This is a genomic window from Candidatus Lernaella stagnicola, from assembly GCA_030765525.1.
Classification (GTDB): Bacteria; Lernaellota; Lernaellaia; order Lernaellales; family Lernaellaceae; genus Lernaella; species Lernaella stagnicola.
Genome location: JAVCCK010000008.1, coordinates 115,344 through 173,014 on the forward strand (window position 1 = coordinate 115,344; position 57,671 = coordinate 173,014).

At 60.5% G+C, this 57,671-nt stretch carries 49 protein-coding genes and 1 riboswitch (2 of these 50 cut by a window edge); of the genes, 14 read left to right on the forward strand and 35 right to left on the reverse strand.

Translation table 11 applies throughout. The features are described 5' to 3' along the window. Together P9L99_03810 and P9L99_03815 are read left to right on the forward strand one after the other, a co-directional pair. Positions 1–12, forward strand: the end of a protein-coding gene (locus P9L99_03810; GenBank protein MDP8222461.1) for a PhoH family protein. 1,374 nt of this gene lie to the left of the window's left edge; the window shows 12 of its 1,386 coding nt (coding positions 1,375–1,386); its start codon lies beyond the left edge, outside the window; its stop codon occupies positions 10–12. Positions 13–18: 6 nt separating this feature from the next. Next, complete coding sequence (locus tag P9L99_03815; protein ID MDP8222462.1) at positions 19–873, forward strand: hypothetical protein; 855 nt, start codon at positions 19–21, stop codon at positions 871–873. Here the strand turns inward: P9L99_03815 and P9L99_03820 are convergent. After that, on the reverse strand, positions 870–1,751 hold the full coding sequence (locus P9L99_03820) for an EamA family transporter (GenBank protein MDP8222463.1): 882 nt from the start codon (positions 1,749–1,751) through the stop codon (positions 870–872). The two genes, P9L99_03815 and P9L99_03820, sit on opposite strands and share 4 nt — an antisense overlap. 117 nt (positions 1,752–1,868) lie before the next feature. On the opposite strand from P9L99_03820, the gene P9L99_03825 reads away from it, so the two are divergent. Further along, entirely contained in the window at positions 1,869–2,408 is a 540-nt protein-coding gene (locus P9L99_03825; protein MDP8222464.1) for a cob(I)yrinic acid a,c-diamide adenosyltransferase, read from the forward strand. A gap of 3 nt (positions 2,409–2,411) precedes the next feature. Continuing rightward, the gene (locus tag P9L99_03830; protein MDP8222465.1) at positions 2,412–3,476 is read left to right on the forward strand and encodes a lipocalin-like domain-containing protein; all 1,065 of its coding nucleotides are present in this window, start codon (positions 2,412–2,414) and stop codon (positions 3,474–3,476) included. A gap of 1 nt (position 3,477) precedes the next feature. Here P9L99_03830 and P9L99_03835 read toward each other — a convergent pair whose 3' ends face one another. From P9L99_03835 to P9L99_03845, 3 genes are read right to left on the reverse strand one after another with little or no spacing between them, the layout of a single operon-like run. After that, a complete protein-coding gene (locus P9L99_03835; protein MDP8222466.1) occupies positions 3,478–4,446 on the reverse strand; it encodes a KpsF/GutQ family sugar-phosphate isomerase in 969 nt (322 codons plus the stop codon). Continuing rightward, entirely contained in the window at positions 4,443–5,219 is a 777-nt protein-coding gene (gene kdsB / locus P9L99_03840; GenBank protein MDP8222467.1) for a 3-deoxy-manno-octulosonate cytidylyltransferase, read from the reverse strand. Before kdsB ends, P9L99_03835 begins: the two co-directional genes overlap by 4 nt. Positions 5,220–5,275: 56 nt before the next feature. Next, complete coding sequence (locus tag P9L99_03845) at positions 5,276–6,568, reverse strand: dicarboxylate/amino acid:cation symporter (GenBank protein MDP8222468.1); 1,293 nt, start codon at positions 6,566–6,568, stop codon at positions 5,276–5,278. 137 nt (positions 6,569–6,705) lie between these two features. Here P9L99_03845 and P9L99_03850 point away from each other — a divergent pair, with 137 nt between their 5' ends. From P9L99_03850 to P9L99_03865, 4 genes are read left to right on the forward strand one after another with little or no spacing between them, the layout of a single operon-like run. Then, complete coding sequence (locus P9L99_03850) at positions 6,706–7,509, forward strand: phosphoglycerol geranylgeranyltransferase (protein ID MDP8222469.1); 804 nt, start codon at positions 6,706–6,708, stop codon at positions 7,507–7,509. Continuing rightward, positions 7,506–8,822 (forward strand): cobalamin-dependent protein, encoded by a 1,317-nt coding sequence (locus P9L99_03855; protein MDP8222470.1) that lies wholly within the window; start codon positions 7,506–7,508, stop codon positions 8,820–8,822. Before P9L99_03850 ends, P9L99_03855 begins: the two co-directional genes overlap by 4 nt. Beyond that, positions 8,819–9,574, forward strand: coding sequence for an isoprenylcysteine carboxylmethyltransferase family protein (locus P9L99_03860; protein MDP8222471.1), 756 nt, complete (start codon positions 8,819–8,821; stop codon positions 9,572–9,574). Before P9L99_03855 ends, P9L99_03860 begins: the two co-directional genes overlap by 4 nt. Next, the gene (locus tag P9L99_03865) at positions 9,552–10,607 is read left to right on the forward strand and encodes an NAD(P)/FAD-dependent oxidoreductase (protein ID MDP8222472.1); all 1,056 of its coding nucleotides are present in this window, start codon (positions 9,552–9,554) and stop codon (positions 10,605–10,607) included. The genes P9L99_03860 and P9L99_03865 overlap by 23 nt, the downstream gene beginning before the upstream one ends. Positions 10,608–10,610: 3 nt before the next feature. Here P9L99_03865 and P9L99_03870 read toward each other — a convergent pair whose 3' ends face one another. After that, a complete protein-coding gene (locus P9L99_03870; protein MDP8222473.1) occupies positions 10,611–11,957 on the reverse strand; it encodes a radical SAM protein in 1,347 nt (448 codons plus the stop codon). 122 nt (positions 11,958–12,079) lie between these two features. Here P9L99_03870 and P9L99_03875 point away from each other — a divergent pair, with 122 nt between their 5' ends. Together P9L99_03875 and P9L99_03880 are read left to right on the forward strand one after the other, a co-directional pair. After that, the gene (locus P9L99_03875) at positions 12,080–13,561 is read left to right on the forward strand and encodes a hypothetical protein (protein ID MDP8222474.1); all 1,482 of its coding nucleotides are present in this window, start codon (positions 12,080–12,082) and stop codon (positions 13,559–13,561) included. A gap of 2 nt (positions 13,562–13,563) precedes the next feature. Continuing rightward, the gene (locus P9L99_03880; protein ID MDP8222475.1) at positions 13,564–14,895 is read left to right on the forward strand and encodes a radical SAM protein; all 1,332 of its coding nucleotides are present in this window, start codon (positions 13,564–13,566) and stop codon (positions 14,893–14,895) included. Between the two features lie 9 nt (positions 14,896–14,904). Here the strand turns inward: P9L99_03880 and P9L99_03885 are convergent, their stop codons facing one another. The 10 genes from P9L99_03885 to P9L99_03930 form a co-directional block, all read right to left on the reverse strand. After that, a complete protein-coding gene (locus P9L99_03885) occupies positions 14,905–16,224 on the reverse strand; it encodes a radical SAM protein (protein MDP8222476.1) in 1,320 nt (439 codons plus the stop codon). 124 nt (positions 16,225–16,348) lie between these two features. Next, on the reverse strand, positions 16,349–19,402 hold the full coding sequence (locus P9L99_03890) for an efflux RND transporter permease subunit (GenBank protein ID MDP8222477.1): 3,054 nt from the start codon (positions 19,400–19,402) through the stop codon (positions 16,349–16,351). A gap of 12 nt (positions 19,403–19,414) precedes the next feature. Further along, complete coding sequence (locus P9L99_03895; GenBank protein MDP8222478.1) at positions 19,415–20,488, reverse strand: efflux RND transporter periplasmic adaptor subunit; 1,074 nt, start codon at positions 20,486–20,488, stop codon at positions 19,415–19,417. A gap of 18 nt (positions 20,489–20,506) precedes the next feature. Beyond that, complete coding sequence (locus tag P9L99_03900; GenBank protein MDP8222479.1) at positions 20,507–21,913, reverse strand: TolC family protein; 1,407 nt, start codon at positions 21,911–21,913, stop codon at positions 20,507–20,509. Between the two features lie 329 nt (positions 21,914–22,242). Continuing rightward, positions 22,243–24,687: a DNA internalization-related competence protein ComEC/Rec2 gene (locus P9L99_03905; protein ID MDP8222480.1), complete on the reverse strand. Its 2,445-nt coding sequence runs from the start codon at positions 24,685–24,687 to the stop codon at positions 22,243–22,245. Continuing rightward, positions 24,684–26,516 (reverse strand): excinuclease ABC subunit UvrC, encoded by a 1,833-nt coding sequence (gene uvrC, locus P9L99_03910; protein ID MDP8222481.1) that lies wholly within the window; start codon positions 26,514–26,516, stop codon positions 24,684–24,686. Before uvrC ends, P9L99_03905 begins: the two co-directional genes overlap by 4 nt. Continuing rightward, on the reverse strand, positions 26,513–26,860 hold the full coding sequence (locus P9L99_03915) for a cupin domain-containing protein (protein MDP8222482.1): 348 nt from the start codon (positions 26,858–26,860) through the stop codon (positions 26,513–26,515). The genes uvrC and P9L99_03915 overlap by 4 nt, the downstream gene beginning before the upstream one ends. A gap of 60 nt (positions 26,861–26,920) precedes the next feature. Then, entirely contained in the window at positions 26,921–28,978 is a 2,058-nt protein-coding gene (gene uvrB / locus P9L99_03920; GenBank protein ID MDP8222483.1) for an excinuclease ABC subunit UvrB, read from the reverse strand. Positions 28,979–29,026: 48 nt separating this feature from the next. Next, a complete protein-coding gene (locus P9L99_03925; GenBank protein ID MDP8222484.1) occupies positions 29,027–29,902 on the reverse strand; it encodes a class I SAM-dependent methyltransferase in 876 nt (291 codons plus the stop codon). Positions 29,903–29,917: 15 nt separating this feature from the next. Continuing rightward, positions 29,918–32,647, reverse strand: a complete 2,730-nt coding sequence (locus P9L99_03930) for a PKD domain-containing protein (GenBank protein ID MDP8222485.1) — start codon at positions 32,645–32,647, stop codon at positions 29,918–29,920. 208 nt (positions 32,648–32,855) lie between these two features. Here P9L99_03930 and P9L99_03935 point away from each other — a divergent pair, with 208 nt between their 5' ends. The 4 genes from P9L99_03935 (at position 32,856) to P9L99_03950 (ending at position 37,231) form a co-directional block, all read left to right on the forward strand. After that, on the forward strand, positions 32,856–34,001 hold the full coding sequence (locus tag P9L99_03935; protein ID MDP8222486.1) for a hypothetical protein: 1,146 nt from the start codon (positions 32,856–32,858) through the stop codon (positions 33,999–34,001). A gap of 82 nt (positions 34,002–34,083) precedes the next feature. Then, a complete protein-coding gene (locus P9L99_03940) occupies positions 34,084–35,181 on the forward strand; it encodes a Gfo/Idh/MocA family oxidoreductase (protein ID MDP8222487.1) in 1,098 nt (365 codons plus the stop codon). 47 nt (positions 35,182–35,228) lie between these two features. After that, on the forward strand, positions 35,229–36,194 hold the full coding sequence (locus tag P9L99_03945) for a BadF/BadG/BcrA/BcrD ATPase family protein (protein MDP8222488.1): 966 nt from the start codon (positions 35,229–35,231) through the stop codon (positions 36,192–36,194). A 5-nt stretch (positions 36,195–36,199) separates the two neighbouring features. Further along, positions 36,200–37,231 (forward strand): Gfo/Idh/MocA family oxidoreductase, encoded by a 1,032-nt coding sequence (locus tag P9L99_03950; GenBank protein MDP8222489.1) that lies wholly within the window; start codon positions 36,200–36,202, stop codon positions 37,229–37,231. 6 nt (positions 37,232–37,237) lie between these two features. Here P9L99_03950 and P9L99_03955 read toward each other — a convergent pair whose 3' ends face one another. The 20 genes from P9L99_03955 to P9L99_04050 all read right to left on the reverse strand — a co-directional run. Next, positions 37,238–38,188, reverse strand: coding sequence for a hypothetical protein (locus P9L99_03955; GenBank protein MDP8222490.1), 951 nt, complete (start codon positions 38,186–38,188; stop codon positions 37,238–37,240). A 24-nt stretch (positions 38,189–38,212) separates the two neighbouring features. Next, positions 38,213–39,388, reverse strand: a complete 1,176-nt coding sequence (locus tag P9L99_03960; protein MDP8222491.1) for a DUF4388 domain-containing protein — start codon at positions 39,386–39,388, stop codon at positions 38,213–38,215. Positions 39,389–39,456: 68 nt separating this feature from the next. Then, on the reverse strand, positions 39,457–40,560 hold the full coding sequence (locus P9L99_03965) for a type IV pilus twitching motility protein PilT (GenBank protein ID MDP8222492.1): 1,104 nt from the start codon (positions 40,558–40,560) through the stop codon (positions 39,457–39,459). Then, complete coding sequence (locus tag P9L99_03970; GenBank protein ID MDP8222493.1) at positions 40,547–42,211, reverse strand: hypothetical protein; 1,665 nt, start codon at positions 42,209–42,211, stop codon at positions 40,547–40,549. The genes P9L99_03965 and P9L99_03970 overlap by 14 nt, the downstream gene beginning before the upstream one ends. A gap of 67 nt (positions 42,212–42,278) precedes the next feature. Then, complete coding sequence (locus P9L99_03975; GenBank protein MDP8222494.1) at positions 42,279–43,127, reverse strand: YIP1 family protein; 849 nt, start codon at positions 43,125–43,127, stop codon at positions 42,279–42,281. A 105-nt stretch (positions 43,128–43,232) separates the two neighbouring features. After that, a complete protein-coding gene (locus P9L99_03980; protein ID MDP8222495.1) occupies positions 43,233–44,474 on the reverse strand; it encodes a hypothetical protein in 1,242 nt (413 codons plus the stop codon). A 29-nt stretch (positions 44,475–44,503) separates the two neighbouring features. Further along, positions 44,504–45,427 carry an OmpA family protein gene (locus P9L99_03985; GenBank protein MDP8222496.1) on the reverse strand — a complete coding sequence of 308 codons (924 nt, stop codon included), beginning with the start codon at positions 45,425–45,427 and terminating at the stop codon, positions 44,504–44,506. Further along, positions 45,427–46,023: a DUF4398 domain-containing protein gene (locus P9L99_03990; GenBank protein ID MDP8222497.1), complete on the reverse strand. Its 597-nt coding sequence runs from the start codon at positions 46,021–46,023 to the stop codon at positions 45,427–45,429. The genes P9L99_03985 and P9L99_03990 overlap by 1 nt, the downstream gene beginning before the upstream one ends. An 85-nt stretch (positions 46,024–46,108) precedes the next feature. Then, complete coding sequence (gene tyrS, locus P9L99_03995) at positions 46,109–47,305, reverse strand: tyrosine--tRNA ligase (protein MDP8222498.1); 1,197 nt, start codon at positions 47,303–47,305, stop codon at positions 46,109–46,111. 77 nt (positions 47,306–47,382) lie between these two features. Further along, a complete protein-coding gene (locus P9L99_04000; protein ID MDP8222499.1) occupies positions 47,383–48,042 on the reverse strand; it encodes a hypothetical protein in 660 nt (219 codons plus the stop codon). 134 nt (positions 48,043–48,176) lie between these two features. Beyond that, positions 48,177–48,830 carry a thiamine phosphate synthase gene (gene thiE / locus P9L99_04005; protein MDP8222500.1) on the reverse strand — a complete coding sequence of 218 codons (654 nt, stop codon included), beginning with the start codon at positions 48,828–48,830 and terminating at the stop codon, positions 48,177–48,179. Positions 48,831–48,858: 28 nt separating this feature from the next. Then, the gene (gene thiH, locus P9L99_04010) at positions 48,859–49,971 is read right to left on the reverse strand and encodes a 2-iminoacetate synthase ThiH (protein MDP8222501.1); all 1,113 of its coding nucleotides are present in this window, start codon (positions 49,969–49,971) and stop codon (positions 48,859–48,861) included. After that, positions 49,968–50,759, reverse strand: a complete 792-nt coding sequence (locus P9L99_04015) for a thiazole synthase (GenBank protein MDP8222502.1) — start codon at positions 50,757–50,759, stop codon at positions 49,968–49,970. Before P9L99_04015 ends, thiH begins: the two co-directional genes overlap by 4 nt. A 3-nt stretch (positions 50,760–50,762) precedes the next feature. Then, positions 50,763–50,966: a sulfur carrier protein ThiS gene (gene thiS, locus P9L99_04020; GenBank protein MDP8222503.1), complete on the reverse strand. Its 204-nt coding sequence runs from the start codon at positions 50,964–50,966 to the stop codon at positions 50,763–50,765. Next, positions 50,954–51,760 carry a sulfur carrier protein ThiS adenylyltransferase ThiF gene (gene thiF, locus P9L99_04025; protein MDP8222504.1) on the reverse strand — a complete coding sequence of 269 codons (807 nt, stop codon included), beginning with the start codon at positions 51,758–51,760 and terminating at the stop codon, positions 50,954–50,956. Before thiF ends, thiS begins: the two co-directional genes overlap by 13 nt. Then, positions 51,757–53,043 carry a phosphomethylpyrimidine synthase ThiC gene (gene thiC / locus P9L99_04030; GenBank protein ID MDP8222505.1) on the reverse strand — a complete coding sequence of 429 codons (1,287 nt, stop codon included), beginning with the start codon at positions 53,041–53,043 and terminating at the stop codon, positions 51,757–51,759. The genes thiF and thiC overlap by 4 nt, the downstream gene beginning before the upstream one ends. A gap of 63 nt (positions 53,044–53,106) precedes the next feature. Continuing rightward, a riboswitch (TPP riboswitch) is annotated at positions 53,107–53,207 on the reverse strand. 49 nt (positions 53,208–53,256) lie between these two features. Further along, on the reverse strand, positions 53,257–54,678 hold the full coding sequence (gene xseA, locus P9L99_04035; protein ID MDP8222506.1) for an exodeoxyribonuclease VII large subunit: 1,422 nt from the start codon (positions 54,676–54,678) through the stop codon (positions 53,257–53,259). Next, complete coding sequence (locus P9L99_04040; protein ID MDP8222507.1) at positions 54,675–55,205, reverse strand: TlpA disulfide reductase family protein; 531 nt, start codon at positions 55,203–55,205, stop codon at positions 54,675–54,677. Before P9L99_04040 ends, xseA begins: the two co-directional genes overlap by 4 nt. Before the next feature lie 35 nt (positions 55,206–55,240). Beyond that, the gene (locus P9L99_04045; GenBank protein MDP8222508.1) at positions 55,241–57,487 is read right to left on the reverse strand and encodes a thioredoxin family protein; all 2,247 of its coding nucleotides are present in this window, start codon (positions 57,485–57,487) and stop codon (positions 55,241–55,243) included. Between the two features lie 145 nt (positions 57,488–57,632). Then, positions 57,633–57,671 carry the 3' end of a hypothetical protein gene (locus tag P9L99_04050; GenBank protein MDP8222509.1) on the reverse strand. 711 nt of this gene lie beyond the right edge of the window, so the window shows 39 of its 750 coding nt (coding positions 712–750); its start codon lies beyond the right edge, outside the window; the stop codon is at positions 57,633–57,635.

Genomic DNA, 57,671 nt, shown 5'->3' on the forward strand with positions numbered 1-57,671 from the left:
CAGGTGCTTTAGAAATCAATGGCCAAGAAAGCCGCGATTCTAATTGCGATCTTGTTTGGGTTGTACTGCCTGTTTTCGCTGGCCTACTTCTATCTTTTCGCGCATTTTCAAACCGGCGAACAGGAATTGCAGTTCCGCGAAGCGGACGCGAAGACCCTCGTGGTTACCAACGAACGGGGCCTGATTCAAATCGAGGGGGAAGAGCGAGACACGGGCGAGACGAGCTTGACGAAGATCGTGGACCCGCGGCTTCCCTGGCTCGGCGATTTGCTATTGTCGCAGGTGACCGCCACGTCGCGGCGCGATGGTGACACGTGGTATGTCGCCGCCGATGCCCCGCGGAATTGGCGAGGCTCGGCAAAGGTCGATATGCAATTCTTCGTGCCTGCTTCCATGGCCGTTCAGGCCGAGAGTGTCGAAGCGAACGTCACGGTGCGCGGCGTCAGCGGACCGGTGCAGGTGAATCAAACCGGCCCCAGCGCCGTCGTTCTCGAGGATGTAACGGGCCCGACCGTCGCTTCGGTGGGAAGCGGTACGCTACGGGCGTCGCTCGGTTCGTTCGACGAGCACATCTCTCTGTCGGCGCGTGAGGGCAAGTTGCTGGTCAACCTCAACAGCCCTCATCCCGGGCCGATGAAGATCGAGAGCAAGTCCGCAAATATCTTGATGATGGCGCAAAGCAACGTCAACGCGACGCTGTCGTACCGTAGTCGCGGCGTGATTTTCAATCAGTTCGATCAGGAACGAGTCGATCCCGCGCGTGGTGACGGCGAGTGGATCGTGATGAAATTGGGCACCGGCGGCGTAGCGATCGTCATCGACGGCGGCGACGGCGACCTGACGATCCAGTATTTCGACGACGTGGAAGACTAGGCCGTCGCGGGGGCCGGTTCTTCACCACGCAAGGCGAGAAGGGTGGTACCGAAGATCACGACGCCGATGCCCACCGCGTGCGCGACGCGAACGTTTTCGCCAAAGATCGTCAACGCGGCGAGGATCGGCAAAATCGTGCTGATGATCGTGACCACCGGAGAGACGACACTGGCCCGGCCGTTGGCAAACGCGGTTTGTAACGCTGCGCCGCCGACGATGTTCGTGGCGATGATCACGAATACCGGGTAATCGGTAATCAGGCTCCACCACACTTCCGGCCGGGCAAACGAAAACGGGCCATCCACGTCGAGGATCACCCGTTGCGTGAGCAGCTTGCCCATCAGATTCGCCAGGCCGAAATTTAAGCCGGCGGCCAGCGACAGCGTCATTTCCACCGAGACGTTCAGCCGCTTGAGCATAAACGATGCGGCGATCAACACGACGCTGACAGCGGTGAACGCCAGCAAGGGGCCGTTGCCCGGTATCCGCGCCGTTTCACCCGTCGCGCCAACGCTGACGATCACTACGCCGCCGAGGATCAGGGCGATGCCCAGCCATTCGACCGGTCGCACTTTCTCTTTCAAGAAGGTGACGCCGATGACCGCCGCGACTACGCCGGTCAGGCATATGATGGGTTGTACAATGGAGAGGTCGGCGGCGCCCAAGGCCGTGGCGTAGCTGACCATCCCGCCGATCATGAACAGCAGCCCCAGAACCCAAAGCCAGTTTCGAACGAGCGTGAGCAGGATACTGCCCACTTGGCGGATAAAGCCGGCGAGCGAAATTTGCGGGAAGCTGGTGGCCATGCCGTGTTTTTGCATAACCGTGCCCACACCCCAGAAAAAACTGGCAAGTACGGCAAGCAGTATGGGGTTCATGCGACCTCCGTCGTGATGGAAGACTCCAAAATAAAGTGATTCGCGCGGGTGTCAACTTGGCCGATAGTGTCCTAAAATACTTGCCTAACGACGAACAGGAAAAAGAGGCCCGGAACGATGCCGAACAAGATGCTGGCCAAGGGGTATGTTCAGGTCTACACCGGCAACAACAAAGGTAAAACGACCGCCGCGCTGGGGTTGGCTTTTCGTGCGTGGGGCCGCGGGCTCAAGACGTATATCGGTCAATTCATGAAGGGGCAGGATTACGCCGAATTGACCGCGGCGGCTAAAACCGACGGCCATATTATCATTGAGCGATACGGCAAAAACACTTTCATCCACGTGAAGAATCCGCCGGACCCGGATGACATCGAGTTGGCCAGTGCCGGTTTCGAAAAACTCAAAGCCGCTCTGATCGGCGGCGAATACGACATCATTGTGGCCGACGAAATCAACACGGCCCATTATTTCCATCTGCTCACGGTGGAGGATATGCGCGAGTTGATTCGCCTCAAACCCGACGGGGTGGAGTTGGTTTTCACCGGCCGCTATTGCCCGCCGGAAATCATCGACGCAGCCGACCTGGTCACCGAGATGGTCGAAATCAAACACTACTGGCAATCGGGCGTGGACGCCCGCGATGGGATCGAACGATAGCGCATGGGTAAACTGAAGTACTTTCTACCGTTTATCTTGGTGCCGCTGGCGGCTGTGATCGCACTATTTGCGTGGAAATATTTCTCCGACCGGGTAGAAGGGTCGGTGGAGGCGCGATCTTATTTCGCGTCACCGGGCGCAGGATTCGTCGGCGCGCCGGTTCCCTCGGGAGCCGAGCCGTTAAGCCGGCACGCGTTTGATTTTTCCGAGACGAATTTCGAGTTTCCGCAAGAGTGGTGGTATTTCAACGCGCACCTGCTGGACGAGCGTAATCGCCGTTATGGGTTGATGATCGCCATGCTCAAAACCGGGCAGTTGCTCGGGTCGTTCACGCTGGTGCATCACGAACTGCATTTTCCTTTTCAGACGACGGGCTTGGTGGAATTGAATCCGCGTTTACGAGCGGTGACCGCACCGATGAGCATGCTCCTGCAACCTTACGCCGACCGTTTCGAATATGAGTTTCGCTTCAAGCACAAGGTCGCTCAAGTCACGCTGCGATTGCACGCGAACAAGTATCCGTTGCCGGTTGGCGGTACGGGGAACATTGCGATGGGCAAGGCGGGCCGCAGCTACTACTTCTCGCTCACGAACATGGATGTCAGCGGACGCGGACGCATTCGCGGCACGGAAGTGTCGTTGACCGGCAAGGGGTGGATGGATCACCAGTGGGGCGAGTGGGAGGACCGCGAGTTCGACAAGTGGTACTGGTACTCGATTCAACTGGCCGACAACACCGAAATCATGATCTTCGAGTTCCTCAAGTTAAGCCAGGTGGTGGCGCCGATTTGCGACATCGTCTACCCCGACGGAACGGTTAAGCACGGCTTGAAATACGAAATCGAGCCGATGAAAACCTGGGTCAGCCCGAAAACCGGACGGAGTTGGCGCCTGGGTTGGAATGTTCGCATTCCGGAAGTCGGTGCCGATCTGGAAATGGTGCCCGACCTGATTAACCAGGAAGTGACCAAGTCGCTGTGGGAGGGCGTGTGCCACGTCGACGGGACTTTCGCGGGCAAACCGACGCGCGGTTTGGCCTTCTACGAAGCGCGCCAACGCACCTGGTAGACTAAATAATTCCCGCTTTCAATAAATCGTGCAGGTGAACGATGCCGATGATTCGCTCCGGCTCGCCGCTTTCATAAACGAGCAGCACGCTGATCGAATTCTGCTCCATCACATGCGCCGCTCGCGTGGCCAAAGCTCCGGCCCGAATTGCCTTAGGGTGCGGCGTGACGACGTCGCCGGCCGTCAACGTGTGTAACGCGCCGTGCTTTTGCAGGGCGCGCCGCAGATCGCCGTCGGTCACGATACCGACGAGCTTGCCGTCCTCGTCGTCGACGACGGTCGCGCCGAGACGCTTGCCGCTCATCTCAATGAGCACTTCGGTCATGGCGGTGTCGCGCCGAACGCGGGGCAGCGCCTCGCCGCTGTGCATGAGATCGGCGACGCGGGTCAGGAGGCGTTTGCCCAAGGCCCCGGCCGGATGGAAGCGGGCGAAATCCTCTTCGGTGAAACCGCGTTCTTCCAGCATCACGACAGCCAAGGCGTCGCCCATCGCGACCTGCGCGGTGGTGCTGGCGGTCGGCGCCAGGCCCAGCTTACAGGCTTCTTTTTGAACGCCGGTATCGAGCACAGCGTCGGCGGTTTGCGCGAGGCGGGACTCCAAGACGCCCGTCATCGCTACGATCGGCACGCCCAAGCGCCGTAGTACCGGCAACGTGACGATCACTTCGTCGGTTTCGCCGCTGTTGGACAGCACGAGGGCGACGTCGCTTTTGTGCACCATGCCCAGGTCGCCGTGCGCCGCCTCGGCGGCGTGCAGGAAGAAGGAGGGCGTACCGGTGCTGGCGAAGGTGGCGGCGATTTTCGCGCCGACCAGGCCTGATTTTCCCATGCCGATCACGACGACCTTGCCGTCGCAAGCGAGCAGGATGCCGATGGCGCGGACGAAATTCTCGTCAATGCGATCGGCCGTGGCGCGCAGGGCGTCGGTTTCGATCTGCAATACCCGGCGGGCGCGATCGATGATGGTCATGTGTTTGTCTCCTTGGTCCAGGCGCGTCGTACGGTCTCCAGATCAGCCGGCGTGTCGACGCTGACGGTCGCGTGTGCGGTGAGCGGGCAGGCGATGCGCACGCCTCTTTCGAGGGCGCGGAGTTGTTCGAGGCGTTCGATCATCTCCAGGCGCGACGGCGGCCATGTGGCGTACTCGAGCAAGAAATCGCGCCGGTAAATGTATAAGCCTAGGTGTTTGTCCATGTGCGGCGGCGGCGTATCGGCCACGCGGTCGAAACGGCCGTCGCGGTAGGCAAGTGAATCGCGCGGGAAAGGAATCGGCGCACGGGAAAAATAAAGCGCGAAGTCGTTTTCATCGACCACGACCTTGACGCAGTTGGGGTCGAAGACTTCGGCTTCGCTTTCGAGGTGCGCGCGCACGGTGCCGAAGCGCAGGCCCGGCGTGGCGTCAAAGGGGGCCAGAGCGTCGTCGAGAATGCGCGGGTCAAACATCGGCTCGTCGCCTTGCACGTTGACGATGAGCTCGAAATCGAGAGTGGCGGCAACCTCGGCGATGCGATCGGTGCCGCTGCGGTGATCGTCGCGGGTTATCACGGCGTTAAAACCGGCGTCGGTTACCGCTTGACGGACGCGCTCGTCGTCGGTGGCGACCACGACGTGGCCCAGGCGAGGATGCTTCGCCACGCGTTCGACTACGCGCACGATCATCGGCTTGCCGTGCAAGTCGGCCAAGGGCTTGCCGGGCAGGCGCGAACTGGCGTAGCGGGCTGGAATGATCGCGGCAATTGTCATGGTCCGTCACTTCCGTGTTTGCGCGAAATGTACCAGAAAAGGGGCCGAATGCAACTTCACGCCTCCGGAGGCGGAGCAAAGTGGCGGTCGATAATCGCCGTACCCACCGTATCGCCCCAAACATTGACCGTCGTACGGCAGCGGTCGAGGAACCAATCAATCGACAGGATGATGTATATCCCTTCCTCGGGGGCGCCGACGGCGCTGAGCACCATGACCATGGTGACGAGCCCGGCTTCGGGGATTGCCGCTGCGCCGATGGCGGCGAGGGTTGCGGTGAGCCAGATCACGATAATCTGGGGGATGCTGAGATCGATGCCGTAGGCTTGGCAGATGAAAATTACGGCGACGGCTTCATATAGCGCCGTGCCGTCCATGTTGATCGTGGCGCCGAGCGGCAGCACGAAGCCGGAGGTTCGCTCGGATAGGCCGGCGTTTTGTCGGGCGTCGCGCAGCGTGATCGGCAGTGATGCGGCACTGGAGGCGGTCGTGAAGGCGGTGAGCAAGGCTTCGGAGAATTGTCCCGCCTGACGAAGAGGATTGCGCCGCGCGAAGAACACGAGCAGCAGCGGCAGGATAATCACCGCGTGAATCATTAGGCCGGAGATGACCGTCAGTGCGTAGCGCAGTAATTTTGCCAATTCGTGACCGACAACCGCGCCGCCGCCCGCCTCACCGATTTTCGCGGCGACCAAACCGAAAATGCCGATCGGCGCGAGCCAGATGACGATGCGCACGAACTTGAAAATGGCTTCGTTAATGATCTCGACCAGTTCGATGATTTTCGCGCCGCGCGAACCCAGCGTGGTGAGCAGCCCACCAAAAATCAGCGAGGCGACGATCAAGCCGAGAACCCGACCCTCGGCGGCTGCGGCAAAGAGGTTGGCGGGCACCATGTCGCGAAAGACGTCAAAGAGCGCCTCGTACCAAGGCATCGAATGCGGCAGCGTGCGCACGGCGTCGGCGGCGGTGTCGGCACCGATTCCCGGCCGTATGATCAGCACCAGGACGATACCCAACGACACGGAAATCAGGGTCGTCGAGATGTAATAGGCGAGGGTCGCGCCGAAGGTGCGCCCGATCTTCCGCACGTCGCCGAAAGCGGCGATGCCCAGAATCATGCTCGTGACCACAATCGGCACCATGACCATTTTCAGCAGGCGAATAAACAGGTCACCGAGTAAATCTACAAAGGCGGCGGCCACGGCGACTCCGGGTTGGGTCCAGTAGGGGCCGCCGAACCCGCCGACGAGAAAACCGAGCGTCGCGCCGCTCAGCATCAGGACCGGCAAGAGCCAGGGGCGCTTTTTCGGCGTTGATTTCCATGGCGCGGCTTGTGACACCGGCATCGTTGTCTCCCCTGCTTGCGTGGATAGGTTGCTGTGGACAAAATAGTCCAGTTGGGATTTTCGTGCAAATTTGCAGCAAATACGGTAAATTTCGCCGAGAGATATTTATCGATAGTACCGTAACAAGGGCAAAGCGGATGTTTGCAGGCGACTTAAAACAGTTTTTTCGCGGTGCGCTTACCAGGCGCAGGCTGCATTTGACTTCCTTCGACCCGGCGAAACATTCGGTGGAGCAGGTACGGAGTATTGCATCCTTGGCCCTGGAGGCTGATACCGACGGCTTTTTGGTCGGTGGCTCCACGGGCGTCACGCACGCCATGGTCGAAGAAGTTTGTGCTGAGATACGAAACGTGGTCGACAGGCGGTATCCCGGCCCTTCAAGACCGCCGATTGTGCTTTTCCCTTCGAACGCGGACACCGGCGTGGCTGCCGCGGCCGACGGCGTGTTGTTCCATTCCCTGCTGAATTCACGCGACGTGCGCTTTTTAATTCGTGAGCAAGCCAAGGCCGCTCCCTACCTGCCGGCGTTGGGATTGCAGCCGGTCGGTTGCGGCATGATCGCCGTCGAACCGGGCGGCACCGCGGCGCGCATCGGGCTGGCGGACTTGATTGCCTGCGACGACTGGCAAAGCGCGGTCGGCTATGCAGCGGCGGCGGCCGCCTTCGGTTTCACTTTGGTTTATCTCAACGCCGGATCCGGCAGCGCTCAGCCCGTACCGGCTGAAATGATCGCGGCGGTCAGCCGCGTGGTCGATGCGCCGCTGGTCGTGGGCGGTGGTGTGGTGGACGGCGCCAAAGCCGCGGCGGCGGTGGGCGCGGGTGCGGACATCATCATTACCGGAACCGCCATCGAAGAGAATCCGCGCGTCGGCGAGACGCTGGCGGCGATCTGCGCGGCGGTGCATGCCGTGCCGTCCAAACAGGCCGGAGCCACGGAATGAAAATCACGCTTGTCGCCCCGGCTTCCGAGGTGTCGCGCCGGGTGGGCCGCAAGCCGAAAGGCACTTCGTATTTCCACTATTACAAGCTGGGTATCGCGACGATCGCCGGAGCGACGCCGCCGGATATCGAAGTGGAAGCGATCGACGAGATTGTCGACCTGTGGGACCCCCGCACGCACGAAACCGACGCGGTGGGCATCAGCGTGTTGACGGCGCTGGCGCCGCGGGCCTACTCGATCGCCGCGCAATTTCGGGAACGCGGTATTCCGGTTGTGCTCGGCGGTATGCACCCGACTTTTCTACCCGCCGAGGCCGCAACGCACGCCGACGCAATCGTCATGGGGCAGGGCGAATTCGTCTGGGAACAGGTGTGTCGGGATTTGCAGAACAACACGTTACAGCCGGTGTACGACTCTTGCACGAACCCGAACGAAATCAGCGTTCCGCGGGCGCGGCGCGAAATATTCACGAACCCGAAATACCCGCCGCTGGACATCGTTCAGTTTTCGCGCGGCTGCATTCACAAATGCCGCTTCTGTTCGGTCAACGCGTTTTTCGACGGCAAATACCACTGGCGGCCGATCGATGAGGTCAAGGCCGAGTTGGCGACGTGCACGCGCAAGCACCTGATGGTCGCCGACGACAACCTTTACGGCTATCGCGAGTATTGCCTGGAGGCACTCGCGGCCCTGGCGCCACTGGGCAAGTATTTAGGGATTCAGGCGACGGTCGACATGGCCTTTGACCAGGAAGTCATGGATGCGGCGGCGGCGGCAAAGGTTGGCGCGATATTCGTCGGCATCGAGAGCGTGGTGAGCGAGTCGCTCGCCGAGTCGGCCAAGTGGCACAACGAGGTCGACAAATACGCCGACGCGATGGCCGAATTTCATCGGCGCGGCATTTTCGTGGAGGGCGGCTTGATGTTCGGCTTCGACCACGATGAACCCGACGTGTTCGAGCGCACGATGAAGTTCGTCGACAACATCAGGCTCGACGTGGCGCAGGTGGCGTTCGTGACGCCGATGCCGGGCACCGTGCTGTTCGATCGGATGCAGGAAGAAGGGCGCATTACCGACACGAACTGGGCGCACTACGACTGCAACCACGTGGTGTTCAGGCCCACGCGCATGTCGGCGCTCGAACTGATGAACGGCGTGGAATGGTTCCGTGAAAAATACTATTCCTTAACGGAAATCGCCCGCCGCGCCCGCCGTGGTATGCGGTGGTTCGATCCGATCACGCTGGGCACGCAAATCGCACTGAACTGGGGCTTTCGCCGCAATCACGAGTTGGGATTGGATTATCCGCCATGAGCAAGCCGCGTTTGTTTTCACGCCGGTGGTGTTTTGCCCACCGCGTTGAGTTGGCCAGCCTGATCGGCGGGGTCGGCTTTCTCTTCTACCTGTGGAGCGGCGATTCGCTGCTGCGGGATGCGGCCCGGTGGCTGCAAGTCGAACACGACGCTTTCGTGCGCGGCGGCTACTGGCTGCTGGCGGCCATCAACGTAGTCGCGTCGATCATTCGCATCTGGGCGGGAGGAACGCTGGGCGGTGCGCGGATGATGGCCGTCGATGTGCAGACCGACGGGCTGATTACCGGCGGTCCCTATCGGCACGTGCGAAATCCGATCTATCTGGCCGATATTCTGACGCTCGCGGGCATGGCGCTGGTGGTTCCGTGGCCCGGGGCGGTGCTTGTCTGCCTGCTCTTGCCGGCGACTTATCTAGCCGTGATGTCCTACGAGGAGGAGCGCCTGACCGCCGAACTGGGCGAGCCTTACGTCGAGTTCAAACAAGCAGTGCCGCGGCTCGCGTGGAAGTTTGCCCCGTGGCGCGACGGGCGCGGCGGCGGCGCTTTTTCGTGGCGCGAGGGTCTGGAGAATAATTTCATCTACCTGCCGCTGGTGCCCGGATTCGTAGTGTGCGCCGTCACGGGCGTGTTGTGGCACGGCGTGCTTGTCGGCGCGATTGGTCCGGTCGGGTGGGTGGCGCTGCACTTCTGGCGAAACTTCAAACCCGGCGGTTTGGCGAGGCGCGAAGGTCATGACGAAAATCACGCAAGTTGACGTCGCCGTCGTCGGCGGCGGACCGGCGGGAAGCCTGCTGGCCGAACGGCTGGCGGCTGGCGGCGCGCGCGTCGTCGTTTTCGATCACTCGCACCCGCGTGAAAAAGTTTGCGCCGGCGGCATTTCGGCACGCGCCCGCGCCATGTTCCCCGAATTGGAAGAGTTGGTACCGCAAGGCAAGACCGGCACGGAACTGCGCCTGGTAAGCCCCGGCGGTCATCGGGCCAGGGTGCGCGGCAAAGGTCGCACCTTTGCGATCGACCGGACGATTCTCGATAAGGCGCTGCTTGACCGCGCGGTTCAGGCAGGGGCCGAGTGGCGGCAGCAAAAAGTGTTGAGTTTCGAGAAGAGCGCGGAAGGGTACGTCGTCCAAACGGCGCACCGGGTGATGGGAGCGCGTATCATCGTGGGCGCCGACGGAGTTCACTCGCTGGTGCGGCGGCATTTCGCGGGCGCTATCGCGCGGGAGCACCTGGCCCTGGGCGCGCACGTGTTGGTGGAAGATTTCGCCGCGCCGTCGGCATTGATCCGCTTTCTCGGCGACCGCCGCGGCTACGCGTGGGTGTTCAACCGGCGGGACAGGGCATCCATCGGCGTCGGGATGCCGCAAAGTCACAAGGACGATTGGCTCGAGCAACTCGCCAACTTTTTTGCCGCCCAGGTGTTGGACCGCACGATGCCCAGGATTCAGGGCTGGACGCTGCCGCAAGCCTCAACCGCTGAATTCTTCCGCGCCCCGGTGGCGGGCGACGATTGGCTTTTGATCGGGGACGCCGCGGGGCATGTCGATCCGCTTTCGGGCGAAGGGATATGGTACGCGCTGTGGGGCGCAGCGCTGGCGGCGGAAGCGATTCTGGCCGGTCGACCGGTGGATTTCGATCGACGTTGGCGCGAGGCCTACTTGGCGAGATTCGAGAAACACATCAAGCAAGCCGCGTATCTGACCAAACCACGTTTGCTCGACGCGGCGATTCTTGCCGCAAAATTGCCGGCCGTCGGCGGGCTGCTGTTCAACAAGCTGGCCGGTTCCTAATTCTCACACTTGCGGTGGTTGCTCACGCCTGGCGTCGCGCCGGAATAGGACCAGATTGTTCGTGAAGACCAGCCCCGTGGCGATGAGGTCCGGTAGGAAGGTTCGTCGGCGCGGCAGGGGCGGCGGCGAGAAACGGCGCAGGATCGTCCGCAGGGTTGTCACTTCGCGGTTGGCTTTCCAGTACAGTTGCGTGAGTCGTTCCGGCGAGAGGTTTCTTGGCCGGAAGACGCAGGTGTACGAGTCGTAGCGCGACCAGTCGCGGGTCAGCAGGCGGCCTTCCTGGGCGAAGCGGTCGAAAAGAGGCGTGCCGGGAAAGGGCGTCAGCAGATACAGCGAGATGATGGGTAGACGCTCGGTGGTCATGAACTCGATGTTTTCGGCGATGCTGGCCTCGGTGTCGGTGTCGAAACCCATGATCATTCCGGCCAGCACCAGCACACCGTGGCGGCGGTAGCGGGTGATGAGTTCGCGGTACTGTTTCGGGTCGTTGACGGCGGCCTTGTTGATGGACGCGAGATTTTCGGAGTTGACGTTTTCGATGCCGCACACGGCCATTTGGAAGCCGCTGCGGGCGGCGAGGGCGAGTAGGTTCTCGTCATCGGCGAAATTCAGGTTGAGTTGCGCCGACCAGGATATCTTCAGCGGGATCAGGGCTTCAAACAGTTCGCGGGCGTATTTCGGGTCGGCTGCGAGGTTGTCGTCGACGAAGAAGACGTAGCGGCTCGTGGCGCGTATGGCGCGGATATCCTCAATGACCTGCTCGACGGGTCGATGCCGGTACGTGTGGCCGTAGACGCTGCTGACCGTGCAAAATTCGCAGCGATGCGGGCAACCGCGGGTCGTCTGGATCGGGCGCAGCAGGGTGTAATAGCGGTTGTTGCGAATCAGATCGAAGCGCGGCGCGGCGAGATCGTCTAAGTCGTGGAGGCGGTCGGCACAATAGCGTGGCTGCAATCGGCCGGCCGAAAAGTCGTCGAGCAATTGCCGCCAAACATACTCGGCCTCACCGAGAACGAGCGTGTCGGCATGGCCTTCGGCTTCCTCGGGATTCAACGTGACATGCGCGCCGCCGAGTACCACTTTTACGCCGCGTCGCCGGAAGTGGTCGGCGATTTGATAGGCGCGCGGCGCACGCTGCGTCAAGACGCTGATACCGACCAAGTCCGCGGGCTCGCGGCCCGTCACTGCGTCGAGCGCGTCGACCTGGACCGACACGTCCCACTCCGGCGGCGTCATGCCGGCCAGGTAGGGCAAGGTCAACGTGCGCATTCCTTCGCGTGCAATGCGGGCGGGCATGCCGTTGGGCCGCAGCTTGGTCGGCTCGATAAGCAGTAGTCTAGGTTTTTCCATCGCCCCACTTTATCCAAAAGCGGCGACCTTCTCCACCGGTGACCCCTCAAATAATAGTTTTTGAATTGACGGCCGTTCATCCGCATGCGTATTATTGCGGCGGGGGTACAAAAGGAGGCACGGTGCAGATTTCAAAATGCCCGCGCAACTGGTTATGTTTGCCCACCTGCCGTTTCCGGACTGTCCTCGGCTCGTTTTTGCTCGTCCTACTTATTGCGACATCAGCGTTTGCCGCGGCCGGCGTTCACAAAGCGCCTACGGTCCACGGTGTGATGTGGGAACATGAAGGCCAACGGATTCTGCACGTCTGGGGCTCGCCTTACGAGATGGGTTTCGCACACGGGTATTTCCTGGGAGACGGCATTTTCGAACTGATGAGCGTGTACGCTTTTCCGCCCGAAGGCGCGTCGCCATGGCTGTATGAGTTGGCGCGGATGTTTATTATTTCGACTTTCGAATTCGAGGACGCCGACATGCTCGCCGAGGCGCGCGGCATTTTCGACGGGATGATCGCGGGCGGCGTCGACCCGTACGCGGACGTTTTGGGCCGCGACATGGATGCCTGGGATGTGATCACGTTCAACGGCCTCAACGACATCAAGGCAGCGTTTTGCGCCACGATTGTGGCTTGGGAGACCGCCACGGCCGAGGACCCCGAGCTGGGCGGCGAGTTGGTTGTGGCGCACAACACGGATTTCATCGACGAGACGTGGGAAGCGCCGATGTTGATCGCCGAGCATTCGATCGTGATTTCCTACGCGCCCGACGATCCGGCCCGGCAGCGCTTCATCACCATCGGCAACTCCGGCACGCTGGGCCCGCCGGTCGCGTTCAACGAATCCGGCGTGGTGGCGATCCTCAACAGCGGCCTGGCGCTCAATGAAGTGCCGGATCGCATTCTCGACCCCAAACCGCAACTGGCCGGTTGGGGCGCCCGGCACGCGATCAGCGCGGCGGATGTCAATGGCGACGAGATTTACGATATTTCGGATTTCTTCGCCTATCTGGAGACCGAGCATCTGTTCACGTCGTTGTTGGAGCAGGCCGTTGGCGTACGCGGCGCGCAAGACCCACCCGCGGCGGTGCTGGAAATTTCGAATATTCTACGCACGATGCGCTATCCGGCGGATGATCCGAACTTCTACCCGGACATTTTCGTTATTTTGAATTGGGAGGATAAGCTCGTACCGGAGCGCGAGGAGCGGCACCAGGAACGGTACGACGCGGCGGTGGAGTTGGTAAACAACACGTACCAGCGACGTTTGAGCGTGGAGAATGCCTGGGATTTTCTTAACAACATGCAGGCGGCGATCGAAAACACGGCGACGATGCAGTCGATGATTTTCCTTCCGGAGCGCATGCAATTCGGATTGGCGCTTTCGGACACGGACGCCTTTGCACCGGAGAAAGAACCGGTCTGGTACGATTTTGAGGACTTGTTTCCGGTCATGGATGATGACGACGACGACAACGACGATGACAACGATGTCTTTATCGACGACGACGATGATGATGACGACGATAGTTTTGACGATGTGGAAAACAGTGATGATGACGCGGCAGATGATGATAATGATGGCCGCGCGCATGGAGGTTGTTTCTAACTATGGCGAAAAAACGTTTGTTGTTGGTACTCCCGAGCCACTTCGGCCGGGACGGCGAATTGATCACCGTGAAGAAAGCTTCCCTCAACCTGAATTTGAGTTTGGTGACTGTAGCGGGATTGACGCCCAGTGAGTATTTCGACATCGAAATCATGAACGATTACGTGCACCCTGTGGACACCTCTACACCGGCCGACCTCGTGGCGATTTCCACGCTGACGACCACGGCGGAGCGAGCCTACGAACTGGCCGACGGTTTTCGGGCGCACGGCGTGACGGTCGTTCTGGGCGGTTATCACGTGTGGGCTTTTCCCGACGAGGCCGCGGCGCACGCCGACTCGATATGCATCGGCGAGGCGGAGATGGTTTGGCCCGAGGCCGTCGATGATTTTCTGCGCGGAGCCTTGAAGCCGAAATACGTGGCAGACGGGCCTGCGTCACTGGCCGGTCAGCCGGTGCCGCGTTACGACTTGATCAACAAGCAGGACTACAAAATCGAAGTGTATCCGGTCGAATCCTCGCGCGGTTGTCCGCTGAATTGCGACTACTGCGCGGTGACCGCCTATCACGGCGGGCGGCATCGCTTGAAACCGGTGGCGGACGTCGTGCGCAACATCAAGTCGACCGGCAGCCGTTTCATCGCCTTCACGGACGACAACATCATCGCGCAACGCGACTACGCGCGAGAGTTGTTCAAGGCGCTCATACCTCTGGATATTCGATGGATGTGTCAGAGCACGATGTACATGGCCGACGATGCGGAGTTGATCGACCTGGCGGTGCGAGCGGGGCTGCGGTTCTCGTGGATGGGCATTGAGTCGATCAATCCGGCGGCGTTGGCCGAGGTGCATCGGCGCATCAATCAGGTGGAGGAATTCGAGCGGCGCATCGAAGAGTTCAACCGTCGCGGCGTGCTGGTTGGGGCGAACATCATCTTCGGTTTCGACCAGGATGTTCCGGAGTCGTTCGACGCGACGTACGAATTTTTGGTGCGTAACAAGGTGTTCCCGTTTTTGTATATTTTGACGCCGGTTCCGGGTACCAAACTATTTCAGCGCATGGAGGCCGAGGGGCGCTTGTTGCACCGGAAGTGGTCGCGCTATACGGGATACGAGACGGTTTTCAAGCCGAAGAATCTAACGCCGGAACAGCTCGACGATTTGTACTTCGAGACGCTGGCGCGACTTTTCACCTTGCGCCACAATTTCAATCGCTCCCTGTCGAAGATACGCTTGCGAAACCTAAAGGAAGATTTCTTCGTTCAGTTGGGGGCGTTCGTCGTCGGCAGTCAGGTCGGCTACGCGGCGCGGCACCGCATTCCCGACTACTGGTAAGCGCCCGGCTTAGTAGTAGGGCAATATTCCCTTTTTGAGGTTGTGACGAACCGCCAGGCTGTTAGCGGCCACGGCGACCTGCGTCATGAACGAGCCCCACGGTTGGCGCCAATTAAGCATTTTGACAAAGCGCTTGGCGATGAAACTCGACGAGTAGCATCTCATGTAAAACTTCATGAAATGGCTGTCGAGTTCGGCGGGCGTGAAATTCTTCGGCTTGAAGACCGTTTGATAGGACGTGTATCGCCAGAAGTCTTTGTGCAACAGGCTACCGTCGGCATTCATTCGATCATACAGCCGTGTTCCCGGGTACGGCGTGATGATGTAGGGGTTGACCATGAACCGATGCTTTTCGACGAAGTGGTAGGTTTTCTCAAAGGTCGCGGGCGTGTCGTTGGCAAAACCGAACATGAGGTTGGCGCACACGGTGATGCCGTATTTCTGGAACAGTTTTGTCTTGGCGACGTAATCCTCCACCTTGTTCACGTTTTTCTTCCCGACGGCCGCGAGGTTCTCGGGGTCCAAGGTTTCAATGCCGATTACGGCGTATCGGAATCCGCTGCGCGCCGCCAGCGCGAGCACTCGTTCGTCATCGGCCAGCCGGATGGAAACCTGACTCATCCAGAAAATCTTCAGTGGAATCAGCGCCTGGAAAAGTTCGGCGGAGTAATCGAGACGTCCGGCAATGTTGTCGTCGACGAAGCCGATGAAACGGCTGCCGGTCGCCTTGATATCGCGCGCCACATCGGCGGGCGGCCGCAAGCGATATTTGTGACCGTAAAACGTCGTGACGCTACAATATTCGCAATTGTACGGGCAGCCGCGGGACGCCTCGGCGGGTAAGACGTCGTTGAGGTACTTCTTCTTGTCGATCAGGTCGAAGCGCGGCAGGGGTTGTTGGTCCATGTCGCACAAGCGGTCGGCCTGGTAGCGCGGCTTGAGGTTTCCCGCCGCCGCATCGGCCAGAACGTCTTTCCAAATAAGTTCGGCTTCGCCGCAGACAAGCGCGTCGGCTTTTTCCTGCGCTTCTTCGGGGAAGAGCGTCGGATGAAAACCGCCCAGCACGACTTTCTTGCCGCGAGCCCGGAATTGTTCGGCGATTTCGTAGCCGCGCCGTGAATGCAGAGTGGTCGTCGTGATGCCCACCAAATCGTAATCGCCGTCGTAGTTGATTTTGTCCGTATAGTCGTTGGCGACTTCGATTTCCCAATCCGACGGCGTGAGGCCGGCGAGCAGATAAACCGACAGGGGAATGAGAAACGCCTTTTTGCGGCGCAAAGGCGTGCCGTCATCCTGCAATTGCGAAGGGCTGACCAGCAGGAGTTTCATGAGGTTGTCTCCCGGTAAGATTTCAAAATCGTCCAAGCCTCATCACGATAGCAAAAAGCGGCACGCGTGAGAATGCGCAAAAGCGTTCAACGCAAACGAGCGGGCGCCGGCGATTTCCGGGCGACTACATGTCGCGGGCGCGCGGCGGTTTCGCAAAACGGTCGAAGGCCGTGTAGACGCAGGGAATCAGATACAGCGTAAAGAAGGTTGAGACCAAGACGCCGCCGATGGTGACCATGGCGATGGCGGCGCGGAACTCGGCGCCGCTGCCCATGATCTGCGGCGTCAGGCTGATGGCGATGGCGCTGTTCATCATGATGATCGGGCGCAGGCGTTCGCCGGCAGCTTCAACCAGCGCCTCTCGCACGGCAAGGCCTTCGAGTCGAAACTGCGTGACGCGGTCCAAGATTAGAATCGCGTTGTTGACCACGATGCCCACGAGCATGACCACGGCCATCAAGCTCATCATGTTGAGCGATATGCCCGAGAGGAACAGCGCCAGCGAGACGCCGATCAATCCGAGGGGCAGGGTCAGCATGATGGTGATGGGGTGGATGAAACTTTCGAGCACCGCGGCCAGCACCATGTAGGTCAGGATGATGGCTAGAATCAACGCTTCGAAAATGTACTGGAAGGTTTCGGCCATGAACTCGGACTGGCCGGCGAAGTGAAGCAGGTAGCCGGGTTCGATGTCGATGTTCTTGGCGATCAACGTCTCCAGAGCGGACTGTCTATCGCCGAGGGTGCCCGATCCGACGTTGGCGTTAACGGTGACCATCCGGCGTTTGTTCTTGCGGTTGATCTCCGTTTCAGCGGTGCTGAAACTGAAATCGCCCAATTGAGACAGCGGAATGTAGTCGTCGCCGATACGCAGGAACATTTCTTCAAAGTCGGAGGCGACCCGTCGCTGATCTTGCTGGAGCTGCACGCGAATATCGTACTCCTCGTCGCTTTCCTTGTAGCGTGTCTTTACCTCGCCTTCGAAGGCGAGGCGCAAAACCTGCCCGACCATGGCCGTGTTCACGCCGTAGGCCGCCATCTGTTCGCGGTCGGGGACAAAGGTCAGTTCGGGCTTGCCGGTGACGTAATCCGAACGGATATCCACCAAGCCGTCGACTTGACGCATCTGCGCCATGAGTTGCTCGGCGTAGTCGTTGATTTTTGCCAGGTCTTCGCCGATCACCTGGACCTGCAGTCCCTGGCCCGGGCCGTGGGTGCTGAGGCCAACCGAAATCTCCGCGGCGGGAATCCCGGCCAAGTACGGGCGGGCGCGGTCGACGATTTGCTTGGCCGATAGGTCGCGTTCGGAGCTGTCGATCAGCTTGAAGACAATGTTCCCTTCCTCCACGCCTCTGGTGGTGCCTCCGATCGACTGCAATCCCGCCTCGATATATTGGCCGAATTGCTCGGTCATGCGTTTGTCGATTTCCTGAAAGACTTCGTCGCTTTTGCGCAGGCTGGTGCCGGCGGGCAACTTGACCGACACGCTGACGACGTTCTGATCGGACTGCGGAAAGAGTTCGGACCCGACGAAGCCGAAAAGCATAACGCCGCCGAAGAACGCAACCACCGCCGTGAGTACAATCACCCAACGATGGCGCAGGCTCCAGGCAATGCTGCGTTTGTACTCGCCGGCCAGGCTCGCATAGCCCTTATCCCACGCGTCGCCGAACTTTTTGACGGCGCCAAGTTCGTGCTTTTTGCCGCCTTGGCGGAAAAACGCCGCCGCGAGCATCGGTACGAGGGTGAAGCACATGAACAGTGAGAAGAGGGTCGCGAAAACGACCGTCAAGCCGAACTGCTTGAAGAATTGACCGATGATGCCTTGCATGAACGCGATCGGCGTGAACACAACCAGGTTCGTGGCGGTCGAAGCGATGACCGCAATGGCGACGCGGGTGGTACCGTTGATCGCCGCTTCATCTGCCGGCTCGCCGCGGGCGATATGCAGGCTGATGCTTTCCAGCACGACGATCGCGTTGGCTACCAGCACGCCGACGCTGACGCCCAGGCCCATCAGAGAAATAACATTGAGGGTGAAGCCGGCGAACATCATCGGCATGAAGGTGCCGATAATCGCGGCCGGAATCGAAATCGAGGCGATGAAAGTGGCGCGGATGTCGTGCAAAAACAGCCAGAGCAGCCCGGCAGTCAGCAGAATGCCGAGCAGAATACTGGTCGTGGCGTCGCGAACCGAGTCGACGATGTACTCAGCCGAATCCTGTACCGTTTCGATTTTGATGTCGCTGGGCAAGATTTCTTGCAAGGCGGCAACTTCTTTTTGAATATTGGCCGAAATCGCCACCGTGTTGCCTTCTGATTTTTTCTGGATTTCGAGGCTGACGGCTTCACGCCCGGCATATCGGGCTTGGGTGCGGGGTTCGGCGTAGGTGTCGATGACTTCCGCGACGTCGCGTACGTAAACCTGCGTGCCGTGGGGCGTGGGGACCAGTACGTCGCGGATCTGGTCGAGGTTGGCGTATTTCGCCTGCAAGCGCAGGGAAAGTTCGTTCTGAGTGGAAATGATGCGGCCGACGGGGAAGTCGACGTTCTCGGCCGTCACCGCCATCAGCACATCGGCAACCGAAAGGCCGTAGGCGCGCAGGGCGTAGCGGTCGAGCGCCACGCGGATTTCCCGTTCGCGTCCACCGACGATGTCCACCGACGAGACGCCCTCGATCTTGGCGAGTTGGTCTTTGATCTTCTCGTCGGCGATACGGTAGGTTTCTTCCAACGAGCGCGGGCTGCTGACCGCGAGCTGCATGATCGGCTCGTCGGTCGGGTTGAATTTGAACACCGCGGGCGGCTCGGCGTCATCGGGCAATTCGGCGCGAATGCGCTCGATCTTATCTTTCACCTCGATGGCCTTGAGGTCTTCGTCGGCGCCCAACTCAAACTCGAGAAAGATAAACGAAAGGTTTTCCGAACTTCGCGATTGCATGCGCTCGAGGTTGGAAACCGAGAACACTTCGTCCTCGATTCTCTGGGTGATCTGACTTTCGACCTCTTTGGGACCGGCGCCGGGGTAGATCGTCTGAATCATCACGAAGGGGAATTCGATTTCCGGCATCAGCTCTTGCGCCAGGTCTCGATAGCCACGGAAACCGACGACGACGAAGAGCATGATCATCATCGTGGTAAGTACAGGACGGCGGACAGCCAGCTTGGCGAGGAACATGGATGCGTCTCCTTAGAGCTGCTCGACGACCTTGTGGATTTGCACTTTCTCGCCGCCGGACAAGAGGTTGGCGCCCCAAACGACAACCTGTTCTCCGGCCTGCAAGCCGTCTTCCACCACAACCATCTTATTATTGTGCGGACCGATGACGATCGGCCGCTTCTCCGCTTTGTTCTCACCGCCGACGACGAATACGAAATATCCCTTGGCATCGGTGTGCAGGGCGTCAGACGGGACTTGCAGCGCGTTTTCTTGGAAGTCGGTGCGAATCTTCACGCGTTGCAGGGTTCCCGGGGGCAGGAGGCCGTTGGAATCGAGAATGGCCTCCACCAAAAACAGCCGCGTCTTGGGATCGGCCGACAGGCTCACGCAGCAGACCTGGCCCGACGCAAGTTCGTTATCCCCGTTTTCAACGACCATGGCTACTTGCCCGGCCGCGATTTTTTTGATGTCTGAACTGGATACGTCCATCTTCACGCGGGCCTGATCCGTCTTGGCGACGACGGCCAGCGTCTCGCCCGGTTCGACCTTTTGCCCGGCCCGCACGCGCACGTCAGTCACCACGCCCGCAATCGGCGTTTTAAGCGTTAGCGAAGCGGCCGCGTCGCGCGACACCGCCCGGGCGGTGTCCATGGCCAGGCGCGCTCGATCGAGTTGGCTGTCGCTGAGCGCGCCCGCTTCGTGCAAGGGCTGAAGGCGGTCGAATTCCCGCTTGGCCGTCTCGTACTGCAAACGCGCCCCTTCGCGCGCGGCATACGATTGCGTCGACGACAAGGCATCCAACGAAACGATCGCGCGCCCTGCGCCGACTTTTTGCCCCTGTTGCACGTGCACCGTGCGGATCCGAGCGGGCATGTTGGCGTAAATCGACGCCTGGTTGATGCCTTCGAGGGCGCCTGTCTTCTCCAACCACTTCTCGAACGTGGCGTTTTGGATGGCATAAACGTCTACGGGAACGCCATCGGCGCGGCGCACGTCATCGATACTCGGCGTTTTCTCACCCTTACCGGCGGTGAAGAAGCGAAAAGCAATCAAACCGGCGAGGCCGAGAACAATAATCGCAATGATGATGTTGCGAAGTTTCATCGCGTGGGATCCTCTTGTTTATTCTCCCATCGCTCGCTGCAAGCGGGCGCGGGCGTCATTCAGATCAAATAGCGTCGCGGCCAAACCGAGTTTGGCCCGATTCAAATTATTGCGTGCGTCGGTCACTTCCAATCGCGTACCGAGTCCGTTTTCGAAACGAAGCTGCGCCAAGTGGTTGGCTTCGGCGGCCACTTCCACGGCTTTCATGTTCGCGGCGACCATTGCTTCAGTGGTGCGAATTTGTTTTGCCAAACTCGTCACTTCCAATTTAATTCCGCGCGTTGCCTGAGCGATTTGCAGGCGGGACGTCTGCCGTTTGGCGGCCATCTGCTTCATCCGGCCGTAAGCGCGCAATCCGTCGAAAAGCGGGACATACAACTGCACGCCGAAATTGAGCGACGGCTGGAAACCGTCGGAGGCGTCGCCGGGCTCATCCTCGGGCCAGATTTGCTTATCGGAACCACCCGATTGGGCGTAGGTTGCGTTAGCCGTGAGGGTGGGCAGGTAGAGCGCGCGGGCGATCTTGTGCGAATAATCGTACATGTCTTTTTGCAGGCTCAAGGCGCGCAATTCCGGGCGCTGCAGAACCGCGCGGCGCACGAATTCAGAGACATCGCCTTCAAGCGACTCGAATTTCAATTCGCCGACAATGGATACCGTGCGATCCAGCGGCTCACCGATGACATGCAGCAAGGCCTGCTTCGCGGTTTCGAGGTTGCGCTCGGCGGCCATTACGGTGGGCTCGGCCATCGCCAGTTCCGACTCGACGATCAGCAGATCGAAGCGGCTCATCACGCCTTGCTTCGCCTTGTTGCGTACCACGTCGTACGTTTCTTTGGTTAGCTTCAGGTTTGACTCGGCGACACTCAGCGCCTCTTGCGCGAAAAGCACGGTCAAAAACGACTGGCGGGTTTGCAGCGCCACATCCTTGACCGCCAACTGCTTGTTTTCGCGCGCGATCTTCTTAAAGACCGATCCTAAGCGAATGGCATTGCTCACCTTGCCGAAGGTGAACAGATTCTGCTCGGCCATGAGGCGGAAATCCCACTCGTGCTGGGAATTGAAATACTGCTTTGATTTTTCCAGCGGCGGCGCGCCCATTTGCGCCAACAGCGGATTGAAGGCCGTCATATCGACTTCGGAAAAACGTCGCTCGAGATGGCGCGTGTAACCGACCACGCCGCTGATCTGCGGGAAGGCGTCGGCGGCGTATTCCCGATACGTGCCCTTGGCTTCGTTAATCGACTCATCAGCGATGCGCACCGATTCGTTATGGGATAGGGCCAGCTCAACGGCTTTTTCGATGGTCAGGCGCAAGGGGAGGAGGTCATTCTCCGCCGCCCGTGCCGCATCGACGGCCAAGGCCGCCAAGATGGCGCATACACTCAAGCAGGCGAACCAGAAACGGCCTCCATGATGCATCATATCTTGTTTCTCCCGTTTGGCTGCAATCGGCATAGCATATAAAAACCAGGCTTCAAGTCAAGGGTTTCAATACCAAATGGTACGGTTATGTCCACAATAAATATCGATTGCTTGCGCCTCATCTGGTCAGGGGAGGGGCAAGCAATAAACCGAACGCGAAAAATGACGCTTTAGCTTCCAAAAATCAAGCGGTTACCAGACTTTTGGCAAAGTTTTTTATTGCGTCGCAATCTCCAACTGTCAAGAAATGCGCGCCATGTAAAGCATAACTATTCGACAAGAAGCGAATCTTGCGAATATTTCCGGAACGGTAAAGGAGCGTCGGGCGGTTACCGAAGCATGGCCGGATTGGTCACTGGGGGGGCGATAGACCGGCACATCCACTCTTGCTCCTGTGCGAAGCAGCGAACGGTTCCGTCGATATCGGTGCGCCAAATCTCTGTCCCGCGTCGACGCAACGACTGCATAACACTCGGCGCGGGAAACCTATATCGGTTTTGGAAACCGACCGGTATTAGCGCGAGCCGCGGGGAGACGGCGTCCAAAAAAGCCGGTGTGCTGCTGCTGGGCGAGCCGTGGTGGCCCACTTGTAGCATCTCGACATCCAAGTCGGCGCCACCGGCGAGTATGTGGGATTCAGCGGACCGCTCCATATCGCCGGTTACCAATAGGTTGCGCGGTCCTGCGGCAATTCGCAGAGCGAGCGAGCGGTCGTTTGCTCTCCACGCCAAAGGCGGCTCTTCCGGCGGATTGAGTACGTCTACTTGCAGCCTGTCGAATCTGAATGACTCGCCGGCTTTCAGTTCCCGCACCGGAATTTGCTTTTCCCGAGCCCGCGCGAGCAACCACAGGTAGTCTCCCGCGTTTTCGGCCGCAAAGGGTCGCGCCGCCGTCCAGATCTCTCCAACGCGGAGGTTCTCCAAGACCGCGTGCAAGCCAAGGCAATGATCGGGGTCGGCATGCGTGACGACCAGGACGTCGACGGCTGGTACGCGTTCGGCCAACAGATAGGGCAGCACGAGTCGCCCGCGCGGGTCGTAGCCGCCGTCAATCAGGAGGTGACGCCCGCCCGCGGTGCGTACATGCAGCGACATGCCTTGGCCGACGTCGATCATCGTCACTTGGGTTTGCGCCGGGAAACGGTGCGCGAGGCGTGGCGTGAATATCAGACTTACCGTGAGGACCGCCGCCGTCGCCCACGCGGCCCGCCGAATCCAACGCCGCGACCAATACGGTACCGACACGAAAAGAAGCACAAGCAAGGCAAGTTCAATCACCGTGGGCCGACCAAGGTACCTCTCGCCCCCGCCGAGGGCGTCGATGAGCAGCGCGACTCCCCATACCTGATCGGCGGCAAGCGCGGCGACCGCCCACAGCCAGCCTGTAACCGCCGGGGCCAACCAAGCCGCGGCACTCCCGGCCAGAAGCGGGGGAATAACCAAAGAAGTGTAGATCGGCAAGGCGACCAGGTTGGCGACCAGCGCGCCGGGGGCGATCGTGCCGAAGTGCCAAAGGGAAATCGGCACCGTGGCCAGGAACGCGGCGGCGGACATGACAAGTCCCCGCACCAACCAGCGACGTGCGGGCGAAAGTAATGGCCGCGGGGCAACTTCTTCCTCGAACGTTTTGAGTTCGGAAAGCTTGCGGCCCAGACCCGCCCAGTGAATCATGCCCGCGACCGCCGCGAAGCTGTACTGGAAGCCGGCTTGCCAAAGAGCGCCCGGATACACGGTCAGCACGACGCAGGCTGCCGCCGCGAGGGCGATAAGCGGGTCACGACGCCGGCCTACGTATAAGGCGAGCATCGCAATGACGAACATGACGCAGGCCCGCAGAACGCTGGTGCTCGCGCCCGCTAACGCCGTGTACAACAACGCCACGGGAAGCGCGAAAAGAACGGCGAGACGGCCCGGGTGAAAGCGGTGGCCCAGCGCCGGAAAACGGCTGAACGCGAACCAAAGAAGAAGAAAAACCAAGCCGGCGACGGCCGAAATGTGCAGGCCCGACACGACCAACACGTGCCCGATCCCCGCGCGACGGTATGACTCGCGAATGTCGGGCCGAAGCAGCGCTTTCTCACCGAGGACCAGCGCTCGCGCCAAGGCCCCTGTTTCCGCCGGAGCCGCCGCCGCCCGTTGCCGAACCTTTTCGCGTATGGCCTCCAACAAGGAATGAAAAGTAATTCCTTCCGAGGCGATTTGCCGGATCGAATTGGCGCTGTACAGGCGGCCGCGTAGATAGATTCCCTGCGTGATCTCGCCCCAATCCCATCGGTAGACGCCGGGCGTGCGGGGCGACGCGATGTATTCGAGGCGCGTGCGCAGGCGGACTGTCGCGCCGCATTCGACGGGTGGCAGGGTGTGACGAAAGTGGATGCGCACCTTACCCGCGGCGGTCGTCCAGCTATCGTCGTCGGCGATGATTTTGTGTGCCTTCAAAACGAAGGAGCCGCCGCCGTCGTTGTTCATCAGCGGTGGATCGAACATCGCCCCTTCGATAGTGACCATGCCGGTGTGAACCCAATGAGCGAGGTGGTTTGCCGGAAGCTTAGGCCGAACCACGCCATCAATGCGCCATAGGCCCAGTGCGAAGGCGAGGAGTGCCAACGCGGCGATTCCCGCGATCCTCCGGTTTCGTTTCCACGCCAGCAGTAAGAGGATTCCAGCAGCCGCGACCGCGACAACGGCGAGAATCACGGCGTGCTCGAAGTAGCGACCCACGTACAAACCCAGCCCCAGAGCGAACGCGGCGGGAATCAGCGGGCGACGAATCATTCTCGGTTCAAGTGCTCGTGAATCGTTTGCGCGAGTTTCGGCCCGATCCCCGGCGCCCGGGTGAGTTCGTCCCGGGTGGCTTGGCGGATGCGTTTGACGCTGCCGAAGGTTTTCAGGAGGGCTTTTTGCTTGGCCTTACCCAAGCCCGGCACGGCGTCCAGCGCGCCGGCGACCATTTTCTTGGAGCGTAATTTTCGGTGGTATTCGATCGCGAACCGGTGCGCTTCGTCGCGCAGCCTTTGCAGCAAGTGCAGGGCGTTGCTGCCGGCAAGGAAGGTCACGGCATTTTTGCGGCCGGGCAGATAGACTTTGTCCTTCGGCGAAGTGTCGCCCGCGGCGAGGTTCTTGATTTTTGTGATCGCGGCCACCGGTTGAGCGGTGAGGCCGAGTTCCTTCAATACGGACACGGCCACACTCAAGTGGCCCTTGCCGCCGTCGATGAGCAGCAAGTCGGGTAGATCGCCGTCCCGCATGCCGCGCGCCAGGCGCCGTTGCAGCACTTCACGCATCATGGCGAAGTCGTCGGGTTCGTCTTTGGTGCGCACGCGGTAGTGCCGGTAGCCGGATTTGTCGGGCTCGCCCTGCGTGAAGCGAACTTGCGAACCCACGGCCAGCTTGCCCTGAACATTGGATATGTCGAAGCACTCAATGACGTCCGGCTGACGTGCCAGATGGAGTTTCTCGACGAGGCTTTGCAGCACTTCGGCCGGCGTGACCAGCGACGAACGCCGCGCGTCGAAGTGGCGTTTGGCGTTCTTGTGCGCCATGAGCACCCACTGGCGTCCCGCGCCGCGTTGGGCGGGGCGAACATCGATACGGTGGCCGGCAAGATCGGTCAACCATTCGGCAAGGAGGTCGGGGCCGCCCTCGGGCTCCAAGGGCAACAAAATCTGCTCGGGTAGGAAGTTGTCGCCGGAGTAATAGATGCCGATGAGTTGGCGGAGGATCTGGGCGTCGCTGTCCTCAATGTTCGTAAACGGATAGATGCGCTGGCCCGTAATCGCGCCGCTGCGAACGAATAACTGGCAAATCACGACAGCCGATCCCTCGCGGTATAAGCCGAACGCGTCGCGGTCGCCTTTGCCGTGGTGCACGATTCGCTGGCGCTCAAGTGATTTTTCGATTGCCGCGATGCGGTTGCGTGCGAGCGCGGCCTCTTCGAATTCCAGGTTGGCGGCGAGCGTTTGCATCTGCAGGCGAAGCTGTTTGATCAGTTCCGGCAACCGCCCGGCGAAGAAGAGCTTCACTTCATCGACGAGCGCTTCGTAATCCTCGCGATCGACATAGCCGACGCACGGCGCGAGGCAGCGGCCGATTTGGTATTGCAGACAGGGGCGGTCGCGCGCGGCGAAGTTGTGGTTGCTGCACTTGCGCAGTCGGAACGCGGCGTTGATGAACTTCATGGTTTCGCGAATGGCGCGGGCGTCGGAATAGGGGCCGTAGTAAAGATTGCCGTCGCGTTTCACTTTGCGCACTACGTATAGGCGCGGGAAGCGGTGCAAGAGGTCAAGCTTCAGGCTGATGAACCGCTTGTCGTCACGGAGCCGAATGTTGTAGCGCGGATAGTGAGTCTGGATGAGCGTCGCTTCCAGAATCAGCGCCTCTTTCTCCGAGGCGGTAACGATCCATTCCAAATCGGCGATACGCGCCACCAACAAGCGGGTCTTGCCGTCCTTGTCTTCCACGCGCTGGAAGTAGGACCGGACTCGATTTCGCAATACTTTGGCTTTGCCGACGTAGATGATTTTCCCGTCGGCGTCCTTCCAAATGTACACACCGGGATCGGCGGGCACGCGGCGAATTTTATTTCGGAGTTTGTCCGGCGTCATGCGTGAACGAAAGCCGGTACGAGGCACACAAACACCAAGGGCTCGTCGCCGGTATTGCGGATTTGGTGCATCGCCATCGGCGCCACATAGGCGGTGTGTCCGGGGGCGACCGGAATGACGTCCTCGGCGTGCTGCACTTCGCCCTTTCCGGTATGGAAGAAAATCTCGTGCTCGAAATCGTGTTGATGGTGCGGCGTGTATCCTCCCGGGGCGACCTCGAAGACGCGCATGACGAAGCGGGGCGCGCCCTCCCGCGGGCCGATGACCACGCGCATCGTCACGTCTTGCACTTCATCGCCGGGGACCGGTTCGGCCGGGACATCGGTATACGGTTTGACGCTCATCGGACCTCCCTCTTTTCGGCTTATTTTATTCGCTTGGCGGGCCGAGGCAAAGGCGCGGCGTTAACGGCGCTTCATGCGAACGGGCCGCCGGCTGCGCGCACCGGCTTGCTTGAGCGCGGGGGTGGTACGCCGCATTCCGAGTTGGCGCTCTTCCAGTTCGTCGATTCGGTCGCGGAGCGTCGCGGCGCGCTCGAAGTCGAGGTTCTGCGCGGCGTCGAGCATTTCGCGCTTCAATTGCGCGATGACCACGGGCAGGTCCTCGGGTCTCACGTCGCCCTCATCGGCCTCGTCGACGGGCACGGTGACGTAATCCGCCTCGTAGACGCTGGCCAGCACGTCCGAGATACTCTTGATGATCGATGCCGGCGTGATGCCGTGCTCTTCGTTGTATTGCCGCTGCTTCTCGCGCCGGCGATCGGTCTCCTCCAACGCGCGACCCATCGAGCGCGTGACTTTGTCGGCGTACATGATCACCTTGCCCTCCACGTTGCGCGCCGCGCGACCGATAGTCTGAATGAGGGCCGTGGCCGAGCGCAAGAAGCCCTCTTTGTCGGCGTCGAGAATCGCCACGAGGCCGACTTCCGGCAGGTCGAGACCCTCCCGCAGCAGGTTGATGCCGACGAGCACGAAGAATTTGCCCTGCCGCAGTTCCCGCAAGATGACGGTTCGTTCGAGGGTGTCGATCTCGCTGTGCAGATAGCGGACGGGGACGCCGAGGTTGCGGTAGTAATCGGTCAAGTCTTCGGCCATGCGCTTGGTCAGCGTCGTCACCAGCACGCGCTGGTTTTTCTCGATGCGGGTCTTGATCTCCTCGAGCAGGTCGTCCACTTGGTTCTCGATCGGGCGGACTTCCACTTCGGGATCGATCAACCCGGTCGGGCGGATGATCTGCTCGACGATCTCGCCGGCACACCTTTCCATCTCGTACGACCCCGGTGTGGCCGAGATAAAGATAAGTTGGCCGACGCGCTCTTCAAACTCAGCGAACCTCAGCGGGCGGTTATCCATTGCGGAGGGCAGGCGGAAGCCGTACTCGACGAGGTTCGCTTTGCGGCTGCGGTCACCTTTGAACATGGCGTTGAGCTGCGGAACGGTTTGGTGCGATTCGTCCAAGATCATCAGGAAGTCGTCGGGAAAGTAATCGAGTAAAACGCTGGGCGGTTCGCCCGCGGCGCGGCCGTCGAGGTGGCGGCTGTAATTCTCGATGCCGTTGCAGTAACCAAGCTCGCGCATCATTTCCAGGTCGAAGAGGGTGCGTTCGCGCAGGCGTTGTTCCTCGATCCATTTTTCGATGCCGTGCAATTGTTCGGTGCGTTCTTCGAGTTCGACGCGAATGGCCTTGGTCGCGCGCTCCATTTGATCGGGGGGCGTGACGTAGTGGCTGTTGGGGAAAATCGCCACGCTGTCCATCTCGCGCAGAACCACGCCGCGTAGGGGATCAATTTGGCGGATGGCTTCGATTTCGTCACCGAACATCTCGATCCGCACTGCGGCTTCGTCCTCGTAGGCTGGAAAAATCTCCACCACGTCGCCGCGCGCCCGAAAGGTGCCGCGGAAGAAATCGACGTCGTTGCGCTCGTATTGCATTTCGACGAAATGCCGCAGCAACTGCTGGCGGTCGATTTCCTGGCCGACGTGGAATTGCGTGAGCATTTGCCGGTAGAAATCCGGCGCGCCCAGCCCGTAGATGCAACTCACTGAAGCGACGATGATGACGTCGCGGCGGGTCAGGACGCTGCGTGTGGCGCTGTGGCGCAAGCGGTCGATGCGCTCGTTCACCGACGAGTCTTTTTCGATGTAGGTGTCGGTCGAAGGGATATACGCCTCGGGCTGATAGTAGTCGTAGTAAGACACGAAGAACTCGACGGCGTTTTCGGGGAACAATTGCTTGAACTCGCCGTAAAGTTGGGCGGCGAGCGTTTTGTTGTGCGCCAGGACCAGGGCGGGGCGTCCGAGGCGGGCGATCACGTTGGCGATGGTGAAGGTCTTCCCCGAGCCGGTGACGCCCAACAGTGTTTGGTGGGGGCGTCCGGATTCCAAGCCCTTGGTCAGCGCGTCGATGGCCGCCGGCTGGTCACCGGTCGGTTGGTATTCGGAGACGAGCTTGAAGGCGCTCATGTTTCTACCCCGCAGTAGCGTGCGACTTCGACGATGCTATATGAGTAATCACTCGGCGTCGGGGCGGGCAACCGTGACCAGCCAGGGTGTCCGACCCTCACGGTACGGATTCCCGAGCAGATCGCCGAACAGCGACTCCAGCCGCCAACCGCATTCGCGCAGTATGTTTTCGATTTCGGGCGGCTCGTAGGCGCGATGCCAGATGCTGCACTCCGTGAGCCGTTCGGTTTTCAAGTCGAGGGTGAAAACACGGTGGACCTGCGTGTTACGCGTGCGGAAAAAACGCTTCTCTTCCAGCCATAGGTGGCGACTGTCGCAAAAGATGCTTCGCTCGCAGACCATCCACGAGCGGCCGATGTCTTCCATTAATTGCCACCGAGACGCGAGGTCGAGGACCAGCACACCGCCGGGCGCGATCCACGAACGGATGCGCGAGAGCAAGCGGCGAAAATCATCTTCAGGAAACGCGTTGGCCTGCGCGTACAAGACATATACGGCGTCGAAACTTTGCGGCGCAAAATCGACCCGGCGCGCATCTTCTAGGACGAAGTCGATGGCCAGCTTGCGTTTCGCGGCCTCGGCGCGGGCGTGCTCGATAGCGGCCGGCGCAAAATCGACGCCGGTCACTTTGTGTCCCATTTGCGCGAAGCGCATGGCATACAACCCGGGGCCGCAGGTTAGATCACAGATCCGGGCGGGCTGGGAAAGGGTGTCGGTGAACAACCCGTCCAAAAACGCAGTTTCGGCTTCCACTTGGTCGGGTTGCCGACTCGCCTGGTCATGCTCGGGATTCAAGTGCAGCGCCAGTGTCCGGCGCGAAATCTCCGGGTCGTCCCAGGGGAAAAAGCACCAGGAATTCGGGTGTGGTTCCTTATCGGCCAGCGATTGCAGCCGCACCAGCAAGTCGATATTTTTGTTGCTCATCTTCCAGTCGAATGATCAGAAACAGCCGCCGCTGTCGTTATCGTTGTCATCATCGTCGTCACCCGCGGAATCGTTGTTGTCGTCGTCATCGTCATCGTCGTCCCCGGAGTCGTCATCGGAGGCATCGTCATCAGAGGCGTCGTCATCGACTGCGTCGTCGTCGGTGGTGTCGTCGTCATCGCCCCCGTCGGCGTTGATGTATTCGACTTTGAGCTCGGTGTCACTCCCGGCGGTCGTCGAAGCGGTGAGTTGAACGTCGTAGGTGCCGGGATTCTGGAACACGTGGGTCGGGCTGGCCAGCGTTGAGGTCTGGCCGTCGCCGAAGCTCCATTGATAGCCGCTGATGTTGCAGCCGGCGCCCGCGGTGCTCAAGTCGGTGAAGTGAACGGTGAGCGGCGCGTCGCCGGAGACGACGTCGGCTTCGAAATCGACCTCGGGCAGAGGGCACTGCGCGGTGACGTAATTAAACTTACGCTCGAATTCTTCGCCGCCGGGACCCGTGGTAGTCAGCTTGACCGTGTAGCGCCCGGCATCATCGTAGGTGTGCAAGGGGTCTTGGTCGGTCGAGGTAGCTCCGTCGCCGAAGTCCCAAAGGTAGTCGGCGATCGAGCCGGTCGACAGATCGGTGAACTGCACGGCCAGCGGCGCTTCGCCCTGGCGCGGCGTCCCCTCGAAATCGGGATCGGGCGCGCCGATATAGGCGTTGATGTAATTCGTGCGTACGATGGTGTCGGTGCCGGCCGCGCCGACCACGGTCAAGGAAACCGTGTAGTAGCCTTCTTCGTCGTAAGTGTGCTGGGGATTTTGATCGGTGGACGTGTCGCCGTCGCCGAAATCCCAATCCCACGAGGTCGGGGTGCCGGAAGACTGATCCGCGAAGTTGACCAGCAAGGGAATGACGCCGCTGGTGGCTGACGCACTAAAAGCGGCGATGAGCGCGGGCGTGCCGATGGCGTCCAGGTCGTAGCCGTCGTTTTGCCCGGCGTCGCCGAGGTCCAGTGAGTCGTCTACAATCTTCACGTAGCGCACGGAAGACAGGCCGGTGCCGTTCAGGTCGAACTCATCGGTGCCGAGGCCGCTGCCGATTTCAACCCACTCATCGGCCCACGCGACTTTGCCGTACAGTGTGAAATCTTCATCGCCATCGGTGTAGCTTTCGTAGACGGCGATGTCGTTGCCGGCGCCGTCGGCGATGCCGCCGGGTCCCAGGTCGAGCAGCACCGAACCGCCGTTGCCGATGGAGAAGTAGTCACCGTCGGTACGGCCGAGAACATTGTGTGCGTCGAGGTGCGAATCCTCACTGTTGGGGCACTCGCTTTGAAGCCAGCGATAGGCGAAGGTTTTCGGCGTGTCGTCGGGGGTCGGAATGACGGTCATCGTTGCCGGGGCGCCGTCGGCCACGACCACGGTTTCCGTGTAGGCTTCATAGCCGTCGGCTTCGATGGTGACATCGTAGGTGCCGGGTAGGAGGAACTTGTGGAAGTCGCCGACTTCGGGATCGTTGAAGGTATACCACTTGCCGTCGACGAACACCGTAGCGGCGATCGGCTCCTTCGCTGATGTTTGTACGACGCCGTGCAAGCCTTCACTCGCCTGTTGCATCAGCCACAACATCGAGGGCTCGTGGTCTTCGGCGACGCCGATGGCGGTGGAGAAAGCGCATTCCTTGGCATAGCTCAACTCGACGGTCCAGGCGGCAATACCGTGGCTGCCGTACATTTCGTCTTTCGTCGAGCCGTGAATCTTGTACATGCCGCTTGAGCCCTGGAACCAATCGTTGAGCAGCGGGTCGAGGCACACGTCGCAATAATTTTCGCCGAGGTAGTCGAACTCATCCCAATCGCCGGGTTCGTCATAGTGGTACGACCACGGCAGGCTGATCGACACGGTGCCGCTGTGCGCCGAAACACCGAACACGAAGGGCTGATGATCGACCCAAACATTGGCTAAGGTCTGGGTCTCAGGCTCAGAGTGCAGGGCCGGGCCGCTGTTATACTCGTACGGATCCCACATGTAGCCGTTGTTCCGGTTCATGTCGACGCCGTTTTCGTTGTACCGGCTGCGTCCGTAGGTCGGGTGGTCGTAGTTGCCGTCGGGATTGGTCAACGGCACGAAGAAGATTTCGCGCTCGTTGATCATGGCGGTAACGTCCGGATTCGTGCCGTACTCGGTCAGCAACCATTCGATGATATGCAAGGCGTGCACGTAGGCGGCGATCTCGTCGCCGTGGATGTTGTTTTCGAAGAACAGAGCCGGTTCGTTTTCGTTGGTGGTAACATTGTCCGAAATCTTTACCAAGTGTAGATCCCGTCCCAATACACTTTGCCCCACGACCTCCACCGTCATCAGCGTCGGGTAGGTGGCCGCCAGGTCGTTAAGGAAATCGCACACTTCGCCGTGATCGAAGTAGTGGTCCAACACGGGCCTGTCGTCGCTGGGGACATCGAGCTGCGCCGCTTCAGCGCTGCCCACGCGGCGTGCCGCCACCCATTGGTCGAGGTCGTCGATGAGGATATCGACTTCGAAGCCGGCGTCGACCAGATCGTCAATCGCGTCATGGGAAGTAACGATTTGCACATAACCGGGCCGGTCGCATTCCTCAAAACCGATCGGGAACGTCGACAGGCGGTCGATGGTTTGCCAATTCGGCGCATACACCTGCGCCACAGTCTTGACCGTCGCGGCGGCCGCGAGTGCGGGGATAAAAACAACCACAAGAAGTACGAGAAAAAAACGACGCCACATGGTTACGACTCCTTAACAAGTTACGCGCTATTTTGGGGTCACGCGCCAAAATAATCAACCAATTCGCGCGGCGGGATATTTCGACGTGAGATTGAACGTTTGTTTCGCTTTGAACTACCCGAGAGGAAGGGGCGTCTGATATTCTACACGACGAGAATCCGATTGACGCTCCTCGACGGAGGGTCCTACACTTCGGCGCGGAGGTTTATTGCGCAACAAAATTCTCTACAGCGCGCTGATCGCGGTGTTAATGGTCGGCGGCTTGGCGATTATCGCTCGCCTGTTGCCGGGCACGGAGAGCATTTTCGACGATTCCGCGGGTGACACCGGTGACAGCGACCAGGATAACTCCCTCGATTGCCGGTGGGCATGCGAGCGGCTGGCCATGTGCCGGCATCCGCTGGCCGGCGAGACGTGCGAGGATCTGTGCCGCGATTCCTGGGACGAAGAGACGATACGTTGCGTGCAATTCGCCGCTTGCCGGGAGATTACCGGCGAATGTCTGGACGCCGCGGCGGACGTTGGATGCGAAGCGGCGTGCGAAAAAGTCGAGGATTGCGGGCTGTTCCTCTCAGGCGAGAATTGCCTGGAAACCTGCCGCGCGGAATGGGACCGGGACCTGCGTGAATGTCTCACGATGACCGAGTGCGACGAAATTGAGGCCGTCTGCCTTCCGGCCATTCAACCCACCGAATGCACGCTGTTTTGCGATAAACTAGCTGAGTGTGATTTGCTACCCGGCAGCGACGCCGGGGATTGCTTGGAATCGTGTCTCACGCTCGACGATCCCGAACTGCGGGAATGCGTCGCGCAGGTGGCGTGCGAATTGATCGAACCCGTGTGTCTCGCCGATGATTACGACCCGCTTTGCCTCGAAGCCTGTCAGCGGTTGGAGGCGTGTGAAGCACTGGGCGATATCGAGCCGGACTACTGTCCCGCGGCGTGCATGGGAGCCTGGGACGACGGCACGCTGGCTTGTCTATTCGACCGCGCGTGTGAGGAATTGGAACCGGTTTGCCTGGGGCGGGCCGAGCCCGTATGCGAGGACGTTTGCGGCAAGCTCGTCGAGTGCGGTCTGGAAGACGAACCGGCGGATTGCGCCATCACTTGCTCGACAAGTCTAAGCGATGAAGGCAGGCAGTGCATTTTAGAAGCGCCGTGCGAACAGATCGACGGCGTATGCTTCGGCGTGCAGCCGGATCTGTGCGCGGTGGTGTGTGAGAAGCTGATCAATTGCGAACTGGATGAGGATTTCGAGGTCTGCTACGCGGCGTGCGAGCAGGCGCCGGACCTCGCGTTGATCCGCTGCATCCTTGCGTTTCCATGCGCGGCGATCGTCGACAACTGCTCGTAGCCGAGTCTTGAACGCACATTCAAGCTGTTCTAGTATCGACGCTCCCTAAGAAAAACGAAATTTCCTTGCAGGAGGTTGAGCGATGAAAACCTTGCGCGTGGCGGAAATCGGCATGGGATGGATATCCCATGTTCATATCCAATCATTACAAATGATCCCCGGTGTCCAGGTCGTCTGCCAGTGGGGATTGCCGGGCGAAGACGGCAAGACCTTCGCCGACAAATACGGCATTCCGGAATTCATGTCCGACTACGACGCGTTGCTGGCGCGCCAAGACATCGACGCCTTGTCGATCGGTCTGCCGAACTACAAACACTTTGAATATGCCAAGAAAGCGTTGGAGGCGGGCAAGCACATCATGCTTGAGAAACCGCTCGTGCTGCGCCTTGCCCAAGCGGACGAACTTTTGGAAATCGCCAAGAAGAACGGATTGATTATCGGATACGCCGAGGAACTCTGTTACGTACCGAAGTTCGTCCACGCCAAGAAGATCGCCGACGCAGGCGGCTTGGGCGATGTGTTCCTGGTGCGGCAACACGAAAAGCACGCCGGCGCGTACTCGCCTTGGTTTTTCAAGGCCGAAACGGCCGGGGGCGGCATCTTGATGGACATGGGCTGCCACGCGATCGAGTGCTGCCGTTGGGTGCTCGGCAAGCCGGCGGTGAAGTCGGTGTACTGCCAGGCGGATTTGTTCGTGCACAAGCAGATCACCGAATTGGACGACCACGTGATCATGATCATCGAGTTCGAGACCGGGCAAATCGCCCAGGTAGAGTCGTCCTGGACGCAAAAGGGCGGCATGATCAGTTGGCTGGAAATTCAGGGCACCGAAGGCAACGCCCACGCCGAACTGTTGCAGATCGGCAGCGGCGTGCGCGTGTACTCGGAAAAAGGGTACAGCACCGGGGATTTCGTCGAGGGCGATACCAACGGTTGGCATTTCCCCGACGTGGAGTGGCTTTTCAACAACGGCTATCCGCAGGAAATGGCCGACTGGGTCGGTTGTGTTCGCAACGGCGGCACGCCGGTGGAGAGCGGTGAGGACGGCCGCGCCGTGCTGGAAATCATGATCGCCGCCTACCTTTCAGCCGCGGAGGGTCGGAAAGTCATATTCCCCTTCGACGACCCCGACGACTACGATGTGCCGGTCGACATTTGGCTGCGGTCACGCAAAAAGTAACCTGGGTCGACACAACGCGACATAGCGGTGCAATCCAAGGAGTTTGAGTGGCGGAAAAAGTTTACGTCGGACTCGACAGCGGCGGTACCAAAACCGAAGTGGCGATCCTCGCCCGCAACGGGGCCGTTCTGACTCAGCAACTAACCGGCCCAGTGCGTCTGACGGCTCGACGCGCTTCGAAGACGATTGTCGCCCGCACGAAAGAAATCATCAGTTTCTCGCTCGAAGAGGCGGGGGCGGCGTGGGATGACGTGGCGTATTTCGGCTTCGGCATGTGCGGGGCCGACTACGCGGACGAACTACCCGCACAGCGCCGATCCCTGGCTCGCGGTCTCGGGATTCCGGAAGATGAAATTGCCCTGGTCAACGACGGCGTGGCAGCCCTTTGGGGAGGCAGCGACAAACAGCGCGCCGTGATTCTGCAGTTGGGAACGGCTTTCACGGCGGCCTACCGGTCCGGCTTTGGGTCCGAAACCCCTTTCGATCACTTGAACGCCGGGGTGATGATGGAAGTCAGGCGCGCCATCCTGATCGCCGCTGCGCGCGTGTGGGACGGGCGACTGCCGAAATCAATCCTCTTGGAATTACTGCTCACGCACTTCGAGGAAAAGAGCCCCGTGGACATCATGCGCAAATACGTGCGCGGCACACTCGATACGTGGAAAATGCTGACCGTCATCGTCCCGTGGAAAACCGCGGTGGAAAAGGGCGATGAGGTTTCGCTGATGATCCTGGAAGAAGCGGCGGAAATCTTCGCCGGCGACGTGTGTTTCATGATCGATAAAATTCATAACGAGCCGGTAGACGTTGTACTCGGTGGCGGCCTGCTGGCGTACAGCCCGGCGCGTTTTCGCCGACGGATCGGCGAATTGATCCGCGTGCAACATCCCCGCGTCACGATCCATCCGCCCCGCCTGCAGCCCGCTGTCGGAGCCGCCGTGATGGCCGCTTATTTGGACGGCCGGGAGCCGGGGCCGTTTTACCGTGGGGCGCGGGCCTCACTGAAGGGTTGAAAAGAATGGCCGAAGAAATTCGCCTTGGTTTCTGTGGCGCAGGAAAAATCGTCGAAACGCATTTAGCGGCCTTGGAGCGCGTGGAAGGGATGAGCGCTACGGCCGTGTCCAGCCGTACCAAAAAAAATGCGCGCCGCTTGGCGCGTCGTTTCAAGGTGCCGGTCGCGACCGACGATCACCAGCAAGTCATCGATTCGCCGCAGGTTGACGTCGTATTCGTGGCCGCGCCGAACTACCTACATGCGCCGTTAGTCATTGCCGCCACGCAGGCCGGCAAGCACGTGATTGTCGAGAAGCCGCTGGCGACGAACCTCGTCGAGGGCAAAAAGATGGCCGCCGCGGTCCGCAAAGCCGGCGTGGAATTGTTTTACGCCGAGCAGTTGCCGCTTGCACCCAAGTCGCAGGCGCTGGCAGCGGCGGTGGCGGCCGGGGAGTTCGGCGATTTGCATTTCGCGAGGCAGGTCGAGCGACACTCCGGGCCCTATTCGCCGTGGTTTTTCCGCAAGGAAACCGCCGGCGGCGGGGTGTTGGTCGATTTAGGCTGCCACTCGATTTCGGTGCTTCTCGATCTGTTGCCGGGCCGCGAAATCGAGGCCGTCAGCGGGTTGATCCGCACCTACCGTCACACCGACGGCGACGTGGAAGACTTCTCGCTAGTGCGCATGGAATTTGCCGGTGGCGCGGTGGCCGAGGCCGAGAACAGTTGGTGCTATCTGGGCGGATTCGAATCGGTCACCGAAGTATACGGCGCGGAGGGCAACGCCGTCGTTGATATCGGCAAAGGATCAGGCGTGACGGCGTTTCTCGAGGGAAGACATCTGGGCGACCGGGACGGCGAGGGCGGGTGGCACAGTCCGCAACACGATCCGCTTTGGGAGAACGGTTACATCGCGCAATTCGAAGCGATTAAGGCGACGTTGCGGGAGGGCGCACCATATCCGCAGACCGTCGAAGACGGTTTACGAGTGTTGCGCATCATGACGGCCGCTTACCAATCAGCCGCGCGAGGCGGTCGACCGGCGCGGGGGCCTTTCTAGCCGCGTTTATTTATCGAGAACGTGAATGGCGGCGTGGTAGACCCGCTCGCCGCCCGGCTTCAGAAGAACCACACCGAATTTCTCGTCGAAAGCTTCCTGCGTGACGGAATCGTCCATTCCCTGCCACGGCTCGATGCAAATGAAGGGCGCGTCGGCGTCGGACCAAATGCCCAAATGCGGGTAATCGGGAAACTCGACCCGCACGCCGGTCGATTCGTCGGGGTCCAGTAGCTCGACCACGCGGCGTTCGGACGGCGTCGCCGAAAGATCGAACATGTAGGTGCCGTCCAGCTCTTTTTCCGTGAACGGGAAATCCCCGTCGAGAGTGACACGCCGCGTTTCTCCGGTGAGGTAGCAATCGGGATCGTTGAGTACTTGCACGGATTCACCGGCGGGCAATCGCAGATGGCAGGATGCTTTTTCGCCGCTTATTTGCGGCGTGTTGAAGCCGGGGTGCCAACCCAGTTGGAAGGGCATGGGTTTTTCGTCGAGGTTGCGAACGGTCATTTGCTGTTCGAGGTGGTCGGCGTACAAAGCGTAGCGGATCCACAACTCGAATCGCCACGGATAGAGCGCGAGCGTCTCCGGCCCGGCGATCAAATGGTAATTCAATACGTAGTGCTCATCGTCTCCGGCGTGACCGAGCAGTTCGAATTGACTGTGCCGGGCAAAACCGTGTTGCTTTTTGAACGACACGTCGATGCCGTCGGTCGTACGGCTGCGTAGGTTGTGGACGCCGCCGACGATGGGAAAGAGCACCGTCGCGTGTCCTTTCCAGAAATTAGGCGGGTCATCTACGCAGGCATCGCGCCAAATCAGGCCGAACTCGCCGCGGGTTGGGTGACGCCGGGTCAGGCCGATCATTTCCGCGCCGAGACGACGCACGGTCAGCGTTAAGCCGTCGCCGCGCACGACGTCAAGATTCGCCTGCGGGTCGTGGGCGTATGTGAATTCCATTGTGGTGTCCTTTGCAGCGGGCGGCTACGAAGTACGTGACAGCATACGCAGTTGAAGCATCGCCGCCAGAAGCTCGCGAAGCCGTTCTGGAGGGAGACGGCTATTGTCCAGCAAATCTTGAACGGTGTGCGGTGTTTTCAGCGTGACCATCCAACGCTTCTCGTCGTTGCCCAAATCGAGGACGTTCATCCGAATGGGCGCGGAGTTATTGAGTATTACGCGTTGATCGAGCCATTTGGCGAAATGCTCCTCGAATTGTTCCGGCTCCACCGAGTGGCGGGCCGCCCCGAAGGCCACCTTCGCCAGCAACAAGTTTCGCGGTTCCAGCAACTCTTCGTCGAAAAAGCCGCGTTCGAGTCGATAGGGCCCGGATTCCCAGGTGAAAACGGGGGCGAGCTTGCTAATGATTTGCCGGTCTAGGGCGTCGAATAGCTGCGGCGGAGAAATCAGATTTCGCTGTCGCAGCAGTTCGCCGAAGCGCAAATTAAGCTTGGCGGCCTCACCAACCAGGTTTTCAACATTGGTTGCATCCAAGTGTCGGCAGGCGACCAAGATGTCGCCGAGTCCCAGCGCCTCCAAGTACGCGCTGCGAAGATCGACGACCCGCCCGCTGACCAGAATGATCTCCCGCCGTTGCTCGCCTTCGCCGAGTAACAACTGGCCGGTCAACTGGTGGCGAATCAGCGTACCGAGCAAACGTCCTAAACGAACGTCGGCCAAGTCGCCGTGTACCGGGATTTTTTTCGTCGTGGGGCTGATAGTTCTCTTTTCCACGATTTGCGGGACGCGCGAGCCGCCGGTTTCGAGCATGGAGCGAATACGCGGTTTTTCGTCGATATCGCCCAGCATATACGCCACCAGCCGCACAATTTTCTTCAACGGAACGGGCAGCGCCACATACTCGTCGATGTCCCATTTATGCCGCGCCTTGAGTTGGTGCGTCGTGCTGGCGATTGCGCTGGTAACCAGGATTTTCGCGCCGCAGGATTCCCGAATTTCGGAGCACAAAAGGGGTATGTTAACTTGTGGGAAAAGCGCATTGAGAATAACGAGGTCCGGTTGGAAATTGCGGACTGCGTACGCAATTTCGTCGGCGTGTTGCACGTGACTCCACTTGTATTCCAACTCGTCAAGTGCGGGCGTCAAGTTGTCGACTTCCCGGTGATCCGGCGTCAGCAACAAAATTCTGCTAGCGTTCATCGGGCCTCCCGAGATGATTGTTCTATCGGCGCTTTTGGGGATATCCACAAATAAGCATAGCATAAACCTTAGGAGCGCGAAACTCCGCCGCCGCCACTTCCGCCGCCGCCGCCGCCGCCGGAAACTGCCGCCTGAAAAGCCTTCTTGTCGATGGCATATTCCAATGCTTCCTGGGGCGTTACGAGGCGACGTTTCACCAAATCCAACAGTGATTGATCCAACAAAGTCATTCCGACCCCTCGCTGGGTTTGAATCAACGTCGGTATCTGGAAGGTCTTGTTTTCACGAATCAGGGCCGCCAAGGCCGGCACAGCAAGCAAGATTTCGAACGCCGCGATACGGCCTTTGCCGTCGGCGCGGCGCAGTAGAGCCTGCGCGACGACACCCTTGAGGCTCTCGGAGAGAATTGTGCGAATTTGTTCCTGCTGATTCATGGGGAAGGCGTCGATGATGCGGTCGACGGTTTTCGCGGCGCTGGTCGTGTGCAGTGTGGCGAACACCAGGTGGCCGGTTTCCGCCGCCGTGATGGCCTGGGAGATCGTTTCCAGGTCGCGCATTTCGCCGACCAGGATGATGTCCGGATCTTCGCGCAGCGCGGCGCGCAGCGAGTCGGAGAAAGTATTGACGTGCTCGCCGACCTGCCGCTGCGTGACGAGGCATTTCTTGTTCTGGTGCACAAACTCGATCGGATCCTCGACCGTGAGAATGTGTTCCTTTCGCTGATCGTTGATGTAATCGACCATCGCCGCCAAGGTTGTGCTTTTTCCCGAACCCGTGGGGCCGGTCACCAGCACGAGCCCTTTCTTCAAGTGGCACATTCGCATGATCACGTCGGGCAGGTTCAGATCGGCGGCCGTAAGAATCTTGCTCGGAATAATGCGGAAGACGCCACTGACGCCTTTGCGCTGCATGAAGACGTTGGCGCGAAACCGCGCCACGTTGCCCAGCGAGTAAACGAAATCCGCTTGCCGGCGGTCGCGAAACTCGCTCCGGTTGCGCTCGTTCATGATCTCTTCGAACATTTTCATGTTCTGTTCATGCGTCAGCGGCTGCATGTTGAGGCGCTGCAATTCGCCGTGGACGCGAATGTAGGGCGGTGATCCGGCGCTCAAATGCAAGTCCGACGCTTGCTGCTGGATCATGTGTTGAAACAGTTTATCAAGCTGCGCCATGGTCGAACCTCCCCAAAAGCTTCACCGCGTCGTTCCACGCGATGCAGCCGCTCAAAAGCCGCGCTGTCAACGCTTCACGCCACAAGCGGTTCGCCGCTTGTCCGACAGCCGTGTGAGCCTCGACGCGTTCCCCGTCGTGCAAGGCACGGTGGATCGCGTCGCCAAAATCAATGGGCACAACCAAGGGTTGCGGTCGCGCCTTCGCCTCCGCGTGCGGTCGACGGAAGTCCGCTTCCGCCCGCTGCTGGGCAGTGAGCGATAACGCCTCCGCGGCCGAATCGGCACCGTCTTCGTCGGGTTCGGTGTCGCCGGTTTCGTATTCGGGTAGGGTGGCGAGCAGCACCACGCCGCGCCACGCTTCAGCCAAAAGCGTTCGGTTTTCCGCCGCTTCCCACGCGAAATCGACCGCGGCGGGCAGGGAGGAAAACGGCAGTGTGCCGATGACGAGCCGCCCGCTCGCAGCCTCGCGGCAGCAGCGCGCAAAGGTCGCCGCGTCCAGCAGATTGTCCAACACCAGCACGTCGGCGCCCAATTTGACAGCCACGTCGATCGCCTCGTTTCGCGCCGGGGCGCGATCGGCATCAGGCCGCATTTGGATGTAGCCGTCCTCGGCCAAAAAAGGCGAGTCGCCGATGTGGATCGTCTTGCGACCGGCGCGCGACGCTTCGGCCACGAGTTCTTTGACGATCACTCGGGTTTCGAGCCGATCGGGGCCGAGCACCGTGACCAGGCCGCCGCCGGCGAGCATTTCACGCAACCGGGCGTTTTGCGACTCGTTACCCACGATGGTCGCCAGTTCCTCGTACATGCCCGGGTCGCCGAGGTTGGTTAGCGTCACGGCTTCGCCCGCGAAGGTTTCGACCAACGCGGCGTGATACATCAGGCGCTGACCTCCATGGGAGGATTCAAGGAAGCCTTCTTGCAGTTTCTCCCGCTCGCCGAGGCGGCGCATCATTTTGCGCAAACGACGAACAATCAGGTGCATCCACGACAAGCCGATGGTGCCCGCATCCTGCAGCAAACCGTCGACGCGAAACCGCAGTTGCACCACGTCACCGGGATCCAAGTGGATTTCCTGAACGCCGCGCTCGGTCGTCGTGCGCAGTAGCAATTCCACGAAAGCGCGACCGGTATGGTCGGCCAAGGCGTCGGCAAGCTGTTCGGGCGCAAACCAGTCGCTAGTCACGTCCGAAGCGGCGCCGGTCGGGCCGCCTTCGCCGTAACATTCATTTAAGGCGTCGTTGATTTCGTCCGTGAGCCCGACGCCGACGACGATTCGCTTGCCCGTCAGTTCGGCGATTTCTTCCACGGCGGGGTGGTTGGTGGGGTCGTCGACGACGATCGTCAGTTCGTCGCCGATAAGCAGGTAAGGCAACACGATATGGCGGCGTGCCACGGCCTCGGGCACTTCGCGCACGGCCTCATCGTCGATTAGTTCCCGGCGAATCCGCACGAAAGGCACGTCCAATTGGTGTGAGAGCCCCCAATGCACGTCTTCGATCGTGACGATGCCCAAATCCACCAACGCTTCGCCGAAACGCTTGCCGCTGCGTTTCTGCTCCGTCAGCGCCCGCTCGACGTCGTCGGCCTTGATTAGCTGTGAGTCAAGCAGAATCGCGCCGAGCGCGCGTCCCTTCCATTTGTCTTCCATTGGATGTCCCTGCGAAGTGTTTTTATGATCGTACCATAACCACAACGGGCGAGAAACGCCGGTCGGTCTAGGTCAGCAAGCCACCGCCGCCGCCGACTTGGCTCATCAGCGCCATAAACGCCGCCATGCCCAGCCCGACAATGAGCGCGAGAAAGCCAATAAACAACGCCAATGCGGCAAAGACGCGGGCGGGCGATACGCCGTGCAGTTTGGCGGCGCCGATGACCGTCAGGTAAAGCGAACCGAACCAAAAAACGAGGGATCCCAGCAGCGGCAGCACCGCGAAAACCGCTGTCGCGTTGGAGTAACAAACGACCTTGATCGTTGCGCCGATTCCCTTCTTTGCGCCGCCCACGAGCATCAAGGCGAGGTGAAACCCGAGCGCATTGATCAGGACGCCGATCGCGAGAAAAAACGGCATCATCACCAGCGCCATCACGGTCGCGACAAGATTTTCTTCCCCCACCGCCATCGGCAGTTGGCTTTCGATGAACGCCCCGATCGGATGCACCCACTCGCGCGGTAAAATTTGCTCCCATATCAGCCCGATCACCACTGCGAACATGCCGAGGACAACGGCAAACACAAAGGCCTTGGCGAGATTCCGGCCGTCGGGTGAGAGTTTCGCGTAGGTTTCCTGCGGGCGACTGAGCAGCCCGCGCAGCAACTGCCGGAAAGTCGGTTCCTCGACAGGTTGCGGTGCGAATCGGTGAACCTGGCAGACGAGGTTTCCGGCCTCGTCGGGTGCGGCGCAGGCGGTGCAGACAAACAGACCGCATTCGCGGCAAACCCCGGCGGCGGCGTAGCGGTGACAACGTTCGCAGACGGGCGTGCTCGGGGTGAGCGGCAGGGGCGCCGGTGGGGACCCGGTCTCCGGAGCCGGCGGCTGGATGTCGGTTTCATCGACCGCGGGCACGGGTTCCTCGAAACGAAAAATCTCGGAGCAGAACGGACAACGATAAAGCCCGGAAGCTTTTGTCCTTACTTTTTCGCCGCAATGCGGGCACGCGGTGATCAAGGCTTACATCCTCTCTTGCGCACGTTTCGCCCACAACTTGGCGTGGGCCGCGATCGTTTTCTCGTCGTCACCCATCTGTGGGTAGAGGGGCAGGTCGCCGAAATCGTCGGCCACTCGCATGAAAAGTTGAAAGGCAGCCGGGGCGTTTTTGCGGAAATCAAACTCCAACTCAGCCAAGAAAAGCGTCGCGTAACCGGCAAACAGACGATCCGCTTTGTTCTTGCCGAACTTGGCGCGAAACTCCTCGAGAGATTGCGCGGCCTGCACCGTGTTGCGCAACACAAGCAATTCCGCATCACGCAAGCGACGCATCGCCTTGATGCCCGCCGGTTCTTTGCCGGTTTCATCCACGAGCATCACCGTGCGGTGATGGCGGATGATTTCGCGCAGCGTCTCGGCGCCGTCGGCAAAAGCGCCTTTGGCCCGCCACTTCTGGGCGTGCTGGAAAAACGTGGCGGCTCGAACGAAACCGAGCCAAGCCCGCGCTTCTTCAGGCACGGTGGTTTGGGCGAATGTGTCGAGCACGCGTCCCTTTTTCGGCAGACTCGCCGGCATGGCGCCGAGCACTTCCGGCAGCCGCCGCACCGCCGCAACGGCCGCAGTTTGAGGCACACCGGCGACGAGGACATCCGCGCCGCCCCACTGGCGCACGACCGACAGCAGATCGGTCGAGGCGAGATTCGCCTGTCCCGTGGCGACGCGGTAGCGCGCCGTTTCCAAGGCGCAGATGATTTCCACACGGCCGAAATAATGCCGATCCTCGCCCGCTACGCCGACGTTTTGTTCGCTGTGACGCGCGGTAGTCTGCTTGAGTGTGTCGATCGCCTGGTAGGGATTATTCATTGCCTCGGCATACAGATAAGCTTCTTCGATCTTGGCCGTGGCCACCAGCGCGACGCGCCAGGCATTGTGTCCGGGATAGGCCATCGTTTCGTGATCTTGATAGACCGATTCAATTCTCGCCAGCACCGCCAGGGCTTCGGCTTTGCGTCCGGCCTTTTCTAAGAGGGCGAATAGATCAAAAATCGCTTCTTTCGCTTGCTGCCGGGCCGAGAAATTTTCGAAAAGCACGAGGTAGGCTTCGTGCAGCGCATCGATATCCTGCGGTGTTGCGCTTTTCAATTTCTCGATGCGCTGCATGGCCGTATCGAGACCGGGCGGTTCGGAGGGATCATCACCGGCAAGCGCGGGAACGGAGACCAGCAGCCCCGCCAGCAGACACAAAAAGAGGCCGCTTGTTCGCAAGCGGCCTCGATGTAGGTTCGGCGTCACGATCATTTGGAAATGATCTTGAACTCAGTTCGGCGGTTTTGACCGCGACCCACGGAGGTGTTGTTGCTGGCGACCGGTCGGTCCGGACCGAAGCCGACGGCGCTAAGCCGCGCGGGGTCAACGCCCTGCTGCAACAAGTAATCGCGCACGGAGTCGGCGCGCGCCTGGCTGAGTTGCATGTTCTTGGAATGGCTACCGACGGTATCGGTGTGGCCTTCGATTTGCACCTTCCAACTTTCGGCCGCTTTAAGCACCTGGGCGATCTCGATCAAGACCGGGTAGCCGTCCGGGCGAATCGTGGCACGGCCGGTGTCGAAGTGAATCTTCTGTTTCAAGATGATTTTGTCGTCGGTCACTTCGATGTACTGCGGACAACCCTCGTTTTCCTTCGTGCCGAATTGCTCCGGACATTTATCCTCGGAGTCGACGATGCCGTCGCCATCTGTGTCGTTCGGGCAACCCTCGTTCTCCGGGGGGCCGGGCTGTTCGGGGCACTTGTCGACGTTGTCGGCCACGCCGTCGCCGTCCCCGTCGGGGCAGCCCTGCAACTCGGGCAGGCCGGGAGTGTCGGGGCAGGCGTCGTCGGGATCGGCCACGCCGTCGCCGTCACGATCGGGCGGCACGTTCTCGACGCAGTTGCCCAACCACTTGCGGGCCGCGTCGAGGCTGTCTTGCGCGAAGACGAGATGATCTTGAGCGCGAATGTAATCGCGTTCGCTCCACTCTTCATCGGCGAAAACCAGATGCGCTTCGGCCGAGGCAAATTCGCGCGGCGCGCACGTTTTCGCGCCCTGCATGCGAATTTCATCCAACTCGCCGCGTAGTTTGTTCATTTGGGCTTGTTGTGCGGCTCGGGTGCCGCAACCGGCGATCAGTACGAGCATCAATAAAGCCAACGGCAAGGCGATCAGTGTACGGCGTGTCATCATTGACCTCCTCGCATTTCGTCGACCGGGGGTAGGTCGTCCGGTTCACCGAGCGGATATTCATCGGTCCCCACCGGCTCCGGTGTCGGCGTTGGCGTCGGCTCGGGCGTCGGTTCGGGGGTCGGCGTCGGTGTCGGTTTGGGGGTCGGTGTCACGGCGGCGTCCTCGTCCACCGGCGGCAGATCTTCATCGACCGGCGGCAGGTCTTCATCGACCGGCGGCAGATCGTCCACCGGGGGCGGAACCGCAGCGCCAGGCGCCGTCATGCCTTCTTCACGCTTTCCCCAGGGGATCATGGGCTTGGCGTGAATGGTCCGCGCCAACCGCTCGGACTCGATCGCCTTGGATTTGGCCGTTGCGGCAAAATGCGCCGCGGAGGGGTAATCCGATTCGCGAAGCTGGGAGATCGCTTCCTCGAGATAACATTCGGCACTCGCGAACTCGTAAGGCGCCAAGTAGTCGGCGTGAACCGATTTCGCGGATTCCACAGCGCGGGCCGCTTGTTTCACTTGGCGTTCGTTTTCACAAGCGCCCACCACCAAAACCAGCGCTAACGCGCTGACCACCAACAACATCGGGATGATCCGCCGGACCATGAAAATACCCTCCAAGCGGGACAAAACCCATAAATTACCACTACTGGTTAGACCGCAGAATGCTATCAGCTTCTTTCGGAAGCTGTCAACCAATTAGCCGCAGCCATTTCTTCTTGCCGACCTTCAGAACGCCGCCGCCGGGTAATGGCGCGCGGGGGTCGGAAAGCGTATCGCCGTCGAATTTGACGCCGCCTTGATTCACGAGACGTTTTACCTCGCTGTTGCTCATGCCGAAAAAGGTTGCCACAACGTTCACCACAGTCGGCGGGTCAAAGTCCGCCAGGGGCGCTTCGGGGATATTATCCAGCTCCAGCGTACGCTTGCTGAACTTGCGGTCGAAATCCTCCGCCGCCTCGCGCGCCGCATCGCGCCCGTGCAAACGTTCGACAATCGCCGCGGCCAAATCCTTTTTGGCGCCCATGGGATCGCTGCCGATTTTCTCACGAATCCGCGCAAGCTCGTCAGCGGCAAAGCCGAGGAAAAGTTTGTACCAGTTCTCCATGATATCGTCGGGAATCGACATCGTACGGCCGTATTGCTCGGTAGGCGACATTAATACGCCGACGTGATTGCCCATGCTTTTGGACATTTTTTCCTTGCCGTCGGTGCCGATGAGGATCGGCATCAGCAGCGCCAGTTGCGGCTCCATGCCGCGCCGCTCCATCATGTCGCGTCCGACCAGAACATTGAATTTCTGCGCCGGGTCGCCCATTTCGATATCCGCCTGCACGGCCACCGAGTCGTAGCCTTGCAGAACCGGATAGCACAATTCGTGAAGACCCAGCGGGACGTTGTTTTCGTAACGGCTGCGGAAGGTCTCATGCTGCAGCATTTGCGCGAGAGTCACTTCTTGCAGCAAGTGCAGTGTGTCGGCCATATCGAAATCGCCGTACCACTCGGTTTGGTGACGGATTTCGGTGCGGTCGGGGTCGAGCACCTTGTATAGCTGCTCCATATACTTAGCGGCGTTTTCCTGAACTTCCTGCTTTGTGAGCGCGGTTCGCATCTGTTCGCGTCCGGTCGGATCGCCGATGCGCGCCGTGTAGTCCCCGATAATCACGACGCCGATGTGGCCTAAGTCCTGTAAATCGCGCATCTTGCCGTAAGGTACGAGATGGCCGATGTGCACGTCCGGCGCGGTTGGATCGATGCCCACCTTGATGCGCAGCGGACGCTTTTCCGACAGCGCCTTGGCGACCTTCTTCTGAAGTTGATCCTCGGGCACGATCTCGTGGGCGCCGCGCCGTATGACGGCGAGCGTGCGTTCGACATCCAATTCCATACGTTGGGACTCCCTTTAGACGCTGAAAACCAAGGCGCAAAGCATAATCAGAAACCGGCGGGATTGCAAAAGGCGTTCTAGCTCAGTCGGCTGTTCGCCGCCCTACGCAGGCCACCGGCCAATGCCTCCGCCTCCCTGCGCAAGTAGATATCGCCTTTTCCATATTGCGTGTTGATCGGAGTGGCGAGCAGGTCCACGGGCAAATCGTCGGGAGGATAGGCCACCATGGCTTCGCCGACCGCCGAGTAGATCGGCAAACTGAAGAGCTCGAGGCCCTCGGTGCGGGTGAAGAGAGTGGAAATCGCCACAGGCTTGCATTGGGTTTGAGCCAGCACGATCAAGGTATCGTTGGCTTGCCGGCCGTTGTTGATGAAATCGTCGTGCAACAAAGCAGTTTGCGGCTTTTTCGCCGTGGGCAGGCCGCTTTCCCGCGAGAAGCACTCGACTGGAGGACGACAAACCTCTTCCGAATGCACGCGGGCCAACATCCGTGCGGTGGGCAGGGAGTCTTCGTCGGTCGCTATGATGCAATCGAAGTGAACGTGGCTGATCTGTTTGGCCAGGTGATGAACCAATTCCGCGTAAATGTCGACCGCCTCCGCAAACAGCCCCCAATGAATGAACATCCGGCTGTGAAAGCCCGGATTCCCGTAGCCGTCGCCCAGCACAAAATGCCCGGGTCCGACGAGAATCCCGCGGTCCTTCAAATCTTCGAGAATCACATTTAATTGCCGCATTAATCTCTCCCTGCGCTCTCTATTGATTCTCTACGGAGAAAAAGCTTGCTTGTTTTCGAGTGCGTAAACAGAAAGCGGGGATTTTACGAGTTGATGAACCCGTGTCAAGCGATAATCAGGGAACGCAAAAAATGTCACTCGGTGCCGTGATGTATCAACGACCGCAAACGCCGCACCGCCTCGGCGATGTCAGCCGCCTGTGTCACCGCCGTCACAACCGCTACACGCCGGGCACCCGCCGCGACGACCTCGGCGATATTCGTTTCGTTGATGCCGCCCATCACCGTGAAAGGGATGTCCAACTGCCCGCCGATGCTATTTATGGCGTCGGGACCAAGAAACACCTTGTGTTCGGGCTTCGTTCCCGTCAGGAAAATCGGACCGATGTTCACGTAATCCGCACCATCAGCCTGCGCTTTCAGCGCTTGCGCCAAATTGTGCGAACTGCGCCCGATGATGAGCTCCGGGGCGAGCCGACGCGCCGCCGGCAGGGGGAAATCCGCCTGGCCGAGATGCACGCCGTCGGCCTCGACGGCCAGGGCGAGATCGATGTGGTCGTTGATGATCAGCAGCGCTCCGGCCGAACGAGTTTTCTCGCGGAATATTTGCGCCAACTCGAAAAGATCGCGCATTTCGAGCGTCTTGTCGCGTAACTGGACGATCTTTGCGCCGCCGTCCAGAATGCCGTCCAGCACTTCGAGATTCGAGCGACCCGCCGAAAGCGCTTCGCACGTCACGGGGTACAAGTCGACCTCTGCAAATTTCGTTAATAGCTCTTTTTTACGCATGTTTATACCACTAACTTAAAGTAGATTGTCACTTCCGAAAGCCCTCGTCGAAGTCCTTCCAAACCGCTTCGCGGCCGGCGTTTTCGATCGCCCGCGCCACGACCTTCGGGGAACGGGAGTCATGCACCGCGAATTGACGGCCGGAAGCTAACGCTCCGTCGCGGTAACCGCCCACCGATGTCTTGCTGCCCGCGCTCATGCGGGTGACGCCAAGTGGAATCAAGCGGTCGCGCAGCGCGGCGCTCTCACGCGTGGACACCACGATCTCCGCGTCGGGCAACGTCAACCGGATGGCGGCAATCAGGTGCGCCAAATCGCGGTCGGACACGGCAACCCGGGGCGTGAATCCGCCCTCCGCCGGGCACAGTCGCGGAAAGCTGACCGCCACGCGGCTTTTCCAGAAACGTTTGGCAAGGTAGCGGCCGTGGTACGCGACAGCGAGGCCTTCGGCCCGCCAATCGGCCAAACCGAGCAGGGCGCCGACGCCCAGGCTGCGGAAACCGGCGATGCCGCCCGCTTCGACGGCCCGCAAACGCCCGTCGAAATCGGCTTTCGGGCCGCGGTGTAGTTCGGCGTAGAGGCCGCGGTCGTACGTTTCCTGATACAAAGTCAGGTTATCGACGCCGGCACGTTCAAGGCTGCGGTAGTCGCTTTCATCCATGGGAAACACTTCAATTCCGATACTTGCGAACCGGGGCGCGATTTCAGCGACGACCATTTCCAGGTCGGCAACCTGAAAAGCGCGCGGCGCTTCGCCCGACACCAGCAGGATGTGGCGGAAGCCTTCTTGCCACAGGATGTCGGCTTCGGCGAGGGCTTCGTCCACGGTCAAGGTGCGGCGCGGGATGTCGTGGCGGACGGCGAAGCCGCAGTAACGGCAATCGTTGATGCATTCGTTGGACAGATAGAGCGGCGCGTAGAGTTGCACGATTTTGCCGAAACGATGCGCGGTGATCGCCGCGGAGCGCTGAGCCATGGCTTCGAGCAGGTCGTCGGCCGCGGGCGAAAAAAGCAACGGGAGGTCGGCGTCGTCTAGTTGGGAACGCCGCAATACGCTTTGCACGTCGGAAACCGAGACTTTTTCCATCCGGTCCCGAAGCCGGGGCCAATCGAAGCGGTGGAGAGCCTCCGCGAAACTCATGGATCGTCCTTACGCAGAAAGCCCGTCAAAGGGCTGGAAGCGCGAGCGGTGGAACTGGTGTCGGCGGCACCCGCCATGCGGGCCATTTCGCCCGCTTCAACGGCGGTTTTGAAGGCGAGGGCCATACGCACCGGGTCCTCGGCGATAGCGATTGCCGTATTGACCAGCACGGCGTCGGCGCCGGTTTCGATGGCATCGGCGGCATGGCTGGGTAGGCCGAGTCCGGCGTCAACCACAACCGGCACGCTTGCCTGGCGAATGATGATTTCGATTTGATCGCGCGTCCGCATGCCGCGGGCGCTGCCAATGGGCGCGGCCAGGGGCATAACCGTGGCGCAGCCCGCGTCGGCCAGGCGCAGGGCGAGGATGGGGTCGGCGTTCATATACGGCAGGACGACGAAGCCCTCCTTGATAAGGATTTCGGCCGCCTTAAGGGTTTCGACGGGATCGGGCAGCAGGTAGTTCGGTTCGGGCGTCACCTCCAATTTGATCCAATTGTTGCCGGTGGCGGCGCGGGCCAGGCGGGCCAGACGAACGGCTTCCTCGGCGTCGCGCGCGCCGGAGGTGTTGGGCAGCAGACGGTACTTGGTCAGGTCCAGGTGCGAGAGCGTCGGGTCTTCCGGGTCGTGTAAATCCACGCGCCGCAGGGCCGTGGTGACCAGTTCGGTGCCGCTGGCTTCGAGGGAGGCGGCCATAACCGTCGGGTGCGGGAACTTGCCGGTTCCCACCAGTAAACGACTCTTGAATTCGACGCCGGCGATCACCAGCGGTCCGTTTTCCACGGGCATTTCTCAGCCTCCTCCGACGAAGCGAACCAGTTCCAGGGTGTCGCCGTCGCGGATTGCGGTGGTTTCGTATTTATCCGGTTGAATCACTTCGCCGTTGTGTTCGACGACAAGGTTTTCACGCAGGATATTCATCACCTCCAGCATGGCGGCGATGGTTTTCACGCCGTCGAACTGATGGGCTTCACCGTTCACGGTTAGTCGTGGCATGGATCTTCCCCCAATATCAGACGCAGGATGGCGTTGGCTTGATGGTGCGCCGCCACGCCGACTCGCGGGGCCATCAGTCCGCGGCCCGGGGCTGCTTCGCTGATTTCGTCGCCCACGACATAAAGTCCGTCGAGTCGCCGGGTTGTGCGAATTTCGTTGGCCGAGCCACAGCCCGCCACGCCGCTGGAGGCTACGACGGTTTTCTCGCCGGCCAACGCCTGGACGAGCATGGCCTTGGCCCTGGGCTCGTCGAAACACTCAGCGACGATTTGGCAGTCCCGAAAGAGCTTCGACGCGTTGGCGCGGGTTACTTCCAGGTTTCGCTGAACAACTTCGGTGTAGGGATTGATGCGCTGCAAAGTTTCCGCCAGCGCTACGACCTTCGGCGTGCCCAGTTGGTCCAGGAAATACTGTTGCCGGTTCAGGTTGGAAGGCGCGACCAAATCGAAATCAGCCAGCACGATGCGACCGATGCCCGTGCGTACCAGCGCGATCGCCACAGCACTTCCTAAGCCGCCGACGCCCGCCACGCCAACCGTCGCCTGCTTGACCTTGGCATGGACGCCCGGCGTGTGGCGCGCCACGAGCAGCGACTCCAATTCCGCGGAGGTCGGGCGGCGATTGCGGGTAATGAGCACCACGACGTCTCCCTCGTGCAGGATCGTGTCATAGCGAATCGTATAGCCGTTGAAGATGACCATGTCGGCCAGCGGCATGACCTCATCACGCAGTTCGAACAGGGTCGTACCGTTCTTGACGTGCAGTTCGCGTTCGTTGACCTGTAGCCGAATCATGTTTCATCCACCGATTTGCGGTACGTGCGAATGGCGCATAACTCGCCGCACATCGTACAGACTTCGTTTTGGGCGTCTTCGCTTTTCATCCGGCGTGCCCGTGCCACAACCGGGTCGATGGCATGCCGGAACATCCCCTCCCAATCGAGTTGATTGCGCGCCCGGCTCATCTCACGGTCACGAGCCAAGGCTTGCGGCAGCCCCTTGGCGATGTCGCCGGAATGGGCCGCGATTTTAGCCGCGATTACGCCTTGCCGCACATCTTTGATGTCGGGCAGGGTCAGGTGCTCCGCGGGCGTGACGTAGCAGAGGAAATCAGCCCCGGCCATGGCCGCCACGGCGCCGCCGATGGCTGCGGTGATGTGGTCGTACCCCGGCGCGATGTCGGTTGTGAGCGGCCCCAGCACATAAAAGGGAGCGCCGTCGCACAAGCGCTTTTGGATCTGCACGTTCGCAACGACTTGATCAAGCGGCACGTGACCCGGCCCTTCAATCATCGCCTGCACGCCGGCGTCGCGGGCGCGACGCGCCAGTTCGCCAAGCACCACCAACTCCTCGATCTGGCCGCGGTCGGTGGCGTCGCAGACGGAGCCGGGACGCAACGAGTCGCCCAGCGACAGGGTTACGTCGTAGGTGTGACAGATCGCGAGCAGCCTGTCGTAGAACTCATACAGCGGATTTTCCGCGTCGTTCTTTTTCATCCACGCCGCGATGATGCTTCCCCCGCGGCTGACAATTCCCATCACCCGATCGCTCGACTCAAGCGCTTCCAGCGAGCGCCGCGTCGTGCCGCAGTGCACGGTGATGTAGTCGATGCCCGACGCGCATTGCTCATCGATGGCGTCGAAGAGTTCGTCGACCGAGAAGTCGACGATGTCCCTTTTCTGCTGCGCCAAGACGGCCGACAGGTAGTAGATCGGCACGCTGCCCATCATCACCGGGCAGTCGTCCAGCAACGCCGCGCGAATGGCCCGCAGGTCGCCGCCGGTCGACAGGTCCATGACCGAGTCGGCCCCGGCCTCGATCGCCACGCCCATCTTGGCGTTCTCTTCCGCGATATCGTAGTGGCTCGGGCTCGTACCGATGTTGGCATTGATCTTCGTACGCAGCCCTTCACCGATACCCATCGGGCGAAACGTGCGGCGATTGTTGTGGGGGACCACGACGCGCCCGGCGCGAACGCGCTCGGCTAGTACCGCCGCGTCGATCCCTTCGTCCTCGGCGATGATGTGGATACTCTCCGGCATCTCGCCTTGGTTTAGCTGGTCAAGCAATGTCGCCATATGCGGCTCCTTTTAACGCGAAAACGCCTCGCGGTGGCCGAGGCGCTTTATCGTCTGTTTTCTGCGGCGATAAAATGAACTTCCTACACGGGCATTACCCCGGCCAGGTTCGAGGGGTATGTTCTCAGCGCAGCCCGCTCGAGCCGGCACCCCCGTTCACCATGGCTGGACGCTAACAAAAATGCCGGGAGGTGTCCAACGGAATCGGCGGAGTCAATCTTCGGAGTCGGTGACCGAGACGCGAAGGCGGCCGCGGTGCAGACGGACTCCCAATTCCGCGCCGGTCGCAGTTCCGGCGGCCTCTTTGAGAACGCTGCCATTCGTGTCCGTGACGATGGCGTAGCCGCGTTCGAGTACCGCCAGGGGGCTCACCGAAACCAGGCGGGAGCGCCACCCGACAAGCTGCTGGCGGTCGCTTCGCAGCCGGTTTTGCATCGCTTGACGCGCGCGATGGGCCAGTTGGCGATTGCGGTCGCGGCAACGTCGACGTTCTTGCGTGTGGCGTTCCACGTTGGCGACGAAGGAGGCGCCCAAACGGGCGGCCAGGCCTTCCAGTCGCGCCCGGCGCTGAAATAGTTGGTTGCGTGGAGAAGCGCCGGTCAGTCGCCGTTCGAGCAGGGCGAGGCGGTGCCCGTTGGCGATCAGCCGGTCTTGGGTTACGTCCATCAGTAGCGCGAGCAGGTCGTCCAGCCGCCGGCCGAGCAGAGCGGTCGGCACCGCTTCCTGCCGCAGTCGTTGACCGATTTTTTCAGCTTGATGACGCCGTACCGTAATATCACCCACCACGGCGCGTCGAGCGCGCTCCCACAAGGCGTCGATCTTTACCTGCAATTCGACGGCGTCGGGAACGGCGATTTCGGCGGCGTGGGTTGGCGTGGCGGCGCGCACGTCGGCGGCCAGGTCGCAAAGCGAGACGTCCACCTCATGGCCGACACCCGAAATAACCGGCACCGGGCAATCAACCACGGCCCGCACCACCGGTTCCTCGTTCCAGCACCAAAGGTCTTCCAGGCTGCCGCCGCCGCGGCCGACGATGATTACGTCGGGATCGCCGAAATTGGCGAGGATCTCGATCGCGTGGGCGATGGATTGCGCCGCGGTTTCACCCTGCACTTGGGTTGGCGAGACGACGACTTGCTGACCCGGTCGCCTGCCGAAAATGATGCGCAACATGTCGCGCAACGCCGCGCCGTGCAGGCTTGTGACGATGCCCACGCGTTCCGGGAGTTTCGGCAGCGGGCGCTTTCGGGCCTGGTCGAAGAATCCGTTGGCGGCGAGCTTTTGCTGGAGTTCCAAAAATGCGGCGTGCAGCGCGCCCAGGCCCAGTGGTTCGAGGTAATCGACCAACACCTGGTATTCGCTGCGCGGCCCATAGCTGCTGATCTTACCGCGCACGAGGTATTCCTTGCCGTCTTCCACCTCGAGTCGCAGGTAGCGGCGCACGTGGCGGTATACGATGCACCGGATGGCCGCCTGGTCGTCTTTGAACGTGAAGTACATGTGGCCGCTGCCGGGGGTTGCCAGGCCGCTGACTTCGCCGCGCACCTGCACGTCGGGAAAGGTGGTCTGCAATTGCTGCTTGATGGCCTCGGCTAGTTCGCCGACGGTCCAGACGTGGCGGCCTTGGTCGGTCACGGTCCGCTTTTTGCCGCGGCGGGGCGGGTAATCCATTTGTTCAAGTAGGTTTCAATCTCTTTGGCCGAAACGGGCCCCAGCCATTTCTGCGCCAACGAGCCGTCGGGGGCATACAGGAAGGTCGCGGGAATCGCCTCGACGCCGAAGTCGCGCACCAACTGCGCCGACGGCCGCGCCACGGGATAAATCATCTCGAATTTCTTCGCCGTATGCGCGATCGTGGCATCGCTTCCTTCGTCGATGCTCATCGCCAAAATCCGTAGCCCGTCCGTTTCCCAGGTGGCGTGCAGGTGGTTGAGGTGCGGTATCTCGTGGAGGCACGGGATGCACCACGCCGCCCAAAACACGACCAACGTGGGCTTGCCGATGTTGGTGTGCAGTTTCTGGTCGCCGTCCTGACCAAGAACCCGGTAGGTCGCCTGGGACGAACTGATAAACGGCAGCCCCGGCCCGGCGCTCACAGCAAGCGTCGATCCGCCGGCAACGAGCAGGGCGGCCAGCGCGATGAAAATCAAAACGTGTTTCATCAAGTTTTCAAGCCTTTCAACAACGACTTGTTTCCTCAGCCCTTCGCGGCGCTGTTCAAGGCGTTGATAAGTAAGTCCTTGGTTAAGACTTCAGGCAGGATAACCGGTTTTCCGCCGTTTTTCGGCCCGATGACCGCATACACCGGCACGCCCGCCTTACCGTGACGCTTGAGGAAATCGGTGATTTCCGGGTCCCGATTGGTGTAGTCGCCCTTGAGCGGAATGATGCCGAGTTGTTTGATCGTGTTTTTCACTTCCTCGGATTCAATGACCGCCTTCTCGTTGACTTTGCACGTCCAGCACCACGCGGCGGTGAAATCGACGAATACCGTTTTGCCGTCCGCGACGAGGTTCGTCACGGAATCCTCGGACCAACGCTGCCAGGGAATACCGTCCGGCGCGACGGCGATTTGTCCCGCGACTGCCGGCGGCTCGAAACGCAGTAAAGTCGCGCCGCCGCCCAGCGCAATGGCGATTGCGACAACGGCGACGGTGAGGCGGACGGCTCTTTCGCGCAGGATGCTGCCGAAGCGGCCGTACAGCCAGGAGGCAAAACCGAGCAACCCGAGGTAGACGAGCAGGCGCGTCATTCCGGCGGCGCCGGCCTGTTTGCCGAGCACGTCTAGCAGCCAGATCACCGTGGCCATCAGCAAGAAAGCCATCACGGCCTTGAAGGTATCCATCCAGTCGCCCGGCTTGGGCATGAAGTGCGTCCAGGCAGGAACGAAAGCCAAGAGCAAAAACGGGAACGCCAAGCCCAGACCTACCGACATGAAAATCATGAAGGTCACCCAAATCGGCTGCGTGAAAGCGAAGCCGACCGCCGTTCCCAAAAACGGCGCTGTACACGGCGTCGCCAACACCGTGGCGAAAATGCCGTTGAAAAACGAGCCGCGTAGGCCTTCTTTAACCGTGGCGTCTTGGACGGCGGCGGAGGTCGGGGTGTTAATCAGGAACACGTCGAGCATCGAGAGGCCGAACACGAAAACCACGGCCGCGAGTATGGAAACAAACACCGGCGACTGGAACTGGAATCCCCATCCCACGGCTTCGCCGCCGCCTTTGAGAATGGCGACGAAAATCGCCAGCGCGAGGAAGCTGCCGAGGATACCCACCGTGTAAGCGATGCCGTGGTTGCGGATTTCCCGGTGTGTCATGTCCGACTGTTGAATGACCGAAAGCACCTTGATCGACAGCACCGGTAACACGCACGGCATGATGTTGAGGATGATGCCGCCCGCGAAGGCAAACAGCAGCATTAACAGCAAGCCTCGTTGCGGCGCTGCGGCAAAGGGCGCCGCGCCGGAAGTCGCCACCGTCGACGCCAGGTCGGGGAGTTCGATTTTCTCTACGGGCGTTCCCGCGGCCGCAAAGGGCAGGGCGGTTTCGAAATCGACGGCGATCTTCTGCTCCTTTTTTCCGTCGAGGAGGACGAATTGGAAGGTTCCGCCGGCCTTTTCCGCTTTATCAAGTTCCGGCCACGTCAACACGGTCACCTGGACGGCTAATTGCGTGCGCGGCGCGGTGCTGTGCGGTTCGGCTTGAACCTTCAGGACATCGTAATTGACCGGTTTGAGCGGCGAAAACAAAGGATGCTTTTGCTTGGCGCGCGGGGCGATCTGTTTGCCTTCGGGAGCGTTGAGGACGAACATCACCGTGAACTCGTCGCCGGGCGTCACGGCAGAGACATTGAAACGGGAAGTGACCGCCAGGCCGGGAACCGTGTCGACCGGTACGGGTACGACTTTCTGTACGGCGTCGAAAAGCCCGCGATGACTGCTTGGCGTTGTCGCGTCCGCGACGGGCAATTCCAAAGAGACCGACACTTTACCCGGCAGACAGATGTGTTTGCACACGAGCCAGGACGGTTCGGCCTGCAGCTTAAGTGCTCCGCCGGCCTCGGTGGAGACAGTTACGTTGGAGTAAAGCAGGAGTTCTTTCTCGTAGCCATAACCGGAAAGCGGCGTGCCGACGCCGAACAGCACGGGCTCAGGATATTGGGCCGGGCCGAAAATCAGGGCGTCGTATTTCTGCCAGGCGATCTTCGTCGGTAGACCGGCCTCACCCGGATTGCTCCAATAGATATGCCAATCCTTGTCAACAGTGAACTTGATGCCGGCGCGGAAGGTGTCGCCGGGCTTCACCGCCGCGACGTCGGCGATTAGTTCGGCCGAGACGTGAGGTTTTTTCAGGTCGTCTTCAGCCGCCGCGGGCGCGACGGCGAATAGGGTCGCCAGCAGAACGAGTAAGATCAAGCTATGGCTGCGAATGCGTATTCTCATCGTCGCCCTCATCGACAGGGTTCGTCTCGTTAGTCGACAAAAGATAAGCACTCTTTCATCTCAATAAAAGCCGCTTGAAGGTAGATGAGCCGTGCGGCTCGGGCCACGCCGGCGGCGTATTGAAAAATCACGGGAGCGGCCGCGTCTATTGATCCGCGGAGAAGCGGTAATCGGCGCGACAGTT

What these genes read in the sequence shown, in the direction of transcription:
- P9L99_03815 (MDP8222462.1), top strand. Translation starts at nt 19, where the DNA reads ATGGCCAAGAAAGCCGCGATTCTAATTGCGATCTTGTTTGGGTTGTAC.
- P9L99_03820 (MDP8222463.1), bottom strand. Translation starts at nt 1,751, where the DNA reads ATGAACCCCATACTGCTTGCCGTACTTGCCAGTTTTTTCTGGGGTGTG.
- P9L99_03825 (MDP8222464.1), top strand. Translation starts at nt 1,869, where the DNA reads ATGCCGAACAAGATGCTGGCCAAGGGGTATGTTCAGGTCTACACCGGC.
- P9L99_03830 (MDP8222465.1), top strand. Translation starts at nt 2,412, where the DNA reads ATGGGTAAACTGAAGTACTTTCTACCGTTTATCTTGGTGCCGCTGGCG.
- P9L99_03835 (MDP8222466.1), bottom strand. Translation starts at nt 4,446, where the DNA reads ATGACCATCATCGATCGCGCCCGCCGGGTATTGCAGATCGAAACCGAC.
- kdsB (MDP8222467.1), bottom strand. Translation starts at nt 5,219, where the DNA reads ATGACAATTGCCGCGATCATTCCAGCCCGCTACGCCAGTTCGCGCCTG.
- P9L99_03845 (MDP8222468.1), bottom strand. Translation starts at nt 6,568, where the DNA reads ATGCCGGTGTCACAAGCCGCGCCATGGAAATCAACGCCGAAAAAGCGC.
- P9L99_03850 (MDP8222469.1), top strand. Translation starts at nt 6,706, where the DNA reads ATGTTTGCAGGCGACTTAAAACAGTTTTTTCGCGGTGCGCTTACCAGG.
- P9L99_03855 (MDP8222470.1), top strand. Translation starts at nt 7,506, where the DNA reads ATGAAAATCACGCTTGTCGCCCCGGCTTCCGAGGTGTCGCGCCGGGTG.
- P9L99_03860 (MDP8222471.1), top strand. Translation starts at nt 8,819, where the DNA reads ATGAGCAAGCCGCGTTTGTTTTCACGCCGGTGGTGTTTTGCCCACCGC.
- P9L99_03865 (MDP8222472.1), top strand. Translation starts at nt 9,552, where the DNA reads ATGACGAAAATCACGCAAGTTGACGTCGCCGTCGTCGGCGGCGGACCG.
- P9L99_03870 (MDP8222473.1), bottom strand. Translation starts at nt 11,957, where the DNA reads ATGGAAAAACCTAGACTACTGCTTATCGAGCCGACCAAGCTGCGGCCC.
- P9L99_03880 (MDP8222475.1), top strand. Translation starts at nt 13,564, where the DNA reads ATGGCGAAAAAACGTTTGTTGTTGGTACTCCCGAGCCACTTCGGCCGG.
- P9L99_03885 (MDP8222476.1), bottom strand. Translation starts at nt 16,224, where the DNA reads ATGAAACTCCTGCTGGTCAGCCCTTCGCAATTGCAGGATGACGGCACG.
- P9L99_03890 (MDP8222477.1), bottom strand. Translation starts at nt 19,402, where the DNA reads ATGTTCCTCGCCAAGCTGGCTGTCCGCCGTCCTGTACTTACCACGATG.
- P9L99_03895 (MDP8222478.1), bottom strand. Translation starts at nt 20,488, where the DNA reads ATGAAACTTCGCAACATCATCATTGCGATTATTGTTCTCGGCCTCGCC.
- P9L99_03900 (MDP8222479.1), bottom strand. Translation starts at nt 21,913, where the DNA reads ATGATGCATCATGGAGGCCGTTTCTGGTTCGCCTGCTTGAGTGTATGC.
- P9L99_03905 (MDP8222480.1), bottom strand. Translation starts at nt 24,687, where the DNA reads ATGATTCGTCGCCCGCTGATTCCCGCCGCGTTCGCTCTGGGGCTGGGT.
- uvrC (MDP8222481.1), bottom strand. Translation starts at nt 26,516, where the DNA reads ATGACGCCGGACAAACTCCGAAATAAAATTCGCCGCGTGCCCGCCGAT.
- P9L99_03915 (MDP8222482.1), bottom strand. Translation starts at nt 26,860, where the DNA reads ATGAGCGTCAAACCGTATACCGATGTCCCGGCCGAACCGGTCCCCGGC.
- uvrB (MDP8222483.1), bottom strand. Translation starts at nt 28,978, where the DNA reads ATGAGCGCCTTCAAGCTCGTCTCCGAATACCAACCGACCGGTGACCAG.
- P9L99_03925 (MDP8222484.1), bottom strand. Translation starts at nt 29,902, where the DNA reads ATGAGCAACAAAAATATCGACTTGCTGGTGCGGCTGCAATCGCTGGCC.
- P9L99_03930 (MDP8222485.1), bottom strand. Translation starts at nt 32,647, where the DNA reads ATGTGGCGTCGTTTTTTTCTCGTACTTCTTGTGGTTGTTTTTATCCCC.
- P9L99_03940 (MDP8222487.1), top strand. Translation starts at nt 34,084, where the DNA reads ATGAAAACCTTGCGCGTGGCGGAAATCGGCATGGGATGGATATCCCAT.
- P9L99_03950 (MDP8222489.1), top strand. Translation starts at nt 36,200, where the DNA reads ATGGCCGAAGAAATTCGCCTTGGTTTCTGTGGCGCAGGAAAAATCGTC.
- P9L99_03955 (MDP8222490.1), bottom strand. Translation starts at nt 38,188, where the DNA reads ATGGAATTCACATACGCCCACGACCCGCAGGCGAATCTTGACGTCGTG.
- P9L99_03960 (MDP8222491.1), bottom strand. Translation starts at nt 39,388, where the DNA reads ATGAACGCTAGCAGAATTTTGTTGCTGACGCCGGATCACCGGGAAGTC.
- P9L99_03965 (MDP8222492.1), bottom strand. Translation starts at nt 40,560, where the DNA reads ATGGCGCAGCTTGATAAACTGTTTCAACACATGATCCAGCAGCAAGCG.
- P9L99_03970 (MDP8222493.1), bottom strand. Translation starts at nt 42,211, where the DNA reads ATGGAAGACAAATGGAAGGGACGCGCGCTCGGCGCGATTCTGCTTGAC.
- P9L99_03985 (MDP8222496.1), bottom strand. Translation starts at nt 45,427, where the DNA reads ATGACACGCCGTACACTGATCGCCTTGCCGTTGGCTTTATTGATGCTC.
- P9L99_03990 (MDP8222497.1), bottom strand. Translation starts at nt 46,023, where the DNA reads ATGGTCCGGCGGATCATCCCGATGTTGTTGGTGGTCAGCGCGTTAGCG.
- tyrS (MDP8222498.1), bottom strand. Translation starts at nt 47,305, where the DNA reads ATGGAATTGGATGTCGAACGCACGCTCGCCGTCATACGGCGCGGCGCC.
- P9L99_04000 (MDP8222499.1), bottom strand. Translation starts at nt 48,042, where the DNA reads ATGCGGCAATTAAATGTGATTCTCGAAGATTTGAAGGACCGCGGGATT.
- thiE (MDP8222500.1), bottom strand. Translation starts at nt 48,830, where the DNA reads ATGCGTAAAAAAGAGCTATTAACGAAATTTGCAGAGGTCGACTTGTAC.
- thiH (MDP8222501.1), bottom strand. Translation starts at nt 49,971, where the DNA reads ATGAGTTTCGCGGAGGCTCTCCACCGCTTCGATTGGCCCCGGCTTCGG.
- P9L99_04015 (MDP8222502.1), bottom strand. Translation starts at nt 50,759, where the DNA reads ATGCCCGTGGAAAACGGACCGCTGGTGATCGCCGGCGTCGAATTCAAG.
- thiS (MDP8222503.1), bottom strand. Translation starts at nt 50,966, where the DNA reads ATGCCACGACTAACCGTGAACGGTGAAGCCCATCAGTTCGACGGCGTG.
- thiF (MDP8222504.1), bottom strand. Translation starts at nt 51,760, where the DNA reads ATGATTCGGCTACAGGTCAACGAACGCGAACTGCACGTCAAGAACGGT.
- thiC (MDP8222505.1), bottom strand. Translation starts at nt 53,043, where the DNA reads ATGGCGACATTGCTTGACCAGCTAAACCAAGGCGAGATGCCGGAGAGT.
- P9L99_04040 (MDP8222507.1), bottom strand. Translation starts at nt 55,205, where the DNA reads ATGAAACACGTTTTGATTTTCATCGCGCTGGCCGCCCTGCTCGTTGCC.
- P9L99_04045 (MDP8222508.1), bottom strand. Translation starts at nt 57,487, where the DNA reads ATGAGAATACGCATTCGCAGCCATAGCTTGATCTTACTCGTTCTGCTG.